Origin of the sequence: Actinomadura kijaniata, from assembly GCF_014138665.1 — a bacterium.
Lineage (GTDB): Bacteria > Actinomycetota > Actinomycetes > Streptosporangiales > Streptosporangiaceae > Spirillospora > Spirillospora kijaniata.
In genome coordinates, this window is sequence record NZ_JACJIA010000009.1 from 167,423 (window position 1) to 224,880 (window position 57,458).

Sequence of the window (57,458 nt, forward strand, 5' to 3'; positions counted from 1 at the left end):
CGCGCCGCGCTCGGGGACCGTCTCCGGCAGTGGCTGGTGCGGCTCTCGGAGACCGACCCGGCCCGGCTGCGCGGCTTCCTGCGGCTGCACCAGCTCGGCGTGAAGGCCATGGCGCTCACCGACGACGACATGCTGCGCGTCGTCGACCGCTGGCTGGAGTTCGAGACGTCGGCGGGGCCGATGACGCTGAGCGAGTTCCGGCGGCGGCACCCGGAGGCGCGGTACACGACGAGCGTGGACGAGTTCCGGCGGCTGTCGGCGGTGGCGGGCGCGCAGGGCGTCGGGCTGGTGAACGGCGGCTACGTCCACGACACCGAGATCATCGAGCGGCTGCCCGACATCGATCCGGAGATCCGGCTGACCCGGCTGGACGCCGCCGAGCTGACCACGCACTTCGGGGTGCTGGACCCGGGCACGGAGCTGGCGCTGCGGCCGTTCCTGGCCGCCGCCCAGCGCGCGGTGGACCGGCTGGGCTGCGAGGTCGTCGTCCGCGACTTCGACCCCGCCTCGCTCCCGGCGCTGTACCTGACCAGCCGCGCCGCCCAGTACCAGGAGGAGCTGTCGCAGGCCCGCGACGCCGCCGACGAGCTGTGGGCCGACGTGCTCGGCGCGCTCGACAACGCGACGAAGCAGGACCGCCCCCAGCTGGTGATCAACCACCGCAACCCGCTGGCCCGCCGCATCACCTCCCTCACCGAGGACGGCCTGATCGACCTGGCGGTCCAGGGGCTCTACGGGCAGGCGCTGCTGCTCGGCCACCACCCGCTGCGCCCGGTGGACACCGCGGTGCTCAACCGTTCCTTCCTCGGCCTGCTGGAGTGGGCCGTGCACGACCCGGAGACCCCCCAGTGAGCGCGAACGGGCGCGCGCCGTCTGGACTGAGGAGTGTCAAGATCGGGAGCTTGCGAGCGATCTTGAAAGCGACGAGGGAAGACGGCGCGTGAAGCGCCCGTGAGCCGCTGAGCGGAGGCGAGGCAATGAGTACTGATGAGGTTTTCGCCCTGATGCGCCAGGCCGGTGAGCTGCCCTACGGGGAGGCCCGTACGGTCATGGTGGAGGACGCGCTGCGGCGCGCGGAGGCGACCGGGGACGAGGTCCTGGCGTTCCGGGTGCGGGTGCGGCTGACCGACGCCTACCGGTACGGCGGGGAGCCGGTGAAGGCGTTCGCGACGTTCTCGCGGACGCTGTCCGACTTCGACCGGGACCCGGCGCGGTTCGACGAGGAGCATGCGCTGCTGTGGCAGATGAAGGCCACGGTGCACTCGCTGACGCTGTTCCCGGAGATCCCGCTGGACCGCACCCACGCGGTGCTGGACGACATGGAGCGCCGTTACCTGGCGGGCGGCCACAGCCTCCAGGCGGTGTACCACTACCGCAACGACGTGGCGCTGCACCTGGGCGACCTGGCGGCGGCCGACGAGTGGTACCTGAAGTGGCGGGCCGCGCCGCGCGACGAGCTGTCGGACTGCGCGGGCTGCGACCCGTCGGGGATGGTGTGGCATCTGGCGAGCCTGGGACGGCACGCCGACGCGTTCGAGATCGCCGCGCCGGTGCTGAACGCCGAGCTGTCCTGCCGGGAGCAGCCGCAGGGCATCCTGACCTCGATGCTGCCGGTGTACCTGGCGACCGGGCGGCTGGAGGAGGCCCGGGACGCGCACCGCCGCGCCTACCGGCTGCTGCGGCCGAACCTGGCCGACCTGGGGCAGATCGCCGAGCACGTGGAGTTCTGCGCGACCACCGGGAACGAGGCGCGCGGCCTGGAGATCCTCCAGCGGCACCTGGGCTGGCTGGACCGCGCCCCGCACCCGTACGCGGCGATGAACTTCGCGGCGGCGGGCGCGCTGCTGCTGCGCCGCCTGGCCGAGACCGGCCACGCGGACCTGACGGTGCGGCGCCCGGCCTCCGCCGACCGCCCGGCGGCCGACGTTCCGGCCAAGGACCTGCAGGCCGCGCTGGCCGCGCGGGCCGAGGCCCTGGCCGCCCGGTTCGACGCCCGCAACGGCACCTCCCGCCAGGGCGACCGCGTCCGCGCGATCCTGGACGCCGGGCCGGTCGTGGAGCACCTGCCGCTCACCCCCGCCGACCAGCGGCGGCGGACCGTGCTGGCCGCCGAGCCGGCCCCGCGTCCGGAGCCGGAGCCGGTCGACCTCAGCGGCGTGACCGACCCGGACGCGCTGCTGGAGATCGCCGAGGAGCGCCGGTTCGCCCGCGACATGGCGGGCGCGACGGCGGCGTGGCGGCGGTTCGACGAGGTGGCCGCCGACCCGACGCCGTTGCAGCGGGCCCGCCGCCTGGACGGCCGCGGGGCCGTCGCCGCCGCCGAGGAGGACGCCGGGGCCGCCCTGGCGGCCTGGGAGGAGGCCGAACGGCTGCTGGCCGGCCTCGGCGAGGAGGAGCGCCGCCACCGCGTGCGCAGCCGCGTGGGCGCGATGCGGTGCGCCCTCGGCGACCTGGAGGGCGGCCTGCCCGACCTGCGGGCCGCCGTCGAGTACTTCGACGCCCACTCGCCCGAGGACGGCACGGTCACCGGCGTGTACGGCCGTCTGGCCACCGCCCACCTGCACATGGGGAACGCCGCCCTCGCGCTGCCGGTCCTCGACCGCGCCGCGCCGGACGGGCCGGAGGAGGCCGGCGAGATCGAGGACCTGCGGGGCCGCGCCCTGCTGGAGCTCGGCCGCGTGGACGAGGCCGTCGGGGCGCTGCGGCGCGCCCTGGACGCCTACCGGGAGGCGGGCGAGGACGCCGAACGCGCCCAGACGGCGCTGCTGCTCAGCCGCGTGCTCGGCCATCTGGCCCAGCACGCCGAGGACCAGGAGGCCGCGAGGGAGGAGGTCCTGGCGGCGCTGGACGAGGCCGTGGCCGCCGCGCCCGCCCGGTCCCTGCCGCGCTTCGGGGCGCACGCCGAGCGCGGTGCGCTGCTGCTGAACCTCGGCCGCGCCGCCGACGCCGTCGCCGACCTGGTCGAGGCCGTCGCCGGGTTCACCGCCGCCGGGGAGCCGGGGTACGCGCTGGACCCGCGCGTGGACCTGGCCGCCTGCTACCTGGTCACCGAACGGCACCTGGAGGCCGCCGAGACCGCCGAGGAGGCGCTGGCGGAGTTCGCCCGGACGCCCGAGGAGGAACGCGACCGCGACAACGAGCGCCGCTGCCGCGTCATCCTCGCCCACGCCCAGCGCGGCCTGGACGAGCCCGAGGCGGCCGACCTGTACGCCGCGCTGGCGCGCGAGTGCGCCGAGGCGGGCGACCACGTCTCGGCCGCGCAGTTCCTCGACAGCGCCGGTGAGCTGCTGACCGGGCTGGACAAGGACGCGCAGGCCGCCGAGGCGTTCGAGGCGTGCGCCCACGCGTGCGCCGCCGGGGAGCTGCCGTTCGGCGTCGTGCAGGCGTTCCGCCGCGCCGCGATGTGCCACCTGTGGTCCCGCGAGCCCGACCGGGCCGCCGAGACCATGGAACGCGCCCGCGCCGCCCTGGCGGACCTGCCGCCGGAGGAGGAGCCCGCGATCGTGTGGGAGGCGGCGCTGGTCGACTACGACCAGGCCCGGATCACCGCCGAGCGGGGCGACGTGCGGGCGGCGCGCCGCCTGGCGGCGTCCGCCGTCGAGGGCTTCACCCGGCTGGACGAGACCGGCCCGGCCGAGACCGCGGCCCGCCTCCGCGACGACCTGGCCTCCTCCCTGGAGGGCGGGGACTGATCCGCGCGCCCGGCCGCCCACGCGGCCGGGCGTGTCGGCGACCTCTGATCGCGTTGCGTAGTCAATAGACTTCGAACCGCACACGGGTTTCGAGGCGGCATGTCGGGCCGCCGTCGCACGTCGGGGTTGATGTCACCATGCGCCGGGCTCTGCTCGCCTGCGGTTCCGCCGCCACCGCTGTCCTGACCGTCGCCGGGTCGGCGGTGGCCGCCGAGCCGGAAGCCGACCTGGGCGTCACGGTGACGGCCTCCGCGCCCCGCGCCCGGCCCGGCGGCCTGGTCGACCACACCGTCACCATCACCAACTTCGGTCCCGCGGTCGCCGAGCCCGTCGCGACCGTCCACCTCCCCGACGGCCTGTCGGTGGTGGGGATCGACGCCGACTACTGCCGGGAGCGGCGGCGCGTCCTGGAATGCCGGCCGCCCGCCCTGCCGGCCGGGACCGCGCGGCTCGTCCGCGTCCAGGGGGTCGTGGAGCCGACCGCCACCGGGACGCTGCGCACGACCGCCTCGGTCCGCTCCGGCACGCCCGACCCCGACGCCGCCAACGACACCGCCACGCTGGTCACGCCCGTCGAACCGGGCACCGACCTGCGGGTCCGGCTGCGGGGGCCGCGCGCCGCCCGCGGGTCCCGCGTCCCGGTCGTCGCGGTGGTCACCAACCGGGGCCCGCGCGCCGCCGACGCGGTCGTGCTGCGGCTCGGCGCGCACGGCGCGAGCCTGCTCACCGAGCCCGCCGACCACTGCGTCCAGACCCGCCGCGACCGGAACGCGCAGTATCTGACCTGCGAACTCGGCCCCCTCGCGGCGGGCGCGCAGCGGACGGTCCGGGCGTTCGCCGACCGGGTGGCGGCGGGCCGGACCCCGCACTACGCGGCGGCGGTGTCGTCCCCGCTGGGCGAGACCGCCCCGCGGGACAACACCTCCCGCGCCCGTTAGGCCAGGCGGCGCGCGCCCTGCGACGGCGTCGCCGCGAGGAACGCCGGGGCCGCCCAGCCCCGCGCCGCGAACGCCTCCTCGACCGCCGCGCGGGTCCGCTCCGCCCGGTCGGCGGCCGTCAGCACGATCACCGAGCCGCCGAAGCCGCCGCCGACCATCCGGCCGCCCCGCGCGCCCGCGCGCGTCGCCGCGTCGACCACCGCGTCGGCCTGCGGCCACGACACCTCGAACTGGTCCCGCAGCGACAGGTGCGAGGCCGTCAGCAGCGCGCCCAGCTCGGCGGCCGCGCCCGCGCGCAGCAGCCCCACGGCCGCCTCCACGCGGTGGTTCTCGGTCACCACGTGCTGCACGCGCCGCCGCAGCACCGGGTCCCGCAGCGATCCCAGCGCCCCGGCCAGGTCCTTGACGTCCCGCAGCGCCGCCACACCCAGCAGCCCGGCGGCCCGCTCGCACTCGGCGCGCCGCCGCGCGTACCCGCCGTCGGCCAGCGTGTGCCCGGCCCGGGTGTCGATCGCCAGCAGCGTCAGCCCGGCCTCCTCGGGCGCGAACGGCACCCGCGACGACAGCCCGCTGCGGCAGTCGAGCATCAGCGCGTGCCCGGCCGTGGCCAGCAGCGACGCCGACGGGTCCATCAGCCCCGACGGCACCCCCGCGAAGTCCCACTCGGCCCGCTGCGCCAGCCGCGCCAGCTCGGGCCGTTCGACCTCCACGCCGTACAGGTCGCACAGCGCCAGCCCGGTCGCGCACAGCAGCGCCGCCGACGACGACAGCCCCGCGCCCTGCGGCAGGTCGGAGTCGACCAGCAGCGACGCGCCGCCGATCCCGTACTCGTGCAGCACCCACGCCATGCCGACCGGGTAGGTCGCCCATCCGGACACGGACCCGCCGGCCACGGGGACGCGCACGGTCTCCCCTCCCGCCTGGAGCGAGCGGACCTCCAGCACCCCGTCGTCGCGCCGCGCCGCCGCGACGGACACGCCCATGGGCAGCGCGAACGGCAGCACGAGCCCGTCGTTGTAGTCGGTGTGCTCCCCGATCAGGTTGATCCGCCCGGGGGCGCGCCACACGCCCTCCGGAGGCCGCCCGAAGACCTCGGCGAACCGCTCCCGGACGTTCACCGCTGGAGGAAGGCCCAGGCGTCGGCGACCATCGTGCGCAGGTCGCGCTCGGCCTTCCAGCCCAGGTCGGCCTGGATGCGGTCGGAGGAGGCGATCAGGACCGCCGGGTCGCCGGGGCGGCGCGGGCTGACCTGGGCCGGGATCGGGTGGCCGGTGACCTCGCGGCACACCTCCACGACCTCGCGGACCGAGTAGCCCGAGCCGCTGCCCAGGTTGTAGATCTTGTGGACGCCCGGCTCGCACGCGTCCAGCGCCAGCAGGTGCGCGTTGCCGAGGTCCACCACGTGGACGTAGTCGCGGACGCAGGTGCCGTCGGCGGTCGGGTAGTCCTCGCCGAAGAGGTGCACCGCCTCGCGCTCGCCGAGCGCGACCTTCAGGACGTTGGGGATCAGGTGGGTCTCCACCGTGTGCCGCTCGCCCCGCGCGCCGCCCTCGTTGATCAGGGAGCCGGCGACGTTGAAGTACCGCAGCGACACGCCGCCGATGCCGTAAAGGCGCGCGAACTCGCTCAGCGTGGCGTCGATGGCCAGCTTGGACGCCCCGTAGGGGTTGGTCGGGCGGGTCGGGGCGGTCTCGGGGATGGGCGTGGACTCCGGCTCCCCGTAGGTGGCGGCCGTGGAGGAGAAGACGATCCTGTGGACGGCGGCGCGGCGCATCGCGTCCAGCAGCGCCAGGGTCTCGCCGAGGTTCTTGTCCCAGTACAGGCCCGGCTTCTCGACCGACTCGCCGACCAGCGACTTGGCCGCGAAGTGCAGCACCGCGTCGAACCCGGCCCCGTCCAGCGTGCCGAACGCCGCCTCCCGCAGGCTGCCCTCCACCAGTCGCGCCCCGGCCGGGACGGCGTCCGCGTGCCCGGTGGACAGGTCGTCCAGCACGACGACCTCGTGGCCGGCCTCCAGCAACTGCGCCGTGACGACGCTGCCGATGTACCCGGCTCCTCCGGTGACGAGCAGCTTCACGAACTTCCTCCAAGTCGGAACGGACCGTGGAACGCCGTACAGGCTATCCGCAACGCCAACCGGGGAAGGGGCAGGAACATGGACCCGACGCGTGAGCCGGCGCCCGGACCGGCGCGGCCCCCCGGACGCCTGGCGCGTCCGCTGGTGTGGCTGCTGACCCGGTCCACGGACCTGGTGGTGCGGCTGGCGGGCGGGGACCCCGGGGCGGTCCGGGAGGAGATCACCGCCGAGCGGGTGCGGGCGCTGGTCGCGGAGAACACCCAGATCGCCGACGAGGAGCGGGCGCTGATCGGGGAGGTGTTCGCGGCGGGGGAGCGGCCACTGCGGGAGGTGCTGGTGCCGCGGACCGAGGTGGAGTTCCTGGACGCGGCGCTGCCGCTGGAGGAGGCGGCGCGGACGGTGGCCGCCAGCCCGCACTCGCGGTTCCCGGTCTACCGGGACTCCCACGACGACGTGATCGGCTTCGTGCACATCCGGGACCTGCTGGTGCCCGGCGACCGGCGCGGCGGACCGGTGGGGGACCTGGTCCGGCCGGTGAAGTTCCTGCCCGCCTCCCAGCGCGTGCTGCCGGTGCTGTCGGAGATGCGGCGCGAGGGCGTCCACCTGGCGGTGGTCCTGGACGAGTACGGCGGGACCGCCGGGATCGTCACCCTGGAGGACCTCGTGGAGGAACTGATCGGTGACATCCGCGACGAATATGATGTGCAGGACGCGCAGGCGAGGCGCCTGCACGGCGGGGTGGTCGAGGTCGACGGGCTGCTCAACCTGGACGACTTCGCCGCCGAGACGGGGATCCGGCTGCCCGCCGGGCCGTACGAGACCGTCGCCGGGCACATCATGGCCGTTCTCGGCCGGGTGCCCGCCGAGGGCGACCGGGTATGGATCGCGGGGTGGCGGCTGGTCGTGGCCCGGATGGACGGCCGGCGGGTCGCCCGCGTGCGCGTCACGCCGCCCGAGGCCAGTCCGAACACCCCCATCCGAGGGGGCGTCCCAACCGAGGGAGGACCCGCCGGGCCCCCCGCAGGCGACGCCGCCCCGGACGGGGCCTGAGAGAATCGGTACGTGCAGATGTCCCAAGCGACCGAAACCGCCAACGTCACCGGCAGCGCGAACCCGCGCGTCCTGTCGGGCATCCAGCCGACCGCCGACTCCTTCCACCTCGGGAACTACCTGGGCGCGCTCCGGCAGTGGGTCGCCCTGCAGGACTCGCACGAGGCGTTCTACTGCGTCGTGGACCTGCACGCGATCACCGTGGAGCACGACCCGGCGGCGCTGCGCCGCCGCACCAAGGTCTCCGCGGCGCAGCTTTTGGCGATGGGCGTGGACCCGGAGCGGTCCACCCTGTTCGTGCAGAGCCACGTGCCCGAGCACGCCGAGCTGGCCTGGGTGCTGTCGTGCCTCACCGGGTTCGGCGAGGCCAGCCGGATGACCCAGTTCAAGGACAAGTCCGCCAAGCAGGGCGCGGCCGCCGCCAGCGTGGGCCTGTTCACCTACCCGATCCTCCAGGCCGCCGACATCCTGCTGTACACGCCCGAGACCGGCGAGGACGCCCCGCTGTTCCGCGTCCCGGTCGGCGAGGACCAGCGCCAGCACCTGGAGCTGACCCGCGACCTGGCCCAGCGGTTCAACCACCGGTTCGGCGACACGTTCGTGCTGCCCGAGGCCCACATCCCGCAGGGCGCCGCGAAGATCACCGATCTCCAGGAGCCGACCGCCAAGATGAGCAAGTCGGCCTCCTCCCCGCAGGGCATCATCGACGTGCTGGAGGAGCCCGGCCCGATGCGCAAGAAGATCATGCGCGCGGTCACCGACACCGGCACCGAGGTGCGCTACGACGAGGAGAACAAGGCGGGCGTCACCAACCTGCTGCGGATCTTCTCCGCCCTGGAGGGCGCCCCGGTCGCCGACCTGGAGAAGCGGTACGAGGGCCAGGGCTACGGCCAGTTCAAGAAGGACCTGGCCCAGCTCGTCCTGGACACCTTCACCCCGATCAGGGAGCGCACCGAGAAGCTGCTCGGCGACGAGGAGCAGCTCGACCGGCTGCTGCGGCACGGCGCCGAGCGCGCCGGGGCGGTCGCCGCCCGGACCATGGAGCTGGTGCGCGACCAGGTGGGATTCGTGGGACGTGGCCGCTGACGGCGCGGTGAACGGGGGGACGCCGACCGCCGTCCGGGCCGCGTCCGCGCAGGACGCGCCCGGCGCGGGCGGGCGTCCCCCCGGCGTCCGCACCATCGGGGTGGCCATCCCCATCCCCGACCCGTACGGCCCCTGGTTGCAGCGGATGCGCGCCTCGTTCGGCGACCCCCTCGCCGACGCCATCCCCACCCACATCACCCTGCTGCCGCCCACCGAGATCCCCGAGAGCGCGCTGGACGCCGTCATCGGTCACCTGGCGGAGGCCGCCCGCGGCCAGGAGCCGTTCCGGATCCGGCTGCGCGGCACCGCCACGTTCCGCCCGGTGTCGCCGGTGGTGTTCGTCGCGCTGGCCGAGGGCATCGGCGGCTGCGAACGCCTCCACTCCCGCGTCGTGTCGGGTCCCCTGGAACGCGAGCTGTCGTTCCCCTACCACCCGCACGTCACGGTCGCCCACCACCTGCCCGACGAGGCCCTGGACCGCGCGTTCAAGGAGCTGGCCGACTACCGGGCCGACTTCCGGGCCGACGGCTTCGCCCTGTACGAGCACGGCGCCGACGGGGTGTGGCGGCCGGTCAACGACTTCGCCTTCCGCCCGCCGCGGAGAGGCTGACCCGCGAAGAGGCAGACATCAGCGGCGATCAGGCGGGTACCGTCCGTACATGCCCCAGGTGATCACTGCCGTCCAGCGGAGGTTCGAGTCCGCCGACGCGGCGGTCCGGACCCGGCTGCGCCGCGCACGGGCGCGGTGGCGGTGGTTCGACCATCTCGCCCGCGCCTACGAGCGGTACCGGGACCGGCGCGGGGACCGGCTGGCGGCGGCGCTGACCTCCTACGGGTTCCTGTCGTTCTTCCCCCTGCTGGCGCTGGCGTACGCGCTGCTCGGCTATCTGGTCGGGGTCAGCGACCTGGCGCGCGAGTACCTGGTCACGGCGATCAACGACATGCTGCCGGGGCTGTCGGACCGCCTCCAGATCAGCGAGGTCGTCCGGTCCAAGACCGCCGCCGGGCTGATCGGCACCGTCGGCCTGCTGCTGACCGGGCTCGGCTGGGTGCAGGTGCTGCGCGAGTCGCTGCGCGACATCTGGGGCAACGACCCCCGCCCCGAGGGCGCCAACTTCCTGGTGATGCGGCTGCTGGACGCGGCCGTGCTGGTGTTCCTGGGGGTCATGCTGATCCTCGGGTCGGCCGCCACCGCCGTCGCGGGCAGCACCGCCCACACGGTGCTGGGCTGGTTCGGGATGGACGACGTGAGCGGGGCCGGGACGGCGCTGCGGCTGCTGTCGCTGGGCGTGGCGGTGTTCTTCAACACCTGGATCTTCCTGGTGCTGTTCTCCCGGCTGACCGGCACCCGCGCGCCCTGGCGGCGCATCTACAAGGGCGCGCTGCTGGGCGCGGTCGGGTTCGAGGCGCTCAAGCAGGTCGCCTCGTTCCTGCTGGGCCGCACCGTGGACAACCCGCTGTACGCCTCGTTCGCGGTCCTGGTCGGGCTGATGGTGTGGATCAACCTGGTGTCGCGGTACCTGTTCTACGTCGCCGCCTGGACCGCGACGCGCAGCGTGGTGCTGAGCGCCGACAACGGGCACCGGACGCTCACCCCCGGGGACGTCCTCAGCGTCATCGCGCGTCCGGTGGGCAGGCGCGAGAAGGTCTAGCCGGACCAGAACGCGTCGTCGCCGTACTGGTCCTCGGCGATCGTGCGGATCTCGGTGACGCGGCCGTCCTCGAAGCGGAAGACGTCGACCGCGCGGCCCGTCAGCGTCCGGCCGCGGCGTTCGGCGTAGGTGTGGACGAGCGCGACGCCGTAGTCGTCCCCGGCCATCACCGCGTAGGGCTCGCTGCGGAACGTGCCGCCGGACAGCTCGAACAGCTTCACGTAGAAGCCGAGGACCTCCTCGGGCGTGGTGTAGTCGCCGCACAGGGGGCCCCGGCCGGGGACGCGGTGGACGACCCGCTCGGCCAGCAGCGAGCGGATCATTTCCATGTCGCCCTTGGCGAAGGCGGTGTAGCCGTCGCGGAGCAGGGCCGCGTGGGGGTGTTCGGGGGCGGTGCGCTCGTGGAAAGGCTCATGCGCGGGGACAGAAGACACGACGCTCTCCTCCGTGGCGTGCCGGCCCGCCGTCCAGCGGCGGCGCGCGGTGACCGGTCCGCCACTGTCGAGGGTAGGCGGCGGCCCGGCCGCCGGGCCAGGGGAAGGCAGCCTTACCCGCGCCCGCCTTACCCGCGCCCGCCTCGGCCCGCGCCCTACTCCCCGCCGGACGGCTCGGCGTCGTCGCCCTCGCGGCGGCGGCGCATGACCAGGGCCAGCACGCCGGCCAGGATCCCGACCCCGCCGACCACGGCGCCGATCGTCACCCAGTCGCGCCGCTCCTGGTCGCTGGCGATCGCCCGGGGCAGCAGCGGGTTCCCGTCCTGGGCGGGCTTGGTCGCGGGCTTGAGCTCGCCGGGCGGGACCAGGGCGCCGATGGGCTTGGCCTTCCCGGCGGCGGCGAATCCCCAGTCCAGCAGCTTGGCGGCGTAGGGGGACGGCTGCTGGTCGGCCTTCATCAGCGAGATGATGATCGTCCTGTCCCCGCGCCGGGCCGCCGCGACGTAGGTCTGCCGGGCCGCCATCGTGAAGCCGTTCTTCCCGCCGAGCATGCCGCGGTAGGCGTGCGCCTGGCCCTCCAGCATCCGGTTGTGGGTGTGGATCGGGTAGCCCCCGGTCTTCTTGCCCTTCTTCTTCTGCTTCTTGGAGGGCGGCGCCGGGAACCAGTGGTCGATCTTCTGGACGTAGCCGCGGAACTGCGGGTTCTTCAGCCCCTCCCGCAGGATCAGCGCCAGGTCGTAGGCCGAGGTGTGCTGGGTCCTCACGTTCAGGCCGAGATCGACGTCCAGGCCGTTGGGGGACCCGGCGACGGTGTCGTGGGCGTTGAGGCGGCGGGCCTCGGCGTTCATGTCGGCCAGGGTCTTCCTCATGCCGCCGTTGGCCTCGGCGAGCGTCACGGCGGCGTCGTTGGCCGACATCATCATCAACGCGTAGAACAGGTCGGACACCTTGTAGGTCAGCTTCGGCGTCATGCCGACCTTGGTGCCCTCGACGTCGCACGCCGCCTGGCTGGGCCGCACCATCCGGTTCGGGTCCAGCTTGGGGATCAGCGCGATGGTCGTCAGCGTCTTGAGGGTGCTGGCGGGCAGGTAGTGCCCGTGCGGGTCGCGGGCGGCCAGCACCTCCCCGGTGTCTCCGTCGGCGATCAGCCAGGACGCCGCCTTGATCTTCGGGGCGGCGGGCACCCCGGGCCCGGCGTTGACGATGACGCCCCTTCCGCCGAGCTGCGGACCGCCGACCGGCTCCCGCGGAGGGACGGCGGACACCGCGCCCGTCGCGGTGGTCGCGCCCGCCGCGACGGCGCTCGGGGCCGCGACGAGGCACGCCGAGACGAGCGGAATCGAGAGCGCGGCGCTGGCGCGGTGAAGAGACCTCATGATTCCCCGAAGGTTAGGCGACGTACCCGGAGAAGAGGTACCCCGGGGCGGACTCCCCGACGCCGGGGATCTATACGACCTAAGGCGCGGACGGCGTTCCGGCGGAGGAATCGTGCGTGGTTCCCGAACCGGACGCCGCGGCGTACGTTGGAACGGTCGAGGCGCGAGCGGACGGACTAGTCCGTTCGAGGGGTGTCCGGACCAAGATCGATGACTGGAAAGAGTGACGGTGCGTGATCACCGCCCGTCCCGACGAGTCAAATGATCCCCAAAGGGCATGGAAGTGCCCAGAGCGACGGGCACTGGACGTCATCATGGAGTCGAGCGACCTGACCGGCATTTGTCCAGGCATAGGGACCCGCTGGCCGAATTGCGCCACGTGCCACGCAGCGACCTGCAAGGATTGTGGACGGAGGTTGGCCGTGGCCATTGACTTCAACCCATCGCGCGGGGCGACGCTGGGCATCGAGTGGGAGATCCAGCTCATCGACGCCGACACCCGGCACCTGCGGCAGGACGCCCGCGAGGTGCTGGCGGACCTGCCGTCGCTCAGCGAGAGCGGCGTCGGTTCCGCCGGGCTGGCCAAGGTCCGCCACGAGCTGATGGAGTCGACGGTCGAGATCGTGACCGACGTCTGCCACACCGTGGCGGAGGCCAAGCGCGACCTGGCCGGGACGCTGGCCGCCCTGCGCGCCGCCGGTGAGCCCCGCGGCATCGCCCTGGCCTGCACCGGCACCCACCCGTTCAGCGACTGGCGGGACGCGGTCACCGCGCCGATCCAGCGCTACGCCGACCTGATCGAGCAGATGCAGTGGCTCGCCCGCCGCATCCAGACGTTCGGCGTGCACGTCCACGTCGGCGTCACCGACGCCGCCAAGGCGATCCCGATCGTCAACGCGCTGTCGGCCTACCTCCCCCACTTCCTCGCGCTGACCGCCTCCAGCCCGTTCTGGAGCGGCGCCGACACCGGGCTGGCCTCCAGCCGCGCGGTGGTGTTCGGCCAGCTGCCCACGGCCGGGCCGCCGCACCTGCTGGACGACTGGCCGGCGTTCGAGGAGTACATGGACACCTTGCTGCGGGCCGGCACCATCCGGAGCATCAAGGAGGTGTGGTGGGACATCCGCCCGCACCCGGACTTCGGCACCATCGAGATCCGGATGTTCGACGGCATCCCCACCATGCGTGAAGTGGGCATGGCGGCCGCGCTGTGCCAGAGCCTGGTGACCCTGTTCGAACAGCAGATCGACCGGGGGTACACGCTGCCGAGACCCGCGGCCTGGGTGGTGCGCGACAACAAGTGGCGCGCCACGCGGTACGGCCTCGACGCCGTCGTGATCACCGACGACACCGGGAACACCGCACCCCTCCGCGACGGTTTGTACGAACTGGTCCGCGAACTGGAACCCGTGGCCGACCGGCTCGGCTGCTCCGAGGAGCTCAAGGTGGCCGGCGAGGTCCTCGACCGGGGGGCGCCGTACGAGCGGCAGCGCGCGATCCGCGCCGAGGGCGGCACCCTGGAGGACGTGGTCGACGCTGCGGTCACCGAACTCGCGGAGGACAGGTTCGTCGACGTCGGGGAGGTCGCGCATGGCGGCGGATGAGGAGCCCGTGGAGCCTGCCGGGGGATCGGCCGCCGACAAGCGCGGGAACGAGCGCAAGGCCGATCAGCAGGCCGCCGAACAGCAGACCGTCGGGCGGGGCCCGTGGGGCTCCGCCCTCGCGCAGGGGGCGCACATGACACAGTCCGGACCCGGGGTGATGCCCGGCCTTGAACCAGGCGACGCCCCTCAGGAGGGGCCCGCGGCCGACCGGCCGGCGGCGGACGGGGGAGCCGCGTTGCAGCCGCAACTGGACGCGTTCCTGTCCGAACGCGAGCAGGAGCTGATCGAGTTCCGCCGGGACCTGCACATGCACCCGGAACTCGGGTACGCCGAGTACCGCACGACCGACCAGATCGTGGCGGCGCTCAAGGCCGCCGGGCTGGAGCCGAAGGTGCTCCCGCGCGGTACCGGCCTGTTCTGCGACATCGGCCCGGAGGACGGCTACACCGTCGCGCTGCGCGCCGACATCGACGCCCTTCCGCTCCAGGACGAGAAGGAGGGCGTGCCCTACCGGTCGACCGTGCCGGGCGTGGCGCACGCCTGCGGCCACGACGTGCACACCGCGATGGTGCTGGGCGCGGGCCTGTTCCTGGCGCAGCAGGCGGCGGCGGGGCTGCTGCCGGGCCGGGTGCGGCTGCTGTTCCAGCCCGCCGAGGAGACCCCGGGCGGCGCGCTGGACGTGATCGCCGGCGGCGGGATCGTGGGCGTGGACCGGGCGTTCGCGCTGCACTGCGACCCGCGCATCGAGGTCGGCCAGCTCGGCCTGCGCACCGGCGCGATCACGGCGGCGTGCGACAAGGTGTACGTCCGGGTCGCCGGGCCCGGCGGGCACACCGCCCGGCCGCACCTGACCGCCGACCTGGTCTACGCCCTCGCCAAGATCGTCACCGAGCTCCCGGCGGCGCTGTCGCGGCGCGTGGACCCGCGCTCCAGCCTGTCGCTGGTGTGGGGCCGGGTGTCGGCCGGGTCGGTCGCCAACGCGATCCCCGACGACGGCATCGCCGAGGGCACCGTGCGCTGCCTGGACGACGAGGCGTGGCACCGCGCGCCCGAGATGGTCCGGGCGCTGCTGGACTCGGTGGCCGCCGCCTACGACGTGGACGCGTCGCTGGAGTACCGGCGCGGCGTCCCGCCGACCGTCAACGAGACCACCAGCGTCCAGATGTTCCGCGACGCGGCGGCGCTGGTGCTGGGCGAGGAGGGGGCGGTCCCGACGCCGCAGAGCCTCGGCGGCGAGGACTTCGGCTGGTACCTGGAGTCGGTCCCCGGCGCGCTGGCCCGCCTCGGCGTCCGCCGGCCCGGGTCGGCCGAGGAGTACGACCTGCACCGGGGCGACTTCGACGTGGACGAGTCCTGCATCGCGGTCGGCGTCCGCGTCCTGGTGGCGACGGCGCTGACGGCCCTGTGGGACGGCAACCGCCCCAACGCCGAGGACCCCGTGGAGGGGTCGAAGCTGGCCTGACGGGACCCGGCGGGCGGCGGCCCGGAGCGCGAACCGGCCGGTCGTGGCGCGTGTCCGCGATGGAAGCGATGTCCATCAGCTGACACTTGCTACGACTGGCCGGATCTGTTTTTCTGGACCCCGACCGCTCCCCGAACGCCACTGATCCGTACGCTGACCAGTGGCGATATGCCTACGCCTTGGTAACGGACCTGTTGCGAAACGGGCTGGATGGGATTTTCCACCCATTAGGCGAGGTAGCGTCCCATCGATTTGGTGGTCGCGTTGCGGCCGCCGTTGTGCCCTGGGCGGGGAACGGAAGGAGCGGCCACGTGCGCCGTGCATTCAAGATTTCGGCTGTCACGCTGACGAGCGCCATGCTGGCGTTCGGCGCGTCGGCGTGCGGCGGCAAGAAGGTCGAGAGCGGAAGCGGCTCCGGCGAAGGCAAGAAGACCGTCAAGGTCGGTCTGGCCTACGACATCGGCGGGCGCGGCGACAAGTCGTTCAACGACGCCGCCTACGCCGGCCTGGAGAAGGCCAAGAACGACCTCAACGTCGACATCAAGGACCTTGAGGCCAAGAAGGACGAGCCGGAGGGCGACAAGGTCCAGCGCCTGGAGCTGCTGGCCAAGTCGGGCTACAACCCGGTCGTCGCCGTCGGCTACGCCTACGCGGGCGCGCTCGGCAAGGTCGCCAAGAACTACCCGAACGTCAAGTTCGCGATCGTCGACGACGCCTCGATCAAGGCCGACAACGTCACCAACCTGGTGTTCGCCGAGGAGCAGGGCTCGTTCCTGGTCGGCGCGGCGGCGGCCCTGAAGTCCAAGACGGGCCACGTCGGCTTCATCGGCGGCGTGGACACCCCGCTGATCAAGAAGTTCGAGGCGGGCTACGTCGCGGGCGTCAAGAAGGTCAAGCCGGACGCCAAGATCGAGATCAACTACATCTCGCGCGGCACCGACTTCTCCGGCTTCGCGGACCCGGCCAAGGGCAAGACGATCGCCGAGGGCCAGTACGACAAGGGCGCCGACGTGGTCTACCACGCCGCCGGCCTGTCGGGCGTGGGCCTGTTCCAGGCCGCCGCCGCCAAGAAGAAGTACGCGATCGGCGTGGACTCCGACCAGTACCTGACGGCCGACGCCGCCGCCAAGCCGCTGATCATCACCTCGATGATCAAGCGGGTGGACACCGCGGTGTTCAACTTCGTCAAGCAGACCTCCGACGGCACCGTCAAGGGCGGCCCGGAGACCTTCGACCTGAAGGACGACGGGGTGGGCTACTCGACCGCCAACGCGGCCGAGATCGACCCGCTGAAGGCCAAGCTGGACGAGTTCAAGCAGCAGATCATCGACGGCAAGATCACCGTCCCCAGCAAGTAAGGGCGGCGATCCGGCACTGACCGCGACCGGCCCGGCGGGACGCCCCCGTCTCACCGAGGGGCCCCCGCCGGGCCGGTCGTACGGTTTTCCGATCGACGTCGATCACTGTCCGGACACTGCCGAGGAGAGCAGGGGATGTCCACCACAACGCGGGCGACAGAGCGAGCCGAACAGGCCGCGCCCGCCTTCGAGCTGCGCGGGATCACCAAGCGGTTCCCCGGGGTCGTCGCCAACCGCGACATCGACCTCACCGTCCGCGCCGGCACGGTGCACGCCATCGTGGGGGAGAACGGGGCCGGCAAGTCGACCCTGATGAAGACCCTCTACGGCATGCACAAGCCGGACGAGGGCACGATCAGGATCAACGGCGAGCAGGTCACGCTGAACTCGCCGTCCGACGCGATCGCGCGCGGCGTCGGCATGGTCCACCAGCACTTCATGCTGGCCGACAACCTGACGGTCCTGGAGAACGTCGTCCTCGGCGCCGAGAAGCTGTACGGCATCGGCGGCCGCGCCCGCAAGAAGATCGTCGAGCTGGCGCGGAAGTTCGGGATGCGGCTGGACCCCGACCGGCTGGTCGAGGACCTGGGCGTCGGCGACCGCCAGCGGGTGGAGATCCTGAAGGTCCTCTACCGCGGCGCGAGGATCATCATCCTGGACGAGCCGACCGCCGTGCTCGTGCCGCAGGAGGTCGAGGAGCTGTTCGGCAACCTGCGCGAGCTCAAGCGCGAGGGCCTGACGGTCCTGTTCATCTCGCACAAGCTGGACGAGGTGCTGTCGATCTCCGACACGATCACCGTGATCCGGCGCGGCACCACCGTGCAGGACGGCATCGACCCGGCCGCGGTCAACGCCCGCGAGCTGGCCCAGCTCATGGTCGGCAGCGAGCTGCCCGTGCCGGAGCTGCGCGAGTCCACCGTCACCGACCGCGCCGTCCTGGAGATCCGGAACCTGACGGTGCGCGACGCCACCGGTCGTCCGGTCGTCGACGACGTCACCCTCACCATCCGCGCCGGGGAGATCCTCGGCATCGCGGGCGTGGAGGGCAACGGCCAGGCCGAGCTCGTCGAGGCGATCATGGGGATGCGGGCCCCCGACTCCGGGACCGTCGCCCTGGACGGCGCCGACATCACCGGCTGGGAGACGCGCCGCCGCCGCGAGCGGGGCGTCGGCTTCATCCCCGAGGACCGGCACCGGCACGGCCTGCTGCTGGAGTCCTCGCTGTGGGAGAACCGCGTCCTCGGCCACCAGACCCGCAAGCCCAACGTCAAGGGCCCGTGGGTCGACCGCGCCGGGGCCCGCCGGGACACCGAGCGCATCGTCCGCGACTACGACGTGCGGACCCCGGGCATCGACGTGTCGGCCGCCGCGCTGTCGGGCGGCAACCAGCAGAAGCTGATCGTCGGCCGGGAGATGTCGGGCGAGCCGAAGTTCCTGATCGCCGCGCACCCGACCCGGGGCGTGGACGTCGGCGCGCAGGCCGCGATCTGGGACCACCTGCGCGACGCCCGCGCCGGGGGCCTGGCGGTGCTGCTGATCTCCGCCGACCTGGACGAGCTGATCGGCATGTCCGACACGCTGCGGGTGATCCTGCGCGGCCGGATCGTCGGCGAGGCCGATCCGGCGACCGTCACGCCCGAGGAACTGGGCTCGGCGATGACCGGCGCCCAGGGCGCGGACCGCGACCGGGAGGAGGGCCGGTGAACAGGCTGAAGACCTCACCGCTGGCACTGACGTTGCTGGCGGCCCTGACGGCCCTGGTCTTCTCGATCGTGATCACTTCGATCGTGCTGTCGATCAGCGGCTTCAACCCGCCCTCGACGTTCCAGGCGATGGTCGACTACGGCACCCAGCCCGACAGCCTGGTCAACATCATCAACAAGGGCACGATGTACTTCCTGGCGGCCATCGCGGTGGCGGTCGGGTTCCGGATGAACCTGTTCAACATCGGCGTGGACGGCCAGTACCGCATGGCGGCGATGCTGGCGGCGGCGCTGGGCGGCGCGTTCGCCCTGCCGCCGGGCCTGCACCAGATCGTCATCCTGCTGGCCGCGATGGCGGTCGGCGCGGCGTGGGCGGGCATCGTCGGCGTGCTGAAGGTGACCCGCGGCGTGAGCGAGGTCATCTCCTCGATCATGCTGAACTTCATCGCCACCGGCATCATCGCCTACCTGATCCAGACCGACCGGCTGGGCTACCAGCCCGAGGGCAGCGACAGCATCGGCACCCACCCGATCGCCGAGTCCGGCTGGATCCCCGGCATCCCGTTCCCGGGGGCCCGGGAGGGCGCGGAGGTGTACGGCCTGATCGTGCTGGCGGTGATCGTCGGCATCGCGTTCCACGTCGTGATCAACCGCACCCGGTTCGGCTTCGACCTGCGCGCCACCGGCCTGTCGGCCAGCGCGGCGGTCGCCAGCGGCGTCAACGCCAAGCGGATGGTCGTCACCACCATGCTGATCTCCGGCGCGACCGCCGGCCTGATCGGCATGCCGGAGCTGCTGGGCACCGCGCACAGCTACAGCCTCCAGTTCCCGACCGGCCTCGGCTTCCTCGGCATCGGCATCGCGCTGCTGGGCCGCAACAACCCGATCGGCATCACGTTCGCGGCGCTGCTGTGGGCGTTCCTGGACGAGTCGTCCCAGATCCTCGACTTCAACGACATCCCCAAGGAGATCGTGGCGATCACGCAGGCGGCGGTGCTGCTGTCGGTCGTGGTGGTCTACGAGATCGTGCACCGCCTCGGCCTGCGCTGGCAGCAGCAGGCGGTGGCGGCCGAACTGGCGGCGGGTGCGACCAAGAAGGCGGAGGTGGCCTCATGACCGCGGTGACCGAAGCGCAGCCCGCCGGGGCCCCGGCCAAGGCGGGTCCCGGACGGCGGCGCGGCCTGCGGCTGCTGGCCGTGCTCGGCGGCGTGTTCCTCATGCTGGTGCTGCTGCGGGTGCTGACCGGCGAGGACGCGATCACCTCCGGCGGCACCTTCGGGGCCGCGCTGGCGCTGGGCGTGCCGATCGGCATGGCGGCGCTGGGCGGCCTGTGGTCCGAGCGCGCCGGCGTCGTCAACATCGGCCTCGAAGGCATGATGATCTTCGGGACGTGGGGCGGCGCCTACGGCGCGTTCACCACCGGCAACCCCTGGGTGGGCCTGGTCACCGGCGTGCTGATGGGCGCGCTGGGCGGCCTGCTGCACGCCCTGGCGACCGTGACGTTCGGCGTGGACCACATCGTGTCGGGCGTGGCGCTGAACATCCTCGCGCCGGGCGTCGCGCGCTACCTGTCCACGATCTTCTTCGAGGGCAAGGGCGTCAGCGCCAACCAGTCGCCGCGCCTGCCGGAGTTCCCGGTGCTGGGGATCCCCGGCGTCAAGGAGCCGCTCCAGGACCTGGAGGGCAGGCACTGGTTCCTGGTGTCGGACCTGGCCGGGCTGGTGCGCGGCTTCACCACCGACCTGTCGGCGCTGACCCTGCTGGCGGTCGCGCTGCTGGTGGGCACCTACTTCGTGCTGTGGCGCACGGCGTTCGGCCTGCGCATCCGGTCGGTCGGCGAGAACCCGTACGCCGCCGAGTCGCTGGGCGTCAAGGTCATGTCCATGAAGTACGTCGCGGTGCTGGTCTCCGGCGCGCTGGCGGGCTTCGGCGGCGTGTTCCTGGCGATGGTGGCCTCCTCGCAGTACCAGGAGGGCCAGACCGGCGGGCGCGGCTACATCGGCCTCGCCGCGATGATCTTCGGTAACTGGCGGCCGGGCGGCCTGGCCGCCGGGACGGGCCTGTTCGGCTACACCGACGCGCTCCAGCAGCGCGGCGCGGGCGGCGCGATCCACGCGCTGCTGCTGGTGCTGGCGATCGGCCTGTTCGCCTACGCCGCCTGGCTGCTGTGGCAGGGCCGCCGCCCGACCACCCCGGCCGAGGCCGCCGCCGGCCCGCGCCGGCGCCTGTACCAGGTGCTCGCGTCGGTGATCGTCGGCGTGCTGCTGCTGGTGTGGTACCTCGGCACCGACGAGATCCCCAAGGAGCTGGTGACCTACAGCCCGCACATCACCACGCTGCTGGTGCTGTCGCTGGCGTCCCAGCGGCTCCGCATGCCCGCCGCCGACGGCGTTCGCTACCGCCGGGGTGAGGGGCACTGATCGGCGTGTCCGATCATTAGTGCATGAGTGACATCGACTGGCCCGCGCTGCGCGAAGCGGCGCGGGCCGCCATGCTTCGGGCCTACGCGCCCTACTCGGACTTCCCGGTGGGCGCGGCGGCGCTGGTGGACGACGGCCGCGTGGTGACCGGCTGCAACGTGGAGAACGCCTCCTACGGCCTCGGCCTGTGCGCCGAGTGCAGCATCGTCACCGCGCTGTACGGACCCGACCGCGTGCCGGACGGGCCCCGCCCGAAGCTGGTGGCCATCGCGGTCGTGGACCGCCACGGCGCCCCGCTGATGCCCTGCGGCCGCTGCCGCCAGCTGCTGTGGGAGCACGGCGGCCCGGACCTGCTGCTGGAGACCGCCGGCGGCGTCCGCCCGATGTCGGAGGTGCTGCCGGACGCGTTCGGCCCCGACGACCTGATCAACCGGGCCTGAGCCCGGTCACCCCGCAACGAGAGGAAGCGCGCACGTGGACGCCATTGACGTCATCCGCGCCAAGCGCGACGGGCACGCCCTGACGCCCGAGCAGATCGACTGGACCATCGCCGCCTACACGCGCGGCGACATCGCCGAGGAGCAGATGTCGTCGCTGGCGATGGCGGTCCTGCTGAACGGCATGACCCGCGACGAGGTCGCCCGCTGGACCGAGGCGATGATCGCCTCCGGGGAGCGGATGGACTGGTCGTCGCTGGACCGCCCGACCGCCGACAAGCACTCCACCGGCGGCGTCGGCGACAAGATCACCCTGCCGCTGGCCCCGCTGGTGGCGGCGTGCGGGGCGGCCGTTCCGCAGCTGTCGGGCCGGGGCCTCGGCCACACCGGCGGCACCCTGGACAAGCTGGAGTCGATCCCGGGCTGGCGGGCGTCGCTGTCCAACGCGGAGATGCTCGACGTCATCGCCTCGACCGGCGCGGTGATCTGCGCGGCGGGCACCGGCCTGGCCCCCGCCGACCGCAAGCTGTACGCGCTGCGCGACGTGACCGGCACCGTCGAGTCGATCCCGCTGATCGCCTCCTCGATCATGTCCAAGAAGATCGCCGAGGGGACCGGGGCGCTGGTCCTGGACGTGAAGGTGGGCTCGGGCGCGTTCATGAAGAACGTGGCCGACGCCCGCGAGCTGGCCGGGACGATGGTCGGCATCGGCACCGACCACGGCGTGCGGACCGTGGCGCTGCTGACCGCGATGGACCGCCCGCTGGGCCGGGCCGTCGGGAACGCGGTCGAGGTCGCCGAGTCCGTCGAGGTCCTGGCGGGCGGCGGCCCCGAGGACGTCGTCGAGCTGACGGTCCTGCTGGCCCGCGAGATGCTGGCCGCCGCCGGGGTGGACGGCCGGGACCCCGCCGACGCCCTGCGCGACGGCTCGGCCATGGACGTGTGGCGCCGCATGATCTCCGCGCAGGGCGGCGACCCGGACGCCCCGCTGCCGGTCGCCCGCGAGGCCCACGAGGTCCTCGCCCCGGCCTCGGGCGTGCTGACCCGGCTGGACGCCTACGGCGTGGGCGTGGCGGCGTGGCGGCTCGGCGCGGGCCGGGCCCGCAAGGAGGACCCGGTGTCGGCCGGCGCGGGCGTCATCTGCCACGCCCGGCCCGGCGACACGGTCCGCGAGGGCCAGCCGCTCCTCACCCTGTACGCCGACGACGCGGCCCGCTTCGACCGCGCGCTGGCGGCCCTGGAGGGCGCCTACGAGATCCGCGAGGGCGGCGAGCCGGACCTGCTGCCGCTGCTGATCGACCGCATCGCCTGAGATCCCGGGGCCCGCTTCCCGATCCGCGGAAACGGAAGCGGCCCCGGCACCGTCTGATCACTCGACCCCCGAGCCGATCAGCACGACGGAGCCCCATGACCTCCCACCCGGAACCGCCGCGCGCGTCCCGCGGGCGCGCCGACGCCGGGGACGAGCGGGCCGAACGCCTCCTGCGCACCGGGGCACTGGCCGCCGCGCCCCCCGAGGTCTGGGACGGCGCCGCCGGATCCCTCGTCCGCGCCGCCCGCCGCGACGCGGCGCTGCGGGACCTGCTGGTCGCCGCCGAGCCGCGGCCGGACGCCGCCGGTGACCCGGAGGCGGCCGAGCGGGTCCGGGTGACCTGGCTGGCGGCGCTCGCGGACGCCGGGGCCGGGGCGGGGCTGACCGCCGGGTGGTTCGCCTCCGCCGGTCGCCGCTGCCCCGCCCCGATCCTGTTCCGGCTCGTCGGGCAGGCCGGGGACGCGCTGCCGGCCGCGCCCGCCACCGTCGCGCCGGACGCCGACCCGCTGCTGCCGTCGGCCATGACCGTGATCCCCGACCCGGGCGCGTCCCCCGCGCGGCCCGCCTGGCACGGGGACGACGCCGCCCTGGCCGGGATCACCGGGGAGCTGCTCGCCGACCCCGGCGAACGCGCCCTGGTCACCCGGCAACTGGACCTGTACGTGGCGGAGCTCGATCTCAGCATCGCGTATGACCCCTCCCGCCGGCTGCGCCGCGTCTGGGACCACGCCCCCACCCGCGCCCTGCTGCGCGAACTCGTCGCGGACTGGACGGACCGGGCGGAGTCCGGCTCCCTTCCCGACATGGCGTGGGGCCTGTTCCGGCTCGCGAAGGCCGCCGACCACGGCTACTTCGACCTGGACCCCGGCGCGCGGCGGCCCGCCCCCGACCCGGCGGGGGCGCTGCGGAGGACCCTGCGCGGCGGCGTCCTCGCCGAACTGGGCCTCCCGCCGGGCGACCCGCGCGGCATGGGCGCGGGAACCCGCGTGGTCCAGCACGGCGATCACCTGACCTGGCAGCGCGGCGGCCAGGCCCAGGTGTTCACGCGGGACCGGCGGCCGCACCGGCTCCACGTGCCGGGAGGCCGCCGCAACGAACGCGCGCTCTGGCACGACGGGACCCGGCTCCTCCTGACCGAGCGGCGCGGCGACGGCTGGCGCACCTACCGCGTGGACGGCGAGTACGGCGACGACCTGCTGCTGACGCTGGACCCCGCCACGGCGGGCCGCCTGCCGGACTTCCCGAACGAGGCCGAGGTGACGTTCCCCGGCGCGGACGGCCCGACCCGGATCGCCTACGCGCGGGGCTGGATCACGTTCACCGCGCCGGACGGCGCCGTGACCGCCCGGCTCTCCTTCCCGCCGCCCCACGACGGCGGCGCCGCGCCGACGAGCGTCTACCCGCCCGGCTGGTGGGCCCGGATGGGGTTCACGGACGTCCGCGGCTCCCGCGCCCTCCGCCGCACCACCCGCGAGCAGGCCGAACGCCTCTTCGACGCCGCCCTGACCGGCCGGTCGGCCGTGGCCGGGGCCCTGGACCGCCTCATGCCGGAGGTGACCGGGCGGGCGCTGCGCGGCGGCGTCGGCGCCGTCGCCCTCGACGCCGCCCGCCGCCTGCCCGACGTCGCGCGGCTGTCGGCGCGGCTCGGCACGCCGCTTCCCCCGGGAACCCCGCCCGACCTGCGGTTCCGCCCGGAGCTGCCGCCCGGCCGCCACACCGCGCGGGCCGTGGCGCTGCGCCGGCTGTCGGAGATCCTGCGCCGGGCGGCCGACGAGCCGGGAACCGAACGGGGCCGCCCGCTGGGGAGGGCGGACGTGCCCGGCCCGGCGGCGCCGTTCCCGCCGGTGGTCGACCGGACGTTCGGGTCCGTGGCCGACCGGGCGTTCGAGGCCGCCCGCGCCTGGACGCCCGCCCACGTACGCAAGGCCCTGCTGGACGAGATGGCGGCGGTGGTGAGCGCGCCGGTCGGCGCCGGTGACGGGCGCTGGCGCGCGGTGGTCCTGCGCGGGACCGGCGCGACGGAAGAGCGCCCGAACGCGGTGGGCGACCTGTGGCGCACCCCTTCCGGCGCGGCACTGGCCCTGGAGCACCGCGACCCCCCGCACGGGGAGGTGCGCCTGCTGGAGTACTCCCCGGACGGCCGCTTCACCCCCTTCGAGCCGCCCGGCTGGGAACAGGTCCGTGCCGACCCGGCGTGGCGTTCGGGCGGCGCGGAGTGGGTGGTGGAGTTCCGGCGGCTGCTGGCCGAGCGCGGCCCGATCGCGTTCCCGCCGTCCCTCGCCCATGACCTGGCCGAACGCACCGGGCTGTGGCCCCTGGCGGCCGCCGAGGTCTGCTTCGGCCACCTCCGGCACTACGAGACGTTCCCGGAGCCGATCGACGTCTTCCCCGAGGAGATCCGCGTGTTCTACACCGCCCCGGACGACGAGGGGTCCCGGGGCGGCCTCCCGGCCGACACCGAACGCGCCCTGCGCCGGGCCCTCATGCCCGACGACCCCGCCGACCTGTGGGACCGGGGCCCGGACGTGGCCCGCGCCGCCGCCCGCTACCGAGAACTGACGGAGAACGCATGACCCCCCACCCGGAACTGGCCGCGCTGGCGGCGACCGCCGCCGCCGACCCCCGCAAGGCCAGGAGCGCGGTGAACCGGCTGGCCAGGCCGCTGCCCGCCGCCGACCTGCCGCCCTTCTACGAGGAGGCGTGCCGCGTCTTCCACGCGGCGGGGGAGGACGAGCTGGCGACGGCGTTCTTCACCCAGGCCCGCAAGGTCGAGAAGAAGCATCCCGCGCTGGTCGACCTGGACCGCCTGCACGCGGTGTTCCTGGAGTTCGCGCCGCTCGGGGTGGTCGCGCCGACGGTCTACCGCGACCTGGTGAAGCTCATGGCCCCCGAGCTCCCGCCCCGCGTGTCCTACGAGCGTTTCAACGAGATCCTGGACGCCGCGTTCGCCGCCGGCCGCGTTCCCTACGCGCGGATCTTCCCGGACGCGCGCACCCTCGCCAGGGCCGCCAAGATCAAGAAGGTGGACGCCGAGGACTCCCTCGCCGAACGCCTGCTGCGCACCGGGGCCCTCGTCCGCGCCTCGCACGCCGTCTGGGACGCCGCCGGGGAGCCCCTCGTCCGTGTCGCCGGCCGCGACGACGGCCTCGTCGACCTGCTGGTCGCCGCCGAGCCGCGGCCCGACGACCCGGAGACGGCCGAGCGGATCCGCGAGATGTGGCTGTGGACGCTGGCCGCCGTCGGCGCCGGCGCCCGCCTGCCCGCCGAGTGGTTCTTCACCCACGTCCGGCGCTGCCCGTCGTCGCTGGCGCTCCAGCTCACCGGCCAGGCCGGGACGCTGCCGCGCCCCGAGCCCTCCCCCGACCCGGCCCTCGACCCGCTGGTGACCTGGCCGCTGCCCGAGATCCTGCGGCCCGGCACGATCAGGACGCTGCCGCGCTGGTGGAGCGACGACGAGACCCTGGCCCGGATCGGCGAGCGGCTGTCCGACCCTCGGCACCGGGACCAGATCGCCGCGGAGCTGGAGCGCGCCGTCACCGACCTCGGCCACTACTCCAACGTCGACTACCGCGCCACCCTGCGCCGCATCCACGGCGACACCGACCTGCGCGCCCTGCTCCTCGAACTGGTCGAACGCTGGACCGCCGAGGTCGCGTCGGGTTCGCTGCCCGACCTGGCGCACGGCCTGTCCCGCCTCGCCCCGCTCGCCGCCCACGGCTACTACGGCCTGGAGCCGGACGCCCCCCGCCCCGCCCCCGCCTCCCCCGTGGAGGTCCTGCGGGCGGCCCTGAGCGGCGGGATCCCCGCCGAACTCCACTACCCGTACGTGCCGCCGCACATCCTGCGCTGGAAACCCCGGATGATCCAGAACGGCGACCACCTGACCGGGAGCATCGGCGACTCGTTCGCGACGGTCTACACCCCCGAGGGGATCCTGGCGGACGCGCGGACCGTCGGCACGCGCGGCGACCAGGCGCTCTGGTACGACGGCGACGAGGGGTTCTTCCTCACCGAGCGCGTGGGGGACGGCTGGCGGACGTTCCGGGTGGTCGGCCACGAGGCCCGGACCTGCCTGGTGACGCTGGACCCGGCGACCGTGGACCGCCGCCCCGACTGCCCGCCGGAGGCGGAGGTGACGCTCCCCGGCGCGGACGGCCCGACCCGGATCGCCTACGCGCGCGGCCGGATCACCTTCACCGCGCCCGACGGGACGGTGACGGCGCGCGTGTTCCACCCGCCGTTCGAGGCGGCCTCGTCGCACGAACGCGACGGCGAGCAGCCCCTGATGTTCCCGCCCGGCTGGTACGCCCGGATGACCCCGGTGGACGTGTACGGGTCCCAGGCCCTCCGCCGGACCACCCGCGACCAGGCCGAACGCCTCCTGGACGCCGCCCTGGCGGGACCGGCCGCCGTGGCGGAGGCGCTGGACGAGATCATGCCCGACGTCGTCGAACGGCCGCTCCGCGACGGGATCGCCGCCACCGCCCGCACCGCCGCGACCTGCCTGTACGCCGCCCTGCGCCTGACGGCCGCCCTCGGCCTGCCACGGCCGGACGGCGTTCCCGCGTGGCTGCGCACCCATCCCCGGCTGCCGGTCGGCGGGCAGACCGCGAAGCTCGGGGCGCTGCGCCGCGTCGCGGAGATCCTCCAGGAGGCCGCGAGCCGCTCGGACGCGGCCCAGGTCCACCCGCTGGGCCGGGTGGAGGTGCCCCGGTTCGCGGGCGGCCTGTGGATCGCGTTCGGCACGCTCGGCGGCCAGGCGATCGAGGCGGCCCGCGCCTGGACACCCCGCTACACCCGCGAGCGACTGCTGGACGAGCTCGCCGCCTGGGGCAACACCCCGCTCGGCGACGGCGACGGCCGGTGGCGCGTCCACTACCTGACCTCGCTCACCGGCGACCGCCAGGACGCCAAGGGCGAGCTGTGGCGCACCCCCTCCGGCGCGGCGCTGATCCTCGGCTACCAGGGCCACCCCCACCGGGAGTGCTACGTCCTGGAGCACTCGCCCACCGGCGACTTCGCGCCCCTGAACCTGCCCGGCTGGCGGCAGCGGCGCCTCCCCGACATCCAGGGCTGGGGCGGAACGGAACGGATCGCGGCGTTCCGAGAGCTGCTGAACGACCGCGGCCCCCTCACGTTCCCCGCGTCCCTGGCCCGCGACCTGGCCGACCGAGCCGGATTCACCGTGGTGGACGCCGCCGAGATCCTCTTCAAGTACCCCTACTTCGTGGGCACCCCACGGGAGGTCGTCGACGCCTACCCCGCCGAGATCCACGCCCTGTTCGAGGGACCGGACGGCACGAAGCTGAAGGCGAAGGTCCCCTACCCGGTCCAGGACGCCGTCCGCGACGCCCTCATGCCCGACGACCCCGCCGACCTGTGGAAGTCCGGCCCGGACCTCGCCCGCGCCGCCGCCCGTTACCGGGAACTGGAGGGCCTCTGAACTTTCCCCGGCAATGGGGGAACATGGCAGGTTGTGACAGGGAAGGGCGGCTGGTTCCTCCGGTAAATTCTAAAGATGGACGAACGCCCGACTCTCGAAGACATCCGGCGCGCACCCAAGGTGCTGCTGCACGACCACCTTGACGGAGGGCTGCGGCCCGCGACCATCGTCGAGCTCGCCCGCGAGAGCGGGTACGACGGCCTGCCCACCACCGATCCCGACAGCCTGGGCACCTGGTTCGCGGAGATGTCCAACTCGGGCTCCCTGGAACGCTACCTGGAGACGTTCTCCCACACCGTCGGGGTCATGCAGACCCGCGAGGCCCTGGCCCGGGTCGCCTACGAGGCCGCCGAGGACCTGGCCAGGGACGGCGTCGTGTACGCGGAGGTGCGGTACGCGCCCGAGCTGCACACCCGGGAGGGGCTGACCCTGGAGCAGGTCGTCGAGGCCGTGCTGGAGGGGTTCGAGAAGGGCGGGCGCGACCACGGCGTCAAGGTCGGCACGCTCGTCACCGCGATGCGGCACCAGGCGCGCTCCATGGAGATCGCCGAGCTGGCGGTGCGGTACCGGGACGCGGGCGTGGTCGGGTTCGACATCGCCGGCGCCGAGGCCGGGTACCCGCCCACCCGCCACCTGGACGCGTTCGAGTACCTCCAGCGGGAGAACGCCCACTTCACCATCCACGCCGGGGAGGCGTTCGGGCTGCCCTCGATCTGGCAGGCCATCCAGTGGTGCGGCGCGGACCGCCTCGGCCACGGCGTGCGGATCATCGACGACATCGCGGTCGCCGACGGGCAGAAGCCGAAGCTGGGGCGGCTGGCCGCGTACGTGCGCGACAAGCGCATCCCGCTGGAGATGTGCCCGACCTCCAACATCCAGACCGGGGCGGCCAAGTCGATCGCCGAGCACCCGATCGGGCTGCTGCGCAGCCTGAACTTCCGCGTCACCGTCAACACCGACAACCGGCTGATGAGCGGCACCTCCCTGTCGGAGGAGTTCCACAAGCTGGTGGAGGCGTTCGGGTACGGCTGGGACGACCTGCGCTGGTTCACCGTCAACGCCATGAAGTCCTCCTTCCTGGACTTCTCCGAGCGGCTGGAGCTGATCAACGGCGTGATCAAGCCGGGCTTCGAGCAGCTCAAGTGGCGCGGATCCCGCCCGGTGGCCTGACCACGGCGGGGAACACGGCAAGATCTGGGGTCATGACCCCGCAGTTGCAGATCCGCTCCACCGCCGGCCGCGTCGTCGCCTGGGCGTGGCTGGCGTTCGCCGCGCTGAACCTGCTGGACCTGGCGTTCGGGTTCACCGGCCGGACCAGCTACGACCTGATGACCGGGACGCTGGCCGCGGCGCTGCTGCTGAGCTGCGGCGTGGCCTACACGGTGGGGCTGCGGCCCGCGATCGTCGCCGACGAGGCGGGGGTCACGGTCCGCAACCCGCTGCGCGACCTGCGCGCCCCGTGGGGGGCGGTGCGGGGGATCGAGGGCCGCGAGGCCGTCGTGGTCCGGTACGTCGCCGCCGACGGGGCGCAGCGGAGGACGCGGGCGTGGGTGCTCCAGACGTCGCCGCGCGCCCGTGCCCGCGCCGAGGCGCGCGCCCGCAAGGAGAACCCGAAGGTCCCGGCCGAGGCGCTGCGGGGCCGCACGCCCGCGGGCTTCGCGGCGGAACGGCTCAACGAGGTCGCCGACCGCCACCGCCCCAGGAACCGCTCCGGGAACCCGGCGGCCAGGGCCGAGGGGGAGCGGGAGACCGGCGCGGGCGTGCTGGCCTGGAACCTGCCCGCCGTGCTGGCGCTGGCCGTGCCCGGCGTGCTGTTCGCCGCCGCGGTGGTCGCCGGGCTGCTCTGAGCCCGCGCCGGGAACGGGGACGCCGCCCGCTCCCCGGGGGGAACGGGCGGCGCCGCACGTCAGGCCGGTCGCGCGTCAGGCCAGGCCCAGCGCCCGGCCCACGTCCTTGCGGAGGGCCTCCAGGGCGGCCTGGGCGGCCTTGCGGACGTTCGCCACGTCCTCGCCCTCACCCACCGGCAGAACGACCTCCAGATAGCACTTCAGCTTCGGCTCGGTGCCCGAGGGGCGGATCACGACCCGCGCCGAGCCCTCGTCGCCCGCCAGGCGGAACCGCAGGCCGTCGGTGGGCGGCAGCCCGTCCACGCCCTCGGCCAGGTCGTCGAGGGACGCCACCGCGCGCCCGCCCAGTTCGGCCGGCGGCGCCGACCGCAGCCGCGCCATCGCGTCGGAGATCAGCCGCAGGTCCTGGACCCGGACCGACAGCTGCGCGGTGGCGTGCAGGCCGTGGCGGCGCGCCTGCTCGTCCAGCAGGTCGGCCAGCGTCCGGCCGTCCCGCCTGGCCTCGGCGGCCAGCGCGGCGGCCACCAGCGCGGCCCCGATCCCGTCCTTGTCGTGGACGGGCAGCCCGGCGTCCCCGCCGACGCTGTAGCCGAGGGCCTCCTCGTAGCCGAAGACCATCCGGTCCCCGGCCGCCCCCGCCTTCATGATCCACTTGAAGCCGGTCAGCGACTCGGCGAACCGCACCCCGTGCGCCGCCGCGACCGACCGCAGCAGCGACGACGACACGATCGTGGTCACCGCCAGCCGGTCGTCCCCGGTCGTGTGCCGCAGCACGTGCTCGGCCAGCAGCGCGCCGACCTCGTCGCCGGTCAGCGGGCGCCAGCCGTCGGCCGTGGGGACCGCGAGGGCGCACCGGTCGGCGTCCGGGTCGTTGGCGATCACCAGATCGGCCCCGGTGCCGGCGGCCAGCGCCAGCACCAGGTCCATCGCGCCCGGCTCCTCGGGGTTGGGGAACGCGACCGTCGGGAAGTCCGGGTCGGGCTCGGCCTGCTCGCCGACCACGGCGGGCGCGGGGAACCCGGCCCGGTCCAGGGCCCGCAGCAGCACGTCCCGCCCCACCCCGTGCATCGGCGTGTAGGCGATCCGCACGTCCCGCGCGTCGCCCAGCGGCAGGTCCCCCAGCGCCGCCAGGTACGCCTGCACGGCGTCCTCGCCCAGCACGGTCCAGTCGTCGCCGAGCGGCAGCTCGTCCACCCGCCCGACCGCGTCGATCGCGGCCGAGATCTCGGCGTCCACCGGCGGGACGATCTGCGCGCCGTCGTTCCAGTAGACCTTGTAGCCGTTGTCGCGCGGCGGGTTGTGGCTGGCGGTCACCACCACGCCCGCGGCCGCGCCCAGCTCGCGCACCAGGAACGCCGTCACCGGCGTCGGCAGCGGCCGGGGCAGCAGCCAGGCCCGCAGCCCCGCCCCGGTCAGCACGGCGGCGGTGTCGCGGGCGAACAGCTCGGACTTGTGCCGCGCGTCGTAGCCGATCACCACGCCGCCGTCCGGCGCGTCCCGCCGCACCCGGGCGGCGAGCCCGGCGGCGGCGCGCATCACGGTCACGCGGTTCATCCGGTTGGGGCCCGCGCCCAGCTCACCGCGGAGCCCGGCGGTCCCGAACTCCAGCCGGGCCCCGAACCGGGACGCCAGCGCGGCGTCGTCCCCGGCGCTCAGGATCGCCTTCAGCTCGGCCCGCGTGTCGGGATCGGGGTCCTGGGACAGCCACTCCGCCGCGGCGTCGCGCAAGTCGCTCATCGCGCGCCCCTACAGCTTCGACAGCACGGTGCCCAGCAGCGTGCCCATCCGGGACGCCGCGGCCTTGCCCGCCGCCAGGACCTCGGCGTGGTCGAGCAGCTCGCCGGTCAGCCCCGCCCCGATGTTGGTGACCAGGGAGATGCCCAGCACCTCCGCGCCGCCCTCGCGGGCCGCGACGGTCTCCAGCACCGTCGACATGCCGATCATGTCGGCGCCCATGGTGCGCAGCATGCGGATCTCGGCCGGGGTCTCGTACGTCGGGCCGCGGAACGCCGCGTACACGCCCTCGCCCAGCGTCGGGTCGGCCTCCTTGGCCAGCGCCCGCAGCCGCTCCGAGTACGCCTCGGTCAGGTCCAGGAAGTTCGCGCCGGTCAGCGGGTTCGCGCCGGTCAGGTTCAGGTGGTCGGAGATCAGCACCGGGTCGCCGACCTTCTGGTGCTCGGGGCGCAGCCCGCCGGCCGCGTTGGTCAGCACCACGGTGCCGACGCCCGCCGCCAGCGCGGTCCGCACGCCGTGCACCACCGGCTCCACGCCCCGGCCCTCGTACAGGTGGGTGCGGCCCAGGAACACCAGGGCGCGGCGGCCGCCGACCTCGACCACGCGGATCTTCCCGGCGTGCCCGGCGACCGCGGGCGGCGCGAAGCCCGGCAGATCGGTCACCGTGATCTCGGTGACCGTCCCGCCCAGGGCGTCGGCGGCCGGGACCCAGCCCGAGCCCATCACCAGGGCGACGTCGAAGGAGTCGGAACCGGCCCGGGCGCGCAGCTCCTTGGCGGCGTCCTCGGCCAGTGCAAAAGCGTCGTTGCTCACGGCACCGACACTACCTGGGGGTTCAGTCGCCCAGAGACGCGCAGGGCCGGGTGCGGAGATCCTTGACGTAGTCGTCCGGCGCGCCCGCCGCCTCGGCCGCGTCGGCGAGGATCCCCAGGTAGCGGGCCGACGGCAGCCCGCCCTCGTAGTCGTCCAGGACGTACAGCCAGCAGAGCTGGTCCCCGTCCAGGGTCTGCACCCGCACCCGGATCTTGCGGTAGACGCCGAGGGCCGCGCCCTCCCAGGCGTCCAGCTCCTTCTCGTCCCAGGCCGGGACGTCGTAGAGCACCACGAAGACCTGCTCGTACCGGTCCTCGACGACGGTCGCGAGCGCGCCCTCCCAGTGCCGGTCCTGGCCGCCGAACGTCAGTCGCCAGCCGGCCAGCCAGCCGGTTCCGCGCATGGGGGAGTGCGGAGCCCGCAGCGCCATCTGTTCGGGGTCCATGTTGGAGGCGTACGCCGCGTACAGTGCCACGCCGCCCAAGAGTACGGCACCCGGCGGGCCCCGACGGGACACCGCGTCCAGGTCACTCCCGTCCATGAGAAACAATGGACACGTGACGCGCATTGTGATCATCGGAGGAGGCCCCGGCGGCTACGAGGCCGCCCTCGTGGCGGCGCAGCTCGGCGCCGACGTGACCGTGGTGGAACGCGACGGTCCCGGTGGCGCGTGCGTGCTCACCGACTGCGTGCCCTCCAAGACCCTCATCGCGACCTCCACCCGCATGGCCGTCATGAGCGAGTCGGCGGCGCTGGGCCTGCGGTTCAGCGGCGGCCCCGACGGCATCGTCGGCGGCCTGGAGGCGGACCTGGCCACCGTCAACAAGCGGGTGCGGGAGCTGGCCCGCGCCCAGTCGTTCGACGTGGCCGAACGCCTCGCCTACGAGGAAGTCAAGATCGTCCGGGGTGAGGCGCGGTTGGTGGAGCCGCACGTCGTCGCGGTCGGCGACCGGCACATCCGCGCCGACATCATCCTGCTGGCGACCGGCGCGACGCCCCGCGTCCTGCGCGGCGCCGAGCCCGACGGCGAGCGCATCCTCGACTGGCGCCAGCTCTACGACCTGACCGAGCTGCCCGAGGAGCTGGTCGTCGTCGGGTCCGGTGTGACCGGCGCCGAGCTGGCCGGGGCGTACCTGTCGCTCGGCTCGAAGGTGACGCTGGTCTCCTCGCGCGACCGGATCCTGCCCACCGAGGACGCCGACGCCGCCGCCGTGCTCCAGGAGGTGTTCATGCGGCGCGGCATGAAGGTCATGTCCCGCTCCCGCGCCTCCGCCGTGGAGAACACCGGCGACGGCGTGGTGGTGTCGCTGGAGGACGGCCGCAAGGTCGAGGGCTCGCACTGCCTGATGACCGTCGGCATGGTGCCCAACACCCGCGGCATCGGCCTGGAGAAGGCCGGGGTCAAGCTGTCGTCGTGGGGCACGGTCGTCGTCGACAAGGTGTCGCGCACCTCGGTCCCGCACATCTACGCCGCGGGCGACTGCACCGGCGTGCTGAACCTGGCGTCGGTCGCCGCCATGCAGGGCCGCATCGCCATGTGGCACGCGCTCGGCGAGGCCGTCCAGCCGCTCAAGCTCGGCTGGGTGTCCTCCAACATCTTCACCGACCCCGAGGTCGCCTCGGTCGGCGTCAGCCAGAAGATGATCGACTCCGGCGAGGTCAACGCCCGCACGGTCATGCTGCCGCTGTTCACGAACCCGCGCGCCAAGATGCAGGGCTTCGAGGACGGCTTCGTGAAGCTGTTCTGCCGCCCCTCCACCGGCATCGTGCTGGGCGGCGTGATCGTCGCGCCGCGCGCCAGCGAGCTGATCCTGGGCGTGTCGATGGCGGTCCAGCAGCACCTGACGGTGGACCAGGTGGCCCACACGTTCGCGGTGTACCCGTCGATGACCGGTTCGATCACCGAGGCGGCCCGCCGCCTGATGACCGAGCACGCCTACTGACGGAAGAGGGTGAGGTCCTTCCGCCGGCGGAAGGACCTCACCCTCGTGTGTTCCTGCGCGGGTCAGAACCCGCCGAAGTCGCCGCCGCCGCCGAAGTCGGAGCCGCCGAAGTCCCAGCCGCCGCCGACGTCGCCGCCACCGCCGTAGTCCCCGCCGAAGCCGCCGCCGTAGTGCATGGGCGTCATCATCGAGCCGATCATGGTGCCGATCATCAGGCCGCTGAGCAGGTCCATCCCGCCGTAGGAGGCGTAGTAGCCGCCCGCGTAGGGCGCGTAGGCGGGCCCGGCGTCCCAGTAGGGGCGCCGCCCGTCGCCGTAGGGGACCATCCGCACGTCGGGGCTCAGCCCGCTCATGACCCGCTCCGCGTCGGCCTCGCAGGCCGGGACCGACCGCGCCACGCCGCCCGGCGGGGCCCACACCACGTCCTTCACCGAGGGGCCGTGCTGCGGGTTGAAGAAGCAGGGGGCGCGGCGCTCGGGCACCGGCTCCCCGGCCAGCCGCGCCCGCGTCGCGGCCATGCGGTAGCGGCCGTCCTCCAGCGCCTCGGTGACGGCCCGCATGTCCTCGGGCCGGGCGGCCCGGTCGGTCGCCCGCTTGGCGGCGTCGTAGGAGTTCATGGCCTTCTCGTAGTCGTCGCGGACCTCGGGGGCCAGCCCCTTGTCCAGGACGTTGAGGTCCAGGCGCGCGATGTCCTCGCCGAGCAGCGTGACGTCCTCCTCGACGCCCTTCTTGAGCTCGGCCATCTCGCGGGCCTCGCGCTCCCGGGTGCGCCGCCGGACCACCAGGTACACGCCGAGCGTCCCGGCGACGATCAGGATCAGCACGCCGAGCGTCACGAACATCCCGACCATGCCGCCGCGCGACCGGTCGTCGGCCTGCCTCTCGGCCCGGTCGACGAACCCGACGAGCTGGTCGGCCGCCGACGCCCCGGCCGTGCCCTGGCCGGTGAGCCGGTCGATCTCCGAGCCGTTCAGCGTCCGGGACACCGCGGAGATCCGCTGCCCGTCGGCCGAGACGGCCACGTAGGTGTCGGCGTTGCGGGTGCGCTTGGCGACGTCGGCGAGCATCGCCCGGGTGCGGCTCTCCCCGATGCCGTTGTTGATCACGACGGCGCGGACGTCGGCGTCCCGCGCCGAGGCGAGGGCCTGCCGCATCCGGGTCTGGTCGGCCGCGGAGACCGACGAGCGCACGTCGGCCGTGACGTACAGCCGGGACTGGCGCAGCGCGTTGGCGATGGTGGTGGAGTTGTCGTCCGCCCCGGCGGGGGCGGCCAGCCCGAGCGACAGCACGGCGACGACGGCCAGCAGCACCGCCACCACCGCGGCGCGGACCGTCCGTGAGAAGCGGAGTTGGGTGGTCATGGTGACATGCGCCTCCTCACCGGGTAAGACGATCGAGGGCTGGCGTCCGTTCCGTGCCGTGTCATCCGGAACCGGAATGATCATCCGGGCGTCGTACCCCCCGTGACCGACATCCCCGTCTCTTCCGCTTCTACCCCTTCTGGGCCTTCTTCTCCCGAGAAGTAGCGCGCGCTGGTCGCGTCCTGGAGGGCCGCGGCCGAGGACCGGGCGGCCGGCCACGCCGAACTGATCGGGCGGTGCGTCGCCGGCCCGCGCGCCGACCCGGCGGCCCCGTCCGCCCCGGCCCGGCCGCTCGGGATCATGATCATCGCGTCCGCGCTGGAGGGGAAGGGCCTGCCCGCCGACGCCGCCGCGCCGTTGACGGCCGCGCTCGGCGAGGTCAGCGACCTGCCGTCCGCCCGCCCCTGCGACCACGCCGCGCATCCCCGGCTGGGCCACTTCGAGGACTACCTCCCCACCGCCGCCTGGCTGGGGACGCCGCTGGGCCGCCGCGCCCACCGGTGGCGGCGGCACGAGGAGGGAGGCGAACCCCTGGAGTCCTGGCTCTGCCCGTCCTTCCTGCGCGCGAAGGCCGACGAGGCCCCGGCCGCCCTGCGCTCCTGAACGCCGAACGCCCCGGGCCCGCCACGGGTCCGGGGCGTTCGGCGGAGGGCTCAGGCGTCCTTGATCTCGCAGATGGCCGCGCCGCTGGAGACGGTCTGGCCGACCTCGGCCGACAGGCCGGTGATCGTGCCCGCCTTGTGCGCGGTCAGCGGCTGCTCCATCTTCATGGCCTCCAGGACCACGACGGTGTCGCCCGCCGCGACCGTCGCGCCGTCCGCCGCCACGATCTTGACGATGGTGCCCTGCATGGGGGAGACCAGCGAGTCGCCCGACGTCTGGGCGGCGCCGCCCTTCTTGCCGCCGCGCCGTCTGGCCGGGGCCTGCTTCCCGGCGGTCGCGGCGGCGCCCGCCGACGCGCCCAGCCCGGCCGGCAGGGTGACCTCGATGCGCCTGCCGCCGACCTCGACGGTCACGGCCTCGCGCTCGTCGGCCGGGGCCTCGTCCTCGACGGGGGCCTGGTAGGGCGGGATCCGGTTGTCGAACTCGGTCTCGATCCACCGGGTGTGCACGGTGAACGGCTCGTCGTCGTCCGCGGGCACGAACGCCGGGTCGTCCAGCACCACGCGGTGGAACGGCAGCACCGTCGGCATGCCCTCCACCACGAACTCGTCCAGCGCCCGCCGGGCCCGCTCGACGGCCTGCCGCCGCGTCGCGCCGGTGACGATCAGCTTGGCGACCAGCGAGTCGAACGCCTGCGGAACGGTCTGCCCCTCCACGTACCCCGCGTCCAGCCGCACGCCCGGCCCGGACGGCGGCTGCCACCGGGTCAGCGTGCCGACGGCGGGGAGGAAGTTGCGGCCGGGGTCCTCGGCGTTGAAGCGGAACTCGATCGAGTGGCCGCGCAGCGCCGGGTCGCCGTAGCCCAGCTCCTCGCCGTCGGCGATCCGGAACATCTCCCGCACCAGGTCGACGCCCGCGACCTCCTCGGTGACCGGGTGCTCGACCTGGAGCCGGGTGTTGACCTCCAGGAACGAGATCGTGCCGTCCTGGCCGACCAGGAACTCGCAGGTGCCCGCGCCGACGTACCCGGCCTCCCGCAGGATGGCCTTGGAGGAGGAGTACAGCAGCCCGACCTGCTCGTCGGTCAGGTACGGGGCCGGGGCCTCCTCCACCAGCTTCTGGTGGCGGCGCTGGAGCGAGCAGTCGCGCGTGGAGACCACCACGACGTTGCCGTGCTTGTCGGCCAGGCACTGGGTCTCCACGTGCCGGGGCTTGTCCAGGTACCGCTCGACGAAGCACTCCCCGCGCCCGAACGCGCCGACGGCCTCGCGCACCGCCGACTCGTACAGCTCGGGCACCTCCTCCAGGGTGCGGGCCACCTTCAGGCCGCGCCCGCCGCCGCCGAACGCCGCCTTGATCGCGATCGGCAGGCCGTGCTCGCGCGCGAACTCCACGACCTCCTCGGCGCCCGACACCGGGTCCTTGGTGCCCGCCACCAGGGGCGCGCCGACCTTCTGCGCGATGTGCCGGGCCTGCACCTTGTCGCCCAGCGCGATGATCGCGGACGGGGGCGGGCCGATCCAGGTCAGCCCGGCGTTCTCCACGGCGGCGGCGAAGTCGGCGTTCTCGGCCAGGAACCCGTAGCCGGGGTGGACGGCGTCCGCGCCCGACTCGGTGGCGATCTTCAGGATCTTGTCGATGTCCAGGTAGCTGTCGGCCGCCGTCGAACCGCCCAGCGCGTACGCCTCGTCGGCGACCCGCACGTGCAGGGCGTCCAGGTCCGGCTCGGCGTACACCGCGACACTGGCCAACCCGGCGTCACGACAGGCGCGGGCAATGCGGACCGCGATCTCACCGCGGTTGGCGATCAGGACCTTGCGCACGTGGGTCTCCTCCCTCAACCTCGGACCGCAGTCTAGATAACCGGAGGGGACCCGAGACGTAAGCCCCTCCTTATAGAGGGATACTCCGCACGTCAGGGGGTTGCGGGAACGTCGAACGCCCCGCGCGGGGACTCGCGCGGGGCGTCGGCGCCACCGGTGTCAGCGGCCGTAGCGGCGGTTGAACTTCTCCACCGCCCCGGTCGTGTCCATCACCCGCGAGCGGCCCGTGTAGAACGGGTGGCTGGCCGAGGAGACGTCCACGTCCACGACGGGGTAGGTGTTGCCGTCGCTCCACTCGATGGTCTTGTCGCTGGTGGCCGTCGAGCGGGTGAGGAACGCGAAGTCCGCGCCCGGGTCGCGGAACACGACGGGACGGTACTCGGGGTGGATGTTCTTCTTCATCATGACCTCCCGGTGTCCGTGTGACCACGGACGTCGTCGTTGCGGACACCCTCGTCAACCGGATGAAAACAGTTTTCATTCCCATTCTAGGGTGTCCGCCAGGTGACTGTTCCGCGGTGAACGCCCGGTGTATGTTCGCCACTGATCAACGCGAGAGCGGGAGCATCATTGCGGCATCTGCGGACCCCCCTCGGCATGGCGTTCGTCCTGGTCGCCTGCGTCGCGCTGCCCACGGCGGCGAGCCCGGTCACCCGGTCCCCGGTGGGCCCCGACACCACCGTCCAGCTCACGGCGGCGGCCCGCGCGCTGGTGGAGACCCGGTCCAGGGCGCTGGTCGCCCCGCGCCGCCCCGCCGAGCAGCGCCCGCCCGTCGAGGTGCTGGGCGTGCGGATCTCCCCGGACCTGGTCCGCAGGCAGGAGCGCGCCGTCCGCGAGCTGGAGACCCGCAACCGCGCCCCGGTGGCGGGCGGGCCGGCGTTCACCGAGGCCCGCACCCGCCTGGCCGCGCGGCGGACCGTGCGCGTCGGCGACCTGATCACGCTGGAGGCGGTCGAGCACACCGAGGTCCGCTACGACACCGGCGCGGTCACCCAGTCGGTGCGGCGCGGGTTCGACTTCCGGGAGCGCGGCGAGGAGCTGGTGCTGGTGCGCGAGCGCGTGCTGGACCCGGCGGCCCGCCCGATCAACGACCCCGACGAGTCGCCGGCGCGCTGACCGCCCGGCGGCCGAATTGACGCAGAGTAATAAACGTGGTCAGGGAGATGCGGAGAGTGACGATGATTGTCGCGCCCCCACTCGATGGCCATATCCGGCCAGTCCGTAGCGCCGGTAATGCGCCCGAACGCACATCACGATCCGGCACACCTTCTGGATTCTTGTGATCGGTGGGGCGTAGGCTGATGCACCAATACGGAGTGCGGCAAGACCTCGACCGTTCCACGCGACGAAAGGGTCGACCCTATGAGCGGTGACAAGCGCGGCGCCAACATCGCGGCGCTGGAGGACCTGTCCCGGATGTTCAGCAAGCACTCGCGTAACCTCGACGCCCTCATCAAGGACCTCAACGGCCGCACCGTCTCCAGTAGCGAGATCTGGTGGGGCCCCGGGGCCGAGCGCTTCCGCGCCGCCTGGGCCGAGGCCAAGACCGCGTTCGACAAGATGGCGATCGCCCTGGAGCAGGGCAGCCAGGACATCAAGCGTTCCCAGCAGAACATCGAGGCCGCCACGCGCTGATCACGCCGCCTCCCATGGACCGCGGGTCCCGGCCCATCCCCCCGAGGCCGGGGCCCGCTCTCGTTCCGTCCCGTCGCCGCGCCGAATCGCGCCTTTCCGCGCCGACGGAATGATCACGGAAAGGCGCGCCGCCTTACCGAGAGTAAATGCGCAGGTTATGGCGGAACGAGCCATTCAATCGCGGTCCGGGCGCGTTCAGCGGGCGGCGACGGAGTGGCAGGCGCCCCGGCCCTCGGCGCGTCCGGTGATCCGGTTCGACCGCACCTGGAGCGCCGTCTCCGTCAGATCGCTGACGGCGGTCACCCCGGCGGCCCGCGCGACCTCGCCGGACGGGTCGTGGACCAGCCGCAGCCGCGGCCACGCCTTCGACGGGAACGCCTGGCGCAGGCACCGGCACAGGTCCGCCACCACCAGCCGCGCCAGCGGGCCCAGCTCGGCGGGCCGGCCGCTGACCAGCACGGCCGTCACCGGCGCGCCCCCGGCCCGCACCGCCTCCTCGACCGCCTCCAGCCGGTGCAGGCCCAGGACCAGCACCACGCCGTCCTCCCCCAGGGGGGCCGGGGCGTCGGTCACGGCGTCGAGGGCGGGCGGCGGCCGCCACGGATCGTCGGCGGGCCGGGCCGGGGGAGCGAAGTCCAGGTGCGCCGGGGGCCAGCCGCCGGCCAGGTCCAGGCCGGCGAGCTGCGCGCAGGCGCCGACCACGTCGAACGGCTCCACGAAACCGGGCGCGGCCGACGTGAGCTGCTCGGCCCCGTGCAGGGTCGTCAGCACCGTCTCCGCGAGGGGCACCAGCCGCCCGGCGTAGGGCCGCAGCCGCTCCAGCGCGAGCCCGAGCAGCAGCGCGCTCACCTTCATGAGCTGCGCGTACGCCTGCCGTGACGGCTCCTGCGCGAGGATCTCGGGAACCAGGTCGGCGCCCAGCCGGTGCTGGTCGCCGACCGTCAGCGGCAGCCCGGCCAGCCGCGCCCGCGCGAACGCCGCCAGGGCCTCGCGCACGTCCGTGCCCGCCGGGACCGGCTCGGTGGGCCGCTCGGCGAGGTCGGCGAGGACCGAGAAGTAGAGGGCGCGCTTGCCGGGGAAGTTGGAGTAGACCGCGCCGCGCGTGAGCCCCGCCCGTTCGGCGATGTCGTCGATCTTCGTGGCGCGGAACCCGCGTTCGGTGAACTCCTCCAGCGCGGCGGCCAGCACGAGCCGCCGGTTGTGCTCCTGCTGCTCCGCCCTGCTCCGCCTGACCAACCCGTCCCCCTCGCGCCGCCCTCCGCGGAGGACACCGTCACCATCCAGATGACGAGATCATATGACGGAGTCATCCGAGTGCGGACCGCAGCACGGCCATCCATCGCGACATCGATGCCGGTGGTGGACGGCCACCGTCCCGGTTCCGCCGCCGTGGCGTGGCGCGGCCCCCGTCAGGCGGACTTGGCGGTGCTGAGCGGCAGCAGCAGGAACACCTTCGTGTCCACGCGCTGCATGTCGCCGCCCCGGCCGACGACCAGTCCCGCCGCGAAGTCGATGAGCTGCATGGCCTCCGCGTTCGCCATCGCGGTGAGATCCATGATCACGGGAACGCCCTGGCGGAAGTAGTGGCCGACGTGGAGGGCCTCGTTGTAGTCCCTGGGGGCCAGTGTCTTGACCACCACCGTGTTCCGCCTCCCGCGGTGTTCAGTTCGTCGCGTCCTGCGTTTCCGATCATCCCAGGCGGAGGCGGCGCGCGCACCGCCGCCGGGGCCTCCTGGAACGGCCGTTGGGCCCGCTTTGCCAAGCGCGGGGACGTGGCGGCGCGCGGCGGGGCATCCCATGATGGGAGGCGCGGTCCGAAGGAGGCGGGATGCGCCGGATCGGCCAGGGCGTCGGCGGGGGCGTGCTCGCGGCGGTGGCGTGCGGGGCGCTGTCGTCGCCGCTGCTGATGTGGACGGCCGGGGTCGCGGCGGCCCCGGACCGGCGGTGGATGCCGCCGCCGCCCTCCCTCGGCCTGGTGCTGGCGGTCGCGGCCGGGTGCGCCGCCGGCTGCCTCGGGACCGGCGTCGCGCTGCTGGCGCGCGGCCCGCGGGCGCTGGGGGCCGGGGTGGTGGGCGGCTGGCTGGTGGCGGGCCTGGCGACGCAGGGATGGGCGGTGGGCCTCGCCCCCGACCTCTACGCGCCCGAACGCCGCTACGCCCCCTTCACCGACCGCCTCACGCCGCTGCCCCGGGAGGAGGCGGAACGCCGCGCCCGGAGCGAGCTGCACGAGGCGGCGCGGCTGGCCGGGGGAGGGCCCGGGGAGGTGCGCCGCGTGCCGCGCCCCGGCGGCTGCTGGGTCTACGCCGGCCGCGGGACCGGGCTGGCCGAGCCCGCCGGGACCGGCCGCGTGGAGTTCACGACGACGATCGGGACCGGTCGCGGCCAGGCCCTGGTGGACCGCGTGGCGGACCGCCTGTCCCGGGGCCGCCACGCGGTCGGCCGCAGGCACGAGGCCGCGTTCGAGAACGGCGACGGCGTCCGCACCGAACTGCTGCCCGGCGAGAACGACCGGGACCTGACCATCCGCGCCCGGACGCCCTGCCTCCGCCTCGGCGGCTGACGCCCGGCCCTGTCACCCGGCCCTGTCATCTGGCCCTGCCATCCGGCCCCGGGGTTCAGTCCTCGTCGCCCGGGGGAAGCGCCACCTGGATCTGCGTGGTCAGGCCCGTCGCCACGAACAGGCCCCGGCCCGTCGGGCCGGCCAGCGAGGCGTTGCGGGGCAGGCGCAGGCCGAACAGCTCCCCGTCGTCGGGGTTGTCCACCGACAGCAGCACGCCGGAGCGGGAGCGGCGGGTGTCGGCCAGGAAGCCCCGGTAGCCCCGGCCGAGGTCCTCGGTCGTGCCGCCGATGACCAGCGCGTGCTCGCCGTCGCGGGCCGTGCGCAGCACCTCGCGCAGGGCGTCGTCGAGGTCGGTCTCGTCGAGGAGCTCGGCGTCGTCCACCACCACGGCGTAGCGGTGCTCGTCGCCGATCGCCGCCTCCAGGTCCTCGATCCCGGCGTCGGCGGTGAGGTGCTTAAGGACGCCGGGCAGCCCCGCCAGGTCGCGCAGCGGCGAGCGGCGGGGGGTGACCAGGACCACCGGGACCAGGCCGCCGCCCACCGCCGGGTCCAGCAGGGAGCGCACGACGGTGCACAGCGCCGTCGAGCGGCCCGAACGCGGCGGGCCCGCGACGATGAAGCCCGGCCCCTCGTTCAGCAGGTCGACGCCCACCGGGGCCAGCGTGTCGCCGCCCACGCCCACCAGCGCCCACAGCGGCGACGGCGCCAGGAAGTCGGGGTCCAGCGCCATCGCCTCGCGGTAGGTCACGCGGACCGGCAGCTCGTCGACGTGCAGGGGGCGCTGGCGGCGGGGGAGGCGGCCGTACCGCGTCACGCACGCGCGCGCGATGTCCTGCAACGCCGACACCTGCGCCGTCCCGGACGGGTCGTCGCCCAGCAGGCCGATCTGCGACTCGCGCGGCGGGACGCCGGGACCCACCACCTCCAGCGCCCGCCCCGGCGGCATCGCGGCGGGCACCTGCTTGTCCTGCAACCCGGCGTAGCCGTAGTCGTTCGGGTCCGCCATCCGCAGGATCAGGCGGCGGTCGAACACCGTGGACACCTGCCCGGTCAGCCCCGAGCGGTCCCCGGTGAACACCGCGCGCAGCCCCACCGCCGCGCCCTCGCGCAGCAGCCGCAGGACCTGGTCGACCAGGCGGCCGTAGTCGTAGTGCTCGAACGCCGCGGTGAACCCCTCCCACCGGTCCAGCATCAGGACCATCCACGGCAGCCGGTCGGTGGCGGCGACGGCGGCGCGCTGCTCGGCCAGCGAGGCGAAGCCCGCCTCGGCCAGCAGCTGCTGGCGGCGGGCGACCTCGGCCGACAGCGCGGCCAGCAGGCGTTCGCAGCGGTCGAGCTGGTCGCGGGTGACCACGGCCCCGCAGTGCGGCAGCGACACCAGCGGCAGCAGCGCGTTCGCGCCGCAGTCGATCGCGTACAGGTGCACGTCGTAGGGGGAGCACGCCCCGGCCAGCGCCCCCGCGACGCTGCGCAGCGCCGTGGAGCGCCCGGACCGCGGCGACCCGGCCAGGTACAGGTGGCCGCCGCCCGCCAGCGGCAGCGTCAGCGGCTCCCGCGACTGCACCGCGGGCAGGTCCGTCACCCCGAACTCGATCGGCGGGACCTCCACCACCGACCCGCCCGCCGCCGTGCGCGGGGTCAGGCGGATCAGCTCCGGCAGCGGCGTCAGCCACGGCGACGGCCGGCGCTCGATCCCGGCCCGGCGCGCCGCCTCGCCCACCGCCTGCACCAGCACGGCCAGGTCGGTGACCATCGGCTCGGCGTCGCCCGGCTCGCGCGGCGCGGGCACCGGGCGTCCCAGCCCCGCCCAGGGCAGGGGCCGCACCGCCGCGCCCGGCGAGCGCCCCGCGGCGCCCGGCCGCCGCCCCCCGATCCGCGCCGACTGCACCGCCTGCGGCGACGACGCCCCGGAACGCACGTAGCAGCGTCCCGGCGTCGCCTTGGAGATCTGCGCGGCGGACGCGTCGTCCAGCACGTCGGTGGACTCGTCGGGGTCGGTGACGCGCAGGGCGATCCGCAGGTTGGTGTTGGCGCGGATGTCGGCGGTGACGACCCCGGCGGGCCGCTGCGTGGCCAGGATCAGGTGGACGCCCAGCGAGCGTCCCCGCCGCCCGATGTCCACCAGCCCGGCCACGAAGTCGGGCAGCTCGGTCACCATCGCGGCGAACTCGTCGATGACCAGCGTCAGCCGGGGCACCACCGGGAGGTCGGCGCGGGTGGCGCGCAGGTCGTTGTAGTCGTCGAGGTCCTTGGCCCCGGCGTCGAGCAGGATCTCCTCGCGGCGCCGCAGCTCGGCGGCGAGCGACTCCAGGGCGCGTTCGGTCGCGTGCCCGTCCAGGTCGGTGACCATCCCGACGGTGTGCGGCAGCCGCGCGCAGTCCTTGAACGCCGCCCCGCCCTTGTAGTCGATCAGCACGAACGTCATCTCGTCCGGCCGGTTCGCCACCGCCAGCGACGCGATCAGCGTCTGGAGCAGCTCGGACTTGCCCGCCCCGGTCGTGCCCGCCACCAGCCCGTGCGGCCCGTCGGCGCGCAGGTCCACGTGGAACACGCCGTCGGTCGTCACCCCGACCGGCACCCGCGTCGTCCGTCCGCCGGTCCGCGCCCACGCCTCCAGCACGTGCTCGGCGGTCGGCGTCCCCATGTCCAGCAGGTCCAGCAGCCGGGCGCCGGAGGGGAGCGCGTCCCCGGCGTCCTCGCGCGACACGTCCCGCACCGGCGCCAGCGCCCGCGCCATCCGGTCCGTCCACGACGTCGACACCTGGTCGGCCAGCACCGGCCCGATCACGTCCAGGCCCTCGCCGCGCAGCCGCACCGTCGCGGGCCGCGCCGGGTCCCAGGCGGCGACGGCGGCGCACTCCTCGGGGAGCAGCCGCTCCTCGTCGTCCACGCAGATCGCGTACAGCCCGTACTCGGGGCCGCGCGACAGCAGCATCGGCATGCCCGGAACGCGCCGCAGCGCCCGCGCCCCGTCCAGCACGACCAGGATGTTGTGGGGCGCGTGCTCGGCGGGCCGCTCCCGCCCGAAGAACGCCGAGGACGCCTGCGCCGCGCGCCGCCGTTCGGTGACGCGCATCGCCAGCTCGGTGACGCGGTGCGCGACCGACTCGGGGTCGGTGCCGACCAGCGCCGAGCACTCCTCGCCCTCGCGCGGCGCGCAGTGCGGCAGCCAGCGGACCCAGTTCCAGTCGGCGTCCGCGCCGGGGTCGGCGGTGAGCACGACGATCGCCAGGTCGCGGGGGCTGTGCAGCGCCGCCGCCTGCGCCACCAGCCACCGCGCCAGGCCCCGGGACGCGTCGCGCGGCCCGCACACCCCGAGCACGCCGAGGTCGGCCAGCGGCAGCGCCACCGGCACCATCCGCGACCGGGGGATCTCGACCCCGCCCTCGCCGTCCGGGGCGGGGTCGTTCCCGACCAGCTCGATCCGGGCGGGCAGGTCGGCCAGCCCGACCCGCAGGTGCAGCGCGTCGGCGTCGTCGCGGCGCCGCTCCCACAGCCGCCGCCGGGGCCCGGTCGCGGTCAGCAGCACCTCGGCGGGGTCGGGGTGCGCGGCGCGGCGTTCGGTCTCGTCCTCCCGCCGCAGCCGGTCCAGCTCGCCGCCGAACTCGGCGGACCTGCGCTGGTACTCCTTCAGCGCCTTCTTGTAGGACTTGCGGCCGTGGATCCGGTCGCCGACCCACTCGCCGAGCGTCATCACCGGCCACGCCAGCGCGAACAGCGCCCACCACCACTGCTGCAACGCGAACGCCATGACCAGCCCGAACGCCGAGAACAGCAGCGCCCCGAACAGCCGCAGCCGCTCCTTGGGGTTGCGTTCGGGGCGCTTGGGGACCTCCAGCCGCCGCGACCGGGCGGCGGGCCGCAGCCGGGGCGGCCGGTTGAACGCCAGCCCGCCCTCGGGGAGCGGCTCCAGGTGCGTGTCCGGCGCGCCGCTGGGAACGCAGGTCAGCACCATCGACCCGAGCGCCAGCATCCCCCCGGACGGCCAGGCGGCGGGCCCGGTCAGCTCCGTCCCGTCCAGCCAGGCGCGGGTCTGCTCGACCGGCGCGACCTCCACCCGGTCCCGCCCCACGGTGATCCGCAGCGCGCGCGCCGGGATCCCCGGGTCGTCCACCGTGATGTCCGCGCCCGAGCCCGATCCCGGCGACCCCGACCCGAGGGTGCTGTCGCCGAGCCCGAGCCGGTGCACCGACCCGGCGGCGGGCCCGGACACGACCCGCACCTCCACCAGGCCGGTCGGCTCGCCCTGCAGGGTCGCGGCGGCGGCCCGCCGGTCCAGCGCGACCACCGCGCCGTCGCGCAGCTCCTTGGCCGCCAGGGCCTGCGGGTCGACCATCCGGCCGTCCAGCCACAGCGCCCGCCGCCCCGCCCCGGCGCTGTCGCGGGCGCGCGTCGCGGTCGCGAGCGCCTGCTTGGTGAAGCGCGGCCCGGGAACGCCGGAGGGCCCGGTCGCCGGTCCCGGCGCCCGCGCGGCCGCGGGCGCGTCGTCGTCCAGCGCGCGGAAGAGGGCGTGCGCGACCTCCCCGACCGTCTGGCCGGAGTCCAGGTCGATCACGATGTCCCGGGGCCCCCGCGCGGTCAGCGCCGTGCACGAGATCCGCATGCGAGCCTCCGTATCGATCGCGATGTCCCGGGGTCTGGGGCCGTCGGCGCCGCCTGCCCGTCCGTTCCGCGACCTCGTGCGCGCGCCGTGCGGGACAGCTTAATTACCCGTGCCGACGGAATCGGGCCGCTACCGGCGATCCACGACCTGACCTGCGGAGACACCGGCGATTCGGGTCGAATGGAACGGACATAACGCCCATATCAATCTGTCCGTATTCGTCCGTGTCAGTGATTCGTGTGACCGTTCGTCAGAGTCCAAGTGGCCGGCGAAAACCCTGGTCAGGGCGGTCCCTCCGGACACGGCGGGTCACGGGACGGCTTCACCTCACCGAATCCATTGACGCGACGTCGCGCCCCCCGCAAGCATGGATCGCTCGGTGTTTCGGGATCTCGCGGTGAACGGCGGCTCCCGAGGGGCGGGGAAGGAGCACGTGGCCAGCGCGATGAAGTCTGACCAGTCGGCCGTCAGGGGCGGTGTCACCAACTCCCGGCCGGGATCCGGGCAGCCGGGGCTGGGCTCCGGGCTGGGTTCCGGGGGCGGGCAGCGACTCCCCGTCGCGCCCCGCGAACGCAAGCCCGCGCTCGCCGCGCTCGCCGTACTGCTCATTCTCGGCGGCGCGCTGACCAGCGCCTACCTGGTGATGGCCAGCGGCCAGCGGGTCTCGGCGATCATGATCACGCAGCCGGTCGCGGCGGGCCAGCAGATCCCCGCCGGCGCCATGCGGGAGGTGCAGATCGGCGACACCGGGGTCCCGTACATCAACTGGTCCCACCGCTCCGAGGTCGCCCGCAACTACGCCCTCGTCCCGCTGTCCCCGGACACGCTGCTCACCAACAGCATGGTCAGCCGCAACAGCGCCGCCCACAGGGGCCGCCTCGTCGTCGGCCTCGCCCTCAAGCCGGGCCAGCTCCCCGCCACCAGGGACCTGGCGGTCAACCGGCACGTCAGCCTCTACGCGGTCGGCGGCGGCAACAACAACAGCGGCCCGCGCCCCGGCACGGTCCTGTCCACCGACGCGATCATCGTGAACATCCACCAGCCGGGCGGCGGCAGCCGGATCCGCGACGACCAGACCACCCTGGACGTCGCCGTCCCGCCCGGCGAGGTCGCCCAGCTCACCCAGGCGGCCTCCGCCGGGGCGGTCGCCGTCGCGCTGATCCCCGACGGCACGCGGGTGACCCCCGGCTCCGGGACGCCGCCCGCCACCGACGAGAAGCCCGCCCGCCCCGGCAGCGGCGGGCAGAGCCCCGGCACCACCCCCGCGGACGGCACCCCGTCCCCCGGACCAGGCGGGAACTGAACCAGTGGCACTGATCGCGCTCGCGGCGGACAAGGGCGCGCCGGGCGTCACCACCGCGGCCGTCGCGCTCGGCGCGGTGTGGCCGCGCCCGGTGCTGGTCGCCGAATGCGACCAGGCGGGCGGAGACCTGGTCTACCGCCTGCCCGCCGCCGCCCCGGACGACGGCACGGGCGGCGGCACGGGCGGCGGCACGGCCATGCTCAACCCCGCGCGCGGCCTGCTCAGCCTCGCCGCCACCGCCCGCCGCGGCCTGCGCCCCGACCAGATCGCCGAGCACTGCCAGCGCCTGGTCGGCGGCCTGGACGTCCTGGTCGGCATCACCGGCGCCGAGCAGGCCCAGGGGATGACCTGGCTGTGGGGGCCGCTGGCCCGCGCGTTCGCCGGGCTGGACCCGGTGGACGTGCTCGCCGACTGCGGGCGGCTCGGCGCCGGCACCCCCCTCATCGACCTGATGCGGGAGGCCGACCTGGTCGTGCTGTTCACCCGCGCGACCCTGGAACAAGTCGCCCACCTGCGCGAACGTCTCGCCGTCCTGGCCACCGAGCTGCGCGGCGGCCCGCCGATCGGGGTGATCGTGCTGGCCGACCCCCGCGACTACCGCGCCTCGATCGCCGAGGTGGACCGCATCGTCGCCGGCGCCCACCAGCGCCTGCGCGCCGAGGCGTCGGCGTCCGGCCCGCCGCCCGCGCCGGTCACCGTGCTGGGCGGCCTGGCCCTGGACCCCAAGGGCGCGGAGCTGCTGTCGGGCCAGTGGGGCGGGCGGCTGGACCGGTCGCTGCTGATCCGCTCGGCCCGCGAGGTCGCCGCGACGCTCGTCGGCCGCCTGGCCGCGCGCCCCGCCGCGCCGCAGCCCGGGGCGCGACCCGAGCCCGAGTTGGAGGGGAGGCGCTAGATGGACCACGGCCTGGTCAAACGGCTCCGCCAGGAGGTCGGCGACCGCCTCGCCCAGCAGCGCCGCCTCGACGCCGCCCACGGCCTGCCGCCGATGTCGGGCGAGGACGAGCGCCAGTTCGCCCGCGCCCTGATCGGCCAGGTCCTGGAGGAGTACGCGCGCGGCGAGATCACCGCCGGTCGCCGTCCCCCCAACGCCGAGGAGGAGGAGGCCCTCGCCGCGGGCGTCCACGCCGCGCTGTTCGGCGTCGGCCGCCTCCAGCCCCTGCTGGAGGACCCCGAGATCGAGAACATCGACATCAACGGCTGCGACCGCGTGTTCGTCGGCTACGCCGACGGCCGCGAGGTCATGGGCGAGCCGGTCGCCGAGTCCGACGAGGAGCTGGTCGAGCTCATCCAGATCCTCGCCGCCTACAGCGGCCTGTCGTCGCGGCCGTTCGACACCGCCAACCCCCAGCTCGACCTGCGGCTGCCCGACGGCTCCCGGCTCTCGGCCGTCATGGACGTCACGGTCCGGCCCGCGCTGTCGATCCGCCGCGCCCGCCTGGGCAAGGTGTTCCTGTCCGACCTGGTCGGCACCGGCACGTTCACCCCGGAGGTCGGCCGCTTCCTGCGGGCCGCCGTCCTCGCCCGCAAGAACATCATGATCGCCGGGGCGACCAACGCCGGGAAGACCACCCTGCTGCGCGCCGTCGCCAACGAGATCCCCCCGAACGAACGCCTCATCACCGTCGAACGCGCCCTGGAACTCGGCCTGGACGCCTTCCCCGAACTGCACCCCAACTGCGTCGCGTTCGAGCAGCGCCTGCCCAACTCCGAGGGCCAGGGCGCGATCTCCATGGCCGAGCTGGTCCGCCGCTCGCTGCGCATGAACCCCTCCCGCGTCATCGTCGGCGAGGTCCTCGGCGACGAGATCGTCACCATGCTCAACGCGATGACGCAGGGCAACGACGGCTCCCTGTCGACCATCCACGCCAACTCCTCCATGGAGGTCTTCAACCGCATCGCCACCTACGCGATCCAGTCCGAGGAGCGCCTGCCCGTCGAGGCCACCCACATGCTGATCGCCGGGGCGATCGACTTCGTGGTGTTCATCCAGAAGCGCAACGACTACGCCACCGGCGGGCGGCTGCGGCGGTACGTCGCCAGCGTCCGCGAGGTGACCGGCTGCGACGGCCGCGTGCTGTCGTCGGAGGTGTTCGCGCTCGGGCCCGACGGCGCCGCCGTCCCGGCCGCGCCGATCTCCTGCGCCGACGAGCTGGCCGAGTTCGGCTACGACACCGCCTACGACGGGGCCGGTGCCTGGTGAACGCGCCCGACGTCATGCTCGCGATCCTCGCCGGGGGACTCGCGGGCGGCGGCGTGGTCCTGCTGGTGCTGGCGCTGCGCGGGATGCCCGTCCGGCCCGGCCGCCCCGGCCGGTCCCGCCGCGGCCTGGTGCAGACGCTCACCACCCGCGCGGCGCTGGCGAGCATGGCCGGCGTCCTGGTGCTGGTCTTCACGCGCTGGCCGATCGCCGCGATCGGCACCGCCGTCCTCGTCCTCGGCTGGAACGGCCTGGCGGGCGGCGCGGCCGAGGAGCGCCGCGGCATGGCCCGGCTGGAGGCCCTGGCCGCCTGGACCGAGTCGCTGCGCGACACCATCGCCGGCGCGGTCGGCCTGGAGCAGGCGATCCCGTCCTCGCTGCGCGCCGCCGCGCCCGCCCTGCAACGCCCGCTGAGCGACCTGGTGGACCGCCTGCACACGCGCGTCCCGATGCCCGACGCGCTGCGCCGCTTCGCCGACGACCTGGACGACCCGTCCGCCGACCTGGTCATCGCCGCCCTGATCCTGAACGCCCGGCTGCGCGGTCCGGGCCTGCGCGACATGCTGGGCGCGCTGGCGGGGTCGGCCCGCGCGGAGCTGGACATGCGGCGCCGGGTGGAGGCGGACCGGCGCTCGACGCGGCGCAGCGTCCGCATCGTCGTCGGGGTGTCGGTCGGCACCGCGCTCGGCCTGGCGGTGTTCAACCACTCCTACGTGGAGCCCTACGACGACCTCCTCGGGCAGCTCGTGCTGTGCGTGGTGATCGCCCTGTACGCGGGGGCGTTCCTGTGGCTGCGCCGCCTGGCCCGGCACGAGATGCCCGCCCGCTTCCTGTCCGGGGGGAACGCCGACCGGCCCGGCGTCCCCGGCCAGGTCCCCTCGACGGTCGCGGGCTGGCAGGGCCGCGCGCTGCGCGGCCGCCACACCATGGACGCGGGGGGAGGGGGACGCCAGTGAACGGTCCGCTGCTCGCCGGCGCGGTCGTCGGACTCGGCCTCTACCTGCTGTACCGCGCGCTGTTCCCGCCGCGCCCCGGGCTCGCGGCGCGGCTGGCGGCGTTCGACGCGGCCCGCCGCCGCGGCCAGGAGAACGCCCGCCGCGTGTCCCCGCGCCTGGAGAGGGTCGGCGGCCTGCGCGCCCGGGTGGGCCGGCCGCTGGCCGCCCTCGCCGAGCAGCGGGGCTGGAAGCTGCGGTCGGTCCGCGCCGACCTGGCGATCACCGACCGGTCGCTGGAGGGGTTCCTGGCGACGAAGTTCCTGCTGCCCGCCGCCGCGCTGCTGTTCATCCCGCTGATGGCGGGGTACTTCGCGCTGCTGGGGTTCGGCGCGTCCCTCCAGTTCCCGGTGTGGGTCTGCCTGCTGCTGGCCGCGCTGTTCTTCTTCATCCCCGACATGCAACTGCGCCAGGAGGCCAAGGAGCGCCGCCAGGACTTCCGGCACGTGGTCGGCGCGTTCCTGGACCTGGTCTCGATGAACCTGGCGGGCGGGCGCGGCGTCCCCGAGGCGTTGCAGACGGCCGCGGGCGTCGGCGACGGCTGGGCGATGCAGCGCATCCACGAGGCCCTGGCCAACGCCCGCATCACCGGTCAGACTCCCTGGCAGGCCCTGGGCGGCCTGGGCGAGGAGCTGGACATCGCCGAGCTCAGCGATCTGGCGGGCGCGCTGGCCCTGGTCGCCGACGACGGCGCCCAGATCCGCAAGTCCCTGTCGGCCCGGGCCGCGTCGATGCGCAGCCGGGAGATCTCGGAACTGGAGGGCAAGGCGGGCGAACGCTCCCAGAGCATGCTGATCGCGCAGATGCTGCTGTGCCTCGGCTTCCTGCTCTTCCTGGTCTATCCCGCCCTGATACGGATCATGTCCACCTGACGACCGAGTCGAAGGAGAGAACCCCGTGAACCCCCAGAACGACCCGCTCGTGGTCTACCTCAAGGCGATGCTCGACACCCGGGTCCGGCGGCTCCGCGACGGGGCCGCCGACGACACCGGCGCGTCGGCCGTCGAATGGGCGATCATCACCGGCCTGCTGGCGCTGCTGGCGATCGCCGTCGGCGGCATCATCTACCGGATCGTCACCAACAAGGCCAACAGCATCAACGTGGGGTAGCGGCGGTGCGTCGGCGTTCCCGCCCCCGGGACGAGGGGGTGTCCTCGATGGAGTGGGCCCTCCTGACGCCCGTGCTGCTGCTGGCGCTGCTGCTGGTGGTGCAGTTCGCGATGGTCTACCACGCCCGGCACGTCGCGCTGGCGGCGGCGCAGGCGGGCGCGCGCGTGGCCCGCACCCAGCCCGACGGCGGCGGCTGGCAGGACCAGGCCGTCGCGAAGGCGACCGGCGACGTCCGCCAGATCGGCGCGAACCTCCTGACGGGCCTGCGCGTGCGGGCCGGGGAGAACGGCGACCAGCGCTGGGTCGAGGTCAGGGGCGAGGCGGTACGGGTGGTGCCGTTCATGACGTTCCACGTCACCCAGCGGTCCGAGGGACCGATCGAGTGCTTCCGGCCCGACGTCGGCTCCGGCACCGCCTGCGAGGGGGCGGGCTGATGCGCGCGCGGGACGACCGGGGCTCGATGTCGCTGGAGATGGTGCTGATCACCCCGCTGTTCGTCGCGTTCCTGCTGCTGCTGGCGGGGGCGGGCCGGCTGGTGGACGCCAAGAGCCAGATGGACGGCGCCGCCCGCGACGCGGCCCGCGCCGCCTCGGTGGCGCGCAGCGCGGGCGGCGCGCAGGGCATGGCCCAGGACGCGGCCGCCGCCACCCTCCGGACCAGCCGCTGGTGCGCGGGCGGCCCGAGGGTGAGCACCGACACCGGCGCGTGGGGCCCCGGCGGGCGCGTGGCCGTGACCATCACCTGCGACGTGGACCTGGGCGACCTGGCGTTCATCGGACTGCCGGGCAGCAAGACGCTGACCGGCCGCGCCCTGGCCCCGATCGACACCTACACCTACCGGGGCACCGACGGCGTCGACACCCCGCCGGGAGGTGACGGCCGATGAGCCGGGAACCGGACCGCGACCGCGGCGCGGCCAGCCTGTACGTGGTGCTGTTCACCCCGATCGTCTTCGTCCTCGCGGGCCTGCTGGTGGACGGCGGGCTGGCCATCCACGCCCGCCAGCGCGCCGCCGACATCGCCGAGCAGGCGGCCCGCGCGGGCGCCGACGAGATCGACGACGCCCGCCTCCGCGAGACGGGCGAGCCGATCCTGGACCCGGGCCGGGCCCGCGCGGCGGCCTGCGCGTTCGTGGGGGACTACGGCGACAACGTGACCGGGCGCGGCTGCGACGCCGACGAGGACGAGGTGACGGTCGAGGTGCAGCTCACGGTGGACTCCCATTTCCTGGGGATCCTGCCGGGGCTGGGGTCGTTCACGGTCCGCTCCTCGGCCTCGGCCCAGCCCATGACCGGCCAGGACGACGCGCCCTGACCTACCCGGCCAGGCGTCCGGCCGCGTTCGGCCAGGGGACCAGGGCGGCGGCGTCCGAGCCGGGCTCCTCGTCCCACCACCACCGGCCCGTCAGCCACTTCTCCAGCCACGCCGCCAGCGACGGCGCGTCGTGGAACCACGCCTCGGGACGGCCGCCGCCGTAGGGGTTCGGCTCGTAGAGCAGGACGGGGGCGCGCTCGTCCAGGCAGTCCACCGCCGCGTACATGCCGCACCCCCAGTCCAGGACCGGCGTCACGCCGCGGGGCCAGTACCAGCCGCCGCCGGGGTTGGGCTCGCGTTCCTCCCAGTAGGCGGTGACGACGGTCGGGCCCGGTCCCGAGACCGGGAGCAGCCGCCGGCCCGGCCCGAAACCACCGTTGGCGACCTCGCGGTACAGGCACGCCAGCAGCGGAGGCAGGGCGAACCCCAGCTCGGCCTCGGCGACCGCGATCTCCGCCTCGCTCGCGCACTCGGGCAGCCGTTCCTCCGTCGCGCGGGCCTTCGCCGCGACCCGCCGCACCAGATCGGTGTTCCCCATGTATCCGATCATGCCGACCGGAGCCGACATTCCCGCCGCCGGACATGGCACTGTGGCCTCCGTGGAACTGCGGCAGCTGCGGTACTTCGAGGTCGTGGCGCGGGAGGGGCACCTCACCCGCGCGGCGGGGCTCCTCGGCATCAGGCCCACCTCCCTCAGCCAGCAGATCATCGCGCTGGAACGCGAACTCGGCGCGCCCCTGTTCCACCGGACCCCGGGCGGCATGGCGCCCACCGACGCCGGGCGCGCGCTGCTGCCCTACGCGCGCCGCTCCCTCGCCGCCGCCGAGGCGGGCGCCCGCGCCGTCCACCGCGTCGCCGACGGCGACCGGGCGTGGCGCGTCGGCGTGACACCGGGAGCGCCCGCCGGCGTGGTGGCGTCCCTGCGCACGCACGCCGGCGACGCCGACCTGCGGGACCTGCCGGTGAGCCGCCAGCTGGCGCGGCTGCGCGACGGCACCCTGGACATGGGCCTCGTCGTGCTGCCCGCCGACACCGGGGACCTGGAGATCCGCGTGGTCGGCGACGTGCCGCTGGGGGTGCTCATGGCGTCCCGGCACCCGCTGGCCGCACGCGACGAACTCGACTGGGGCGACCTACGCGACCAGGACCTGCTGTGGTTCGACCGCGACCTCGCCCCCGGCTACCACGACGCGATGCTCGACGCCTTCCACGCCGCGGGCTGGCGGCCGCGCCGCGTCCGCCCGGGACCGCCCCGCCGGTCGCTGTTCGCCGCCGAGCTGGCGCACACGCCGTCGCTGGTGGCGATGCGCCCCCACCGGGACGAGGCCGTCGGCGCGGACCTCACCTGGCGGCCGCTCCCGAACGCCCCGCGCCTGCGCCACGCCCTGGTGTGGGACCCGTCACACCCGTCCGCCGCCCGGCTGCGCGCCCTGGCCGCCGAACTGGCCGCTGAGGCCGGGCCTCACGCCGATGAGGGAACGCCTCGTGGACGCGCCGCCGACCACCCCGGTTAGCTGCCGCGCATGGCACTCACCCACTGGGGCTTCATCTACGTGGCCGACGGCTGCGACCCCGCCCGCGACATCACCGTCAACGACACCGGAACCTGCCGCACCGTCCTGGTCGGCGTCTCCCGCCCCGACCAGGCCCCACCGGTCGCGGCCCGCCTCGCCGCCGACGGCGCGCAGCTCATCGAGCTGTGCGGCGCGTTCGGCCCGACCTGGACCGCCCGGGTGATCGAGGAGCTCGACGGCCGCGTCCCCGTCGGCACGGTCACCTACGGCCCCGAAGCGACCCACGCCCTCCACACCCTCTTCTTCTGACCTCAGGCTCCGTCCGTGCCGAACAGCTCCGCCGCGGATGTGGCGGTGCCGGCACGGCGGAGCCAGGTGGTCAGTTGGTCGAGGTCGGTGCAGGAGAGGATGCGTTCGCGCGCGTCGTGGGGGATCTCGACGCCGCGCCCTTCCAGGACGGTCAGAAGCGCCTCGGCCTCACCCTCGGCCTTGCCCTCGGTCCTGCCCTGGCTGAAGATCTCCTTGCCCATCGGGGTGACGATGCGAAGCGGGGCGGACGCCTTCATGAGCTCCTCCAGGATGCGCCGCACGGCGGGCGGAGAGATGTCGTATGCGTGTTCATTGTATTTCACAGCGTGATCGGGAGGTAGGACGGCGACGGCCTGAAGGAACGCCTCGGCGACCGGCCGGTGGGTGCCGTGGGCCATCACGGACAGCATCGCCAGCTCCGGATAGGCCGCCGCTTCCTCCGGATCGGTGATCCGAGGGATCCGGGCGGGACCGAGCGCCGCCACGGGAAGGGTGTACCCCGGTAGCGAGGTCTCGACGGGACGTGCGTAGAACTCGGCGGCCTTGTCGGTCGGACAGATCACCAATGGTGTGACCGGGCAGTCCATCATCAGCCACAACGCCGCCGCGTACCGGGGCAGTTGCTTGCGTTTGGACTCCTCCGGCTTCTGCTGGACCTCCACGGGGATGACGTGGACCGGCTGCTGTGGCGGGCCGATCACGGTGACGGTGTCGACGTGGAGGTCCTGGGAGTTCCGGGTGTTGAGGCTGCCGCTTTCGGCGCGGACGAGGGCGTTGCGGGGCAGGTCGTGCCCCAGCCCGTCACGCAGGAGATCGACGGCGAGCTCGGGACGTTCCTTGAACGTCTCGGTCAGGATGTCGTGCCAGGGGGTCGGCATGGCACGGAAAGTTACCGATGATCTACTGATCGTGTTCGGCCTTGCGAAAGAGCCGCTGTGGAACGTGTGACCGGTCGGGACTCGACCGGTCAGGAAGAGTGAGGCGGGATAGTTATCCGCTGGGCATTGCGGGCTTGTGGGCCGTGTTTACGATGGCTTGGGGTCAGCTCGATCACAGGCCGGCGACCGATCGATCGGATGGGCGCGCAATGGTGACACGACAGGCTGGCGGCCCGGGACTCGGCCGGGGCCCGCGGCGGCCGGTGAAGATCAGGCATCGGCGCGGGCCCGGCGAGGTGCTGGCGGGGCTCGGCGCCCTCGCCGCGCTGGCGGCCCTGCTGGCGGGCGTGCCGTACGCGCTGGTGACGTTCTTCGGCTCGCCGGTCCCGGACGAGCTGCCGAGCGTGTCGGACCTGACCGAGCAGGTCGGGCCCGAGCAGCTGCTGACCGTGCTGGTGGCGCTGGTCTGGCTCGCCTGGCTCCAGCTCGCGGCGTGCGTCGTCGTCGAGGTCTACGCGGCCGTGCGGGGTGTCGGGGTCCCCGCGCGGGTGCCGCTGGCCGGGGGAACGCAGTCGCTGGTGCACCGCCTCGTGGTGGCGGCGCTGCTGCTGTTCACGGCGACGACGGCGGTGATGCCCGCGTTCGCCGGACGGGAGCTGTCCCACACCCCGGTGCAGACGCAGTCGCAGGAGTTCCACCGGATCCCGGTCGCGCAGGAGCCGCGGCAGGCCCCCGAGCAGGCCGCGGAACGCGTCGCCGAGGAGCTCGCCGGCACCCCCGCCGCCAAGGCCCGCACCACGAAGATCTACCGCGTGCGGCCGCCGGAGGGGCGGCACCACGAGAGCCTGTGGGAGATCGCCGAGAAGTGCCTGGGCGAG

At 74.3% G+C, this 57,458-nt stretch carries 51 protein-coding genes (2 of these 51 running past the window's edge); 36 read left to right on the forward strand and 15 right to left on the reverse strand.

All coding sequences use genetic code 11. The annotated features are described in order from the left end of the window. The 3 genes from HNR61_RS30460 to HNR61_RS30470 form a co-directional block, all read left to right on the forward strand. Window positions 1-852, forward strand: the 3' end of a protein-coding gene (locus HNR61_RS30460; RefSeq protein WP_182846599.1) for an HSP90 family protein. Its footprint begins 918 nt before the window's first position; the window shows 852 of its 1,770 coding nt (coding positions 919-1,770); the start codon falls outside the window, past its left edge; its stop codon occupies window positions 850-852. 125 nt (window positions 853-977) lie between these two features. Beyond that, entirely contained in the window at window positions 978-3,692 is a 2,715-nt protein-coding gene (locus tag HNR61_RS30465) for a hypothetical protein (RefSeq protein WP_182846600.1), read from the forward strand. 137 nt (window positions 3,693-3,829) lie between these two features. Further along, window positions 3,830-4,630, forward strand: a complete 801-nt coding sequence (locus HNR61_RS30470; RefSeq protein ID WP_182846601.1) for a DUF11 domain-containing protein — start codon at window positions 3,830-3,832, stop codon at window positions 4,628-4,630. Here the strand turns inward: HNR61_RS30470 and galK are convergent. Together galK and galE are read right to left on the reverse strand one after the other, a co-directional pair. Beyond that, a complete protein-coding gene (galK, locus tag HNR61_RS30475) occupies window positions 4,627-5,748 on the reverse strand; it encodes a galactokinase (protein WP_182846602.1) in 1,122 nt (373 codons plus the stop codon). The two genes, HNR61_RS30470 and galK, sit on opposite strands and share 4 nt — an antisense overlap. Next, window positions 5,745-6,707, reverse strand: coding sequence for a UDP-glucose 4-epimerase GalE (gene galE, locus HNR61_RS30480; protein WP_182846603.1), 963 nt, complete (start codon window positions 6,705-6,707; stop codon window positions 5,745-5,747). The genes galK and galE overlap by 4 nt, the downstream gene beginning before the upstream one ends. A 78-nt stretch (window positions 6,708-6,785) precedes the next feature. Here galE and HNR61_RS30485 point away from each other — a divergent pair, with 78 nt between their 5' ends. From HNR61_RS30485 to HNR61_RS30500, 4 genes are read left to right on the forward strand one after another with little or no spacing between them, the layout of a single operon-like run. Further along, complete coding sequence (locus tag HNR61_RS30485; protein ID WP_182846604.1) at window positions 6,786-7,757, forward strand: hemolysin family protein; 972 nt, start codon at window positions 6,786-6,788, stop codon at window positions 7,755-7,757. 18 nt (window positions 7,758-7,775) lie between these two features. Continuing rightward, window positions 7,776-8,843 (forward strand): tryptophan--tRNA ligase, encoded by a 1,068-nt coding sequence (trpS, locus tag HNR61_RS30490; RefSeq protein WP_182846786.1) that lies wholly within the window; start codon window positions 7,776-7,778, stop codon window positions 8,841-8,843. Further along, the gene (locus tag HNR61_RS30495; RefSeq protein WP_312898168.1) at window positions 8,833-9,453 is read left to right on the forward strand and encodes a 2'-5' RNA ligase family protein; all 621 of its coding nucleotides are present in this window, start codon (window positions 8,833-8,835) and stop codon (window positions 9,451-9,453) included. Before trpS ends, HNR61_RS30495 begins: the two co-directional genes overlap by 11 nt. Window positions 9,454-9,502: 49 nt before the next feature. After that, window positions 9,503-10,495 (forward strand): YihY/virulence factor BrkB family protein, encoded by a 993-nt coding sequence (locus HNR61_RS30500; RefSeq protein ID WP_182846605.1) that lies wholly within the window; start codon window positions 9,503-9,505, stop codon window positions 10,493-10,495. Here the strand turns inward: HNR61_RS30500 and HNR61_RS30505 are convergent. Together HNR61_RS30505 and HNR61_RS30510 are read right to left on the reverse strand one after the other, a co-directional pair. Then, window positions 10,492-10,929: a nuclear transport factor 2 family protein gene (locus HNR61_RS30505; protein WP_182846606.1), complete on the reverse strand. Its 438-nt coding sequence runs from the start codon at window positions 10,927-10,929 to the stop codon at window positions 10,492-10,494. The two genes, HNR61_RS30500 and HNR61_RS30505, sit on opposite strands and share 4 nt — an antisense overlap. A gap of 155 nt (window positions 10,930-11,084) precedes the next feature. Next, window positions 11,085-12,305, reverse strand: coding sequence for a D-alanyl-D-alanine carboxypeptidase family protein (locus tag HNR61_RS30510; protein ID WP_182846607.1), 1,221 nt, complete (start codon window positions 12,303-12,305; stop codon window positions 11,085-11,087). Between the two features lie 422 nt (window positions 12,306-12,727). Between HNR61_RS30510 and HNR61_RS30515 the strand changes: the two genes are divergently transcribed. From HNR61_RS30515 to HNR61_RS30570, 12 genes are all read left to right on the forward strand, one after another. Then, entirely contained in the window at window positions 12,728-13,906 is a 1,179-nt protein-coding gene (locus HNR61_RS30515; protein ID WP_182846608.1) for a glutamate--cysteine ligase, read from the forward strand. Next, a complete protein-coding gene (locus HNR61_RS30520) occupies window positions 13,893-15,368 on the forward strand; it encodes an amidohydrolase (RefSeq protein WP_376770283.1) in 1,476 nt (491 codons plus the stop codon). The genes HNR61_RS30515 and HNR61_RS30520 overlap by 14 nt, the downstream gene beginning before the upstream one ends. Before the next feature lie 311 nt (window positions 15,369-15,679). Continuing rightward, entirely contained in the window at window positions 15,680-16,726 is a 1,047-nt protein-coding gene (locus tag HNR61_RS30525) for a BMP family lipoprotein (RefSeq protein WP_312898169.1), read from the forward strand. A 135-nt stretch (window positions 16,727-16,861) separates the two neighbouring features. Next, the gene (locus tag HNR61_RS30530; protein ID WP_182846609.1) at window positions 16,862-18,430 is read left to right on the forward strand and encodes an ABC transporter ATP-binding protein; all 1,569 of its coding nucleotides are present in this window, start codon (window positions 16,862-16,864) and stop codon (window positions 18,428-18,430) included. Beyond that, window positions 18,427-19,545, forward strand: coding sequence for an ABC transporter permease (locus tag HNR61_RS30535; RefSeq protein ID WP_182846610.1), 1,119 nt, complete (start codon window positions 18,427-18,429; stop codon window positions 19,543-19,545). Before HNR61_RS30530 ends, HNR61_RS30535 begins: the two co-directional genes overlap by 4 nt. Further along, window positions 19,542-20,849 (forward strand): ABC transporter permease, encoded by a 1,308-nt coding sequence (locus tag HNR61_RS30540; RefSeq protein ID WP_182846611.1) that lies wholly within the window; start codon window positions 19,542-19,544, stop codon window positions 20,847-20,849. The genes HNR61_RS30535 and HNR61_RS30540 overlap by 4 nt, the downstream gene beginning before the upstream one ends. Before the next feature lie 23 nt (window positions 20,850-20,872). Then, on the forward strand, window positions 20,873-21,289 hold the full coding sequence (locus HNR61_RS30545) for a cytidine deaminase (RefSeq protein ID WP_182846612.1): 417 nt from the start codon (window positions 20,873-20,875) through the stop codon (window positions 21,287-21,289). A gap of 34 nt (window positions 21,290-21,323) precedes the next feature. After that, the gene (locus tag HNR61_RS30550; protein ID WP_182846613.1) at window positions 21,324-22,598 is read left to right on the forward strand and encodes a thymidine phosphorylase; all 1,275 of its coding nucleotides are present in this window, start codon (window positions 21,324-21,326) and stop codon (window positions 22,596-22,598) included. Window positions 22,599-22,693: 95 nt separating this feature from the next. Next, window positions 22,694-25,171 (forward strand): hypothetical protein, encoded by a 2,478-nt coding sequence (locus tag HNR61_RS30555; protein ID WP_182846614.1) that lies wholly within the window; start codon window positions 22,694-22,696, stop codon window positions 25,169-25,171. Next, window positions 25,168-28,041 (forward strand): hypothetical protein, encoded by a 2,874-nt coding sequence (locus tag HNR61_RS30560; RefSeq protein WP_182846615.1) that lies wholly within the window; start codon window positions 25,168-25,170, stop codon window positions 28,039-28,041. The genes HNR61_RS30555 and HNR61_RS30560 overlap by 4 nt, the downstream gene beginning before the upstream one ends. A gap of 75 nt (window positions 28,042-28,116) precedes the next feature. Beyond that, window positions 28,117-29,211 carry an adenosine deaminase gene (locus HNR61_RS30565; protein ID WP_182846616.1) on the forward strand — a complete coding sequence of 365 codons (1,095 nt, stop codon included), beginning with the start codon at window positions 28,117-28,119 and terminating at the stop codon, window positions 29,209-29,211. Between the two features lie 32 nt (window positions 29,212-29,243). After that, window positions 29,244-29,888 (forward strand): PH domain-containing protein, encoded by a 645-nt coding sequence (locus HNR61_RS30570; protein ID WP_182846617.1) that lies wholly within the window; start codon window positions 29,244-29,246, stop codon window positions 29,886-29,888. Between the two features lie 75 nt (window positions 29,889-29,963). Here HNR61_RS30570 and HNR61_RS30575 read toward each other — a convergent pair whose 3' ends face one another. The 3 genes from HNR61_RS30575 to HNR61_RS30585 are packed head-to-tail and all read right to left on the reverse strand — an operon-like array spanning window position 29,964 to window position 32,910. Then, a complete protein-coding gene (locus HNR61_RS30575) occupies window positions 29,964-31,625 on the reverse strand; it encodes a phospho-sugar mutase (RefSeq protein ID WP_182846618.1) in 1,662 nt (553 codons plus the stop codon). A 9-nt stretch (window positions 31,626-31,634) separates the two neighbouring features. Beyond that, a complete protein-coding gene (locus HNR61_RS30580) occupies window positions 31,635-32,435 on the reverse strand; it encodes a purine-nucleoside phosphorylase (protein ID WP_182846619.1) in 801 nt (266 codons plus the stop codon). 22 nt (window positions 32,436-32,457) lie between these two features. Then, window positions 32,458-32,910, reverse strand: a complete 453-nt coding sequence (locus HNR61_RS30585) for a gamma-glutamylcyclotransferase family protein (RefSeq protein WP_182846620.1) — start codon at window positions 32,908-32,910, stop codon at window positions 32,458-32,460. Window positions 32,911-32,992: 82 nt separating this feature from the next. On the opposite strand from HNR61_RS30585, the gene HNR61_RS30590 reads away from it, so the two are divergent. Next, entirely contained in the window at window positions 32,993-34,378 is a 1,386-nt protein-coding gene (locus HNR61_RS30590; protein ID WP_067826254.1) for an NAD(P)H-quinone dehydrogenase, read from the forward strand. A gap of 62 nt (window positions 34,379-34,440) precedes the next feature. On the opposite strand, the gene HNR61_RS30595 is transcribed toward HNR61_RS30590, so the two are convergent. Next, the gene (locus HNR61_RS30595; RefSeq protein WP_182846621.1) at window positions 34,441-35,739 is read right to left on the reverse strand and encodes a hypothetical protein; all 1,299 of its coding nucleotides are present in this window, start codon (window positions 35,737-35,739) and stop codon (window positions 34,441-34,443) included. A 300-nt stretch (window positions 35,740-36,039) separates the two neighbouring features. Between HNR61_RS30595 and HNR61_RS30600 the strand changes: the two genes are divergently transcribed. Continuing rightward, window positions 36,040-36,342 (forward strand): hypothetical protein, encoded by a 303-nt coding sequence (locus HNR61_RS30600; RefSeq protein WP_182846622.1) that lies wholly within the window; start codon window positions 36,040-36,042, stop codon window positions 36,340-36,342. A gap of 50 nt (window positions 36,343-36,392) precedes the next feature. On the opposite strand, the gene HNR61_RS30605 is transcribed toward HNR61_RS30600, so the two are convergent. After that, complete coding sequence (locus HNR61_RS30605; RefSeq protein WP_182846623.1) at window positions 36,393-38,165, reverse strand: acetyl/propionyl/methylcrotonyl-CoA carboxylase subunit alpha; 1,773 nt, start codon at window positions 38,163-38,165, stop codon at window positions 36,393-36,395. 159 nt (window positions 38,166-38,324) lie between these two features. After that, on the reverse strand, window positions 38,325-38,567 hold the full coding sequence (locus tag HNR61_RS30610) for a type B 50S ribosomal protein L31 (protein ID WP_067826263.1): 243 nt from the start codon (window positions 38,565-38,567) through the stop codon (window positions 38,325-38,327). A 168-nt stretch (window positions 38,568-38,735) separates the two neighbouring features. Between HNR61_RS30610 and HNR61_RS30615 the strand changes: the two genes are divergently transcribed. Continuing rightward, window positions 38,736-39,281 (forward strand): hypothetical protein, encoded by a 546-nt coding sequence (locus HNR61_RS30615; protein WP_182846624.1) that lies wholly within the window; start codon window positions 38,736-38,738, stop codon window positions 39,279-39,281. Between the two features lie 246 nt (window positions 39,282-39,527). Beyond that, window positions 39,528-39,800, forward strand: coding sequence for a WXG100 family type VII secretion target (locus tag HNR61_RS30620; protein ID WP_067826267.1), 273 nt, complete (start codon window positions 39,528-39,530; stop codon window positions 39,798-39,800). 195 nt (window positions 39,801-39,995) lie between these two features. Here HNR61_RS30620 and HNR61_RS30625 read toward each other — a convergent pair whose 3' ends face one another. Both HNR61_RS30625 and HNR61_RS50135 read right to left on the reverse strand, forming a co-directional pair. After that, window positions 39,996-41,036: a TetR/AcrR family transcriptional regulator gene (locus HNR61_RS30625; RefSeq protein WP_182846625.1), complete on the reverse strand. Its 1,041-nt coding sequence runs from the start codon at window positions 41,034-41,036 to the stop codon at window positions 39,996-39,998. Between the two features lie 173 nt (window positions 41,037-41,209). Continuing rightward, complete coding sequence (locus tag HNR61_RS50135; protein ID WP_182846626.1) at window positions 41,210-41,440, reverse strand: cell division protein SepF; 231 nt, start codon at window positions 41,438-41,440, stop codon at window positions 41,210-41,212. A gap of 188 nt (window positions 41,441-41,628) precedes the next feature. Here HNR61_RS50135 and HNR61_RS30635 point away from each other — a divergent pair, with 188 nt between their 5' ends. Further along, on the forward strand, window positions 41,629-42,360 hold the full coding sequence (locus HNR61_RS30635; RefSeq protein ID WP_182846627.1) for a hypothetical protein: 732 nt from the start codon (window positions 41,629-41,631) through the stop codon (window positions 42,358-42,360). 55 nt (window positions 42,361-42,415) lie between these two features. Here the strand turns inward: HNR61_RS30635 and HNR61_RS30640 are convergent, their stop codons facing one another. Further along, the gene (locus tag HNR61_RS30640) at window positions 42,416-46,963 is read right to left on the reverse strand and encodes an FtsK/SpoIIIE domain-containing protein (RefSeq protein WP_182846628.1); all 4,548 of its coding nucleotides are present in this window, start codon (window positions 46,961-46,963) and stop codon (window positions 42,416-42,418) included. Between the two features lie 433 nt (window positions 46,964-47,396). Here HNR61_RS30640 and HNR61_RS30645 point away from each other — a divergent pair, with 433 nt between their 5' ends. The 9 genes from HNR61_RS30645 to HNR61_RS30685 are packed head-to-tail and all read left to right on the forward strand — an operon-like array spanning window position 47,397 to window position 53,879. After that, complete coding sequence (locus tag HNR61_RS30645) at window positions 47,397-48,266, forward strand: hypothetical protein (protein WP_182846629.1); 870 nt, start codon at window positions 47,397-47,399, stop codon at window positions 48,264-48,266. A 4-nt stretch (window positions 48,267-48,270) separates the two neighbouring features. Continuing rightward, complete coding sequence (locus HNR61_RS30650) at window positions 48,271-49,158, forward strand: hypothetical protein (RefSeq protein ID WP_182846630.1); 888 nt, start codon at window positions 48,271-48,273, stop codon at window positions 49,156-49,158. Beyond that, window positions 49,159-50,466, forward strand: coding sequence for a TadA family conjugal transfer-associated ATPase (locus HNR61_RS30655; RefSeq protein WP_182846631.1), 1,308 nt, complete (start codon window positions 49,159-49,161; stop codon window positions 50,464-50,466). Beyond that, window positions 50,463-51,419 (forward strand): type II secretion system F family protein, encoded by a 957-nt coding sequence (locus tag HNR61_RS30660; RefSeq protein ID WP_312898170.1) that lies wholly within the window; start codon window positions 50,463-50,465, stop codon window positions 51,417-51,419. The genes HNR61_RS30655 and HNR61_RS30660 overlap by 4 nt, the downstream gene beginning before the upstream one ends. Continuing rightward, window positions 51,416-52,327, forward strand: coding sequence for a type II secretion system F family protein (locus tag HNR61_RS30665; protein WP_182846632.1), 912 nt, complete (start codon window positions 51,416-51,418; stop codon window positions 52,325-52,327). Before HNR61_RS30660 ends, HNR61_RS30665 begins: the two co-directional genes overlap by 4 nt. 25 nt (window positions 52,328-52,352) lie before the next feature. Next, window positions 52,353-52,565 carry a hypothetical protein gene (locus tag HNR61_RS30670; RefSeq protein WP_182846633.1) on the forward strand — a complete coding sequence of 71 codons (213 nt, stop codon included), beginning with the start codon at window positions 52,353-52,355 and terminating at the stop codon, window positions 52,563-52,565. 47 nt (window positions 52,566-52,612) lie between these two features. Next, window positions 52,613-52,999, forward strand: a complete 387-nt coding sequence (locus HNR61_RS30675) for a TadE/TadG family type IV pilus assembly protein (protein WP_246443992.1) — start codon at window positions 52,613-52,615, stop codon at window positions 52,997-52,999. After that, entirely contained in the window at window positions 52,999-53,451 is a 453-nt protein-coding gene (locus tag HNR61_RS30680; protein ID WP_246443995.1) for a TadE/TadG family type IV pilus assembly protein, read from the forward strand. Before HNR61_RS30675 ends, HNR61_RS30680 begins: the two co-directional genes overlap by 1 nt. Then, a complete protein-coding gene (locus tag HNR61_RS30685; RefSeq protein WP_182846635.1) occupies window positions 53,448-53,879 on the forward strand; it encodes a TadE/TadG family type IV pilus assembly protein in 432 nt (143 codons plus the stop codon). The genes HNR61_RS30680 and HNR61_RS30685 overlap by 4 nt, the downstream gene beginning before the upstream one ends. Before the next feature lies 1 nt (window position 53,880). On the opposite strand, the gene HNR61_RS30690 is transcribed toward HNR61_RS30685, so the two are convergent. After that, a complete protein-coding gene (locus HNR61_RS30690) occupies window positions 53,881-54,417 on the reverse strand; it encodes an SMI1/KNR4 family protein (protein WP_220509983.1) in 537 nt (178 codons plus the stop codon). Between the two features lie 61 nt (window positions 54,418-54,478). On the opposite strand from HNR61_RS30690, the gene HNR61_RS49465 reads away from it, so the two are divergent. Together HNR61_RS49465 and HNR61_RS30700 are read left to right on the forward strand one after the other, a co-directional pair. Beyond that, window positions 54,479-55,393, forward strand: coding sequence for a LysR family transcriptional regulator (locus HNR61_RS49465; RefSeq protein ID WP_312898171.1), 915 nt, complete (start codon window positions 54,479-54,481; stop codon window positions 55,391-55,393). Window positions 55,394-55,402: 9 nt separating this feature from the next. Next, window positions 55,403-55,702 (forward strand): DUF6506 family protein, encoded by a 300-nt coding sequence (locus HNR61_RS30700; RefSeq protein WP_182846638.1) that lies wholly within the window; start codon window positions 55,403-55,405, stop codon window positions 55,700-55,702. 2 nt (window positions 55,703-55,704) lie between these two features. Here HNR61_RS30700 and HNR61_RS30705 read toward each other — a convergent pair whose 3' ends face one another. Beyond that, window positions 55,705-56,580 carry an RpnC/YadD family protein gene (locus HNR61_RS30705; RefSeq protein WP_182846639.1) on the reverse strand — a complete coding sequence of 292 codons (876 nt, stop codon included), beginning with the start codon at window positions 56,578-56,580 and terminating at the stop codon, window positions 55,705-55,707. A gap of 263 nt (window positions 56,581-56,843) precedes the next feature. Between HNR61_RS30705 and HNR61_RS30710 the strand changes: the two genes are divergently transcribed. After that, window positions 56,844-57,458 carry the 5' end (the start) of a BTAD domain-containing putative transcriptional regulator gene (locus tag HNR61_RS30710; RefSeq protein ID WP_312898172.1) on the forward strand. It continues 2,460 nt past the right edge of the window, so the window shows 615 of its 3,075 coding nt (coding positions 1-615); it begins with the start codon at window positions 56,844-56,846; its stop codon lies off the right edge, out of view.

Bases quoted from the DNA above. Each gene is read 5' to 3' on its own strand.
- HNR61_RS30465 (WP_182846600.1), top strand. From the start codon at position 978: ATGAGTACTGATGAGGTTTTCGCCCTGATGCGCCAGGCCGGTGAGCTG.
- HNR61_RS30470 (WP_182846601.1), top strand. From the start codon at position 3,830: ATGCGCCGGGCTCTGCTCGCCTGCGGTTCCGCCGCCACCGCTGTCCTG.
- HNR61_RS30485 (WP_182846604.1), top strand. From the start codon at position 6,786: ATGGACCCGACGCGTGAGCCGGCGCCCGGACCGGCGCGGCCCCCCGGA.
- trpS (WP_182846786.1), top strand. From the start codon at position 7,776: ATGTCCCAAGCGACCGAAACCGCCAACGTCACCGGCAGCGCGAACCCG.
- HNR61_RS30500 (WP_182846605.1), top strand. From the start codon at position 9,503: ATGCCCCAGGTGATCACTGCCGTCCAGCGGAGGTTCGAGTCCGCCGAC.
- HNR61_RS30510 (WP_182846607.1), bottom strand. From the start codon at position 12,305: ATGAGGTCTCTTCACCGCGCCAGCGCCGCGCTCTCGATTCCGCTCGTC.
- HNR61_RS30520 (WP_376770283.1), top strand. From the start codon at position 13,893: ATGGCGGCGGATGAGGAGCCCGTGGAGCCTGCCGGGGGATCGGCCGCC.
- HNR61_RS30530 (WP_182846609.1), top strand. From the start codon at position 16,862: ATGTCCACCACAACGCGGGCGACAGAGCGAGCCGAACAGGCCGCGCCC.
- HNR61_RS30540 (WP_182846611.1), top strand. From the start codon at position 19,542: ATGACCGCGGTGACCGAAGCGCAGCCCGCCGGGGCCCCGGCCAAGGCG.
- HNR61_RS30545 (WP_182846612.1), top strand. From the start codon at position 20,873: ATGAGTGACATCGACTGGCCCGCGCTGCGCGAAGCGGCGCGGGCCGCC.
- HNR61_RS30555 (WP_182846614.1), top strand. From the start codon at position 22,694: ATGACCTCCCACCCGGAACCGCCGCGCGCGTCCCGCGGGCGCGCCGAC.
- HNR61_RS30560 (WP_182846615.1), top strand. From the start codon at position 25,168: ATGACCCCCCACCCGGAACTGGCCGCGCTGGCGGCGACCGCCGCCGCC.
- HNR61_RS30565 (WP_182846616.1), top strand. From the start codon at position 28,117: ATGGACGAACGCCCGACTCTCGAAGACATCCGGCGCGCACCCAAGGTG.
- HNR61_RS30570 (WP_182846617.1), top strand. From the start codon at position 29,244: ATGACCCCGCAGTTGCAGATCCGCTCCACCGCCGGCCGCGTCGTCGCC.
- HNR61_RS30575 (WP_182846618.1), bottom strand. From the start codon at position 31,625: ATGAGCGACTTGCGCGACGCCGCGGCGGAGTGGCTGTCCCAGGACCCC.
- HNR61_RS30595 (WP_182846621.1), bottom strand. From the start codon at position 35,739: ATGACCACCCAACTCCGCTTCTCACGGACGGTCCGCGCCGCGGTGGTG.
- HNR61_RS30600 (WP_182846622.1), top strand. From the start codon at position 36,040: ATGATCATCGCGTCCGCGCTGGAGGGGAAGGGCCTGCCCGCCGACGCC.
- HNR61_RS30610 (WP_067826263.1), bottom strand. From the start codon at position 38,567: ATGAAGAAGAACATCCACCCCGAGTACCGTCCCGTCGTGTTCCGCGAC.
- HNR61_RS30620 (WP_067826267.1), top strand. From the start codon at position 39,528: ATGAGCGGTGACAAGCGCGGCGCCAACATCGCGGCGCTGGAGGACCTG.
- HNR61_RS30635 (WP_182846627.1), top strand. From the start codon at position 41,629: ATGCGCCGGATCGGCCAGGGCGTCGGCGGGGGCGTGCTCGCGGCGGTG.
- HNR61_RS30640 (WP_182846628.1), bottom strand. From the start codon at position 46,963: ATGCGGATCTCGTGCACGGCGCTGACCGCGCGGGGGCCCCGGGACATC.
- HNR61_RS30655 (WP_182846631.1), top strand. From the start codon at position 49,159: ATGGACCACGGCCTGGTCAAACGGCTCCGCCAGGAGGTCGGCGACCGC.
- HNR61_RS30675 (WP_246443992.1), top strand. From the start codon at position 52,613: ATGGAGTGGGCCCTCCTGACGCCCGTGCTGCTGCTGGCGCTGCTGCTG.
- HNR61_RS30680 (WP_246443995.1), top strand. From the start codon at position 52,999: ATGCGCGCGCGGGACGACCGGGGCTCGATGTCGCTGGAGATGGTGCTG.
- HNR61_RS30685 (WP_182846635.1), top strand. From the start codon at position 53,448: ATGAGCCGGGAACCGGACCGCGACCGCGGCGCGGCCAGCCTGTACGTG.
- HNR61_RS30690 (WP_220509983.1), bottom strand. From the start codon at position 54,417: ATGGGGAACACCGATCTGGTGCGGCGGGTCGCGGCGAAGGCCCGCGCG.
- HNR61_RS30700 (WP_182846638.1), top strand. From the start codon at position 55,403: ATGGCACTCACCCACTGGGGCTTCATCTACGTGGCCGACGGCTGCGAC.
- HNR61_RS30705 (WP_182846639.1), bottom strand. From the start codon at position 56,580: ATGCCGACCCCCTGGCACGACATCCTGACCGAGACGTTCAAGGAACGT.